General features: G+C 64.2%; 57 protein-coding genes (1 of these 57 cut by a window edge). 18 read left to right on the forward strand and 39 right to left on the reverse strand.

Annotated features, from left to right (window positions below; genetic code table 11):
• Positions 1-64 precede the first annotated feature (64 nt).
• The 4 genes from FXB41_RS05465 to hemH form a co-directional block, all read right to left on the reverse strand.
• Positions 65-511, reverse strand: a complete 447-nt coding sequence (locus FXB41_RS05465) for an NfeD family protein (protein WP_219680332.1) — start codon at positions 509-511, stop codon at positions 65-67.
• A 70-nt stretch (positions 512-581) separates the two neighbouring features.
• The gene (locus FXB41_RS05470) at positions 582-1583 is read right to left on the reverse strand and encodes an SPFH domain-containing protein (RefSeq protein ID WP_219680333.1); all 1002 of its coding nucleotides are present in this window, start codon (positions 1581-1583) and stop codon (positions 582-584) included.
• Between the two features lie 263 nt (positions 1584-1846).
• Positions 1847-2818 (reverse strand): ABC transporter substrate-binding protein, encoded by a 972-nt coding sequence (locus tag FXB41_RS05475; protein WP_219680336.1) that lies wholly within the window; start codon positions 2816-2818, stop codon positions 1847-1849.
• Between the two features lie 22 nt (positions 2819-2840).
• Positions 2841-3881, reverse strand: coding sequence for a ferrochelatase (gene hemH / locus FXB41_RS05480; RefSeq protein ID WP_219680338.1), 1041 nt, complete (start codon positions 3879-3881; stop codon positions 2841-2843).
• Positions 3882-3963: 82 nt separating this feature from the next.
• On the opposite strand from hemH, the gene FXB41_RS05485 reads away from it, so the two are divergent.
• Complete coding sequence (locus FXB41_RS05485) at positions 3964-4362, forward strand: MAPEG family protein (RefSeq protein WP_219680341.1); 399 nt, start codon at positions 3964-3966, stop codon at positions 4360-4362.
• Between the two features lie 166 nt (positions 4363-4528).
• Here FXB41_RS05485 and FXB41_RS05490 read toward each other — a convergent pair whose 3' ends face one another.
• The 3 genes from FXB41_RS05490 to FXB41_RS05500 are packed head-to-tail and all read right to left on the reverse strand — an operon-like array spanning position 4529 to position 8309.
• Positions 4529-5593: a nickel/cobalt transporter gene (locus tag FXB41_RS05490; RefSeq protein WP_219680343.1), complete on the reverse strand. Its 1065-nt coding sequence runs from the start codon at positions 5591-5593 to the stop codon at positions 4529-4531.
• Entirely contained in the window at positions 5590-6228 is a 639-nt protein-coding gene (locus FXB41_RS05495) for a DUF1007 family protein (protein WP_007597162.1), read from the reverse strand. The genes FXB41_RS05490 and FXB41_RS05495 overlap by 4 nt, the downstream gene beginning before the upstream one ends.
• Positions 6228-8309 carry a M3 family metallopeptidase gene (locus FXB41_RS05500; protein WP_219680347.1) on the reverse strand — a complete coding sequence of 694 codons (2082 nt, stop codon included), beginning with the start codon at positions 8307-8309 and terminating at the stop codon, positions 6228-6230. The genes FXB41_RS05495 and FXB41_RS05500 overlap by 1 nt, the downstream gene beginning before the upstream one ends.
• Positions 8310-8445: 136 nt before the next feature.
• Between FXB41_RS05500 and FXB41_RS05505 the strand changes: the two genes are divergently transcribed.
• From FXB41_RS05505 to FXB41_RS05525, 5 genes are all read left to right on the forward strand, one after another.
• Entirely contained in the window at positions 8446-8700 is a 255-nt protein-coding gene (locus FXB41_RS05505) for a hypothetical protein (RefSeq protein ID WP_007597166.1), read from the forward strand.
• Positions 8701-9372: 672 nt separating this feature from the next.
• Positions 9373-10515, forward strand: a complete 1143-nt coding sequence (locus tag FXB41_RS05510) for a type III PLP-dependent enzyme (protein WP_018453321.1) — start codon at positions 9373-9375, stop codon at positions 10513-10515.
• A 129-nt stretch (positions 10516-10644) separates the two neighbouring features.
• A complete protein-coding gene (locus tag FXB41_RS05515) occupies positions 10645-11232 on the forward strand; it encodes a GNAT family N-acetyltransferase (protein WP_219680350.1) in 588 nt (195 codons plus the stop codon).
• A 134-nt stretch (positions 11233-11366) separates the two neighbouring features.
• The gene (locus FXB41_RS05520) at positions 11367-11756 is read left to right on the forward strand and encodes a RidA family protein (protein WP_007597171.1); all 390 of its coding nucleotides are present in this window, start codon (positions 11367-11369) and stop codon (positions 11754-11756) included.
• A gap of 45 nt (positions 11757-11801) precedes the next feature.
• Positions 11802-13244: a homospermidine synthase gene (locus tag FXB41_RS05525; RefSeq protein ID WP_219680352.1), complete on the forward strand. Its 1443-nt coding sequence runs from the start codon at positions 11802-11804 to the stop codon at positions 13242-13244.
• A 73-nt stretch (positions 13245-13317) separates the two neighbouring features.
• On the opposite strand, the gene FXB41_RS05530 is transcribed toward FXB41_RS05525, so the two are convergent.
• The 11 genes from FXB41_RS05530 to FXB41_RS05575 form a co-directional block, all read right to left on the reverse strand.
• Complete coding sequence (locus tag FXB41_RS05530; protein ID WP_007597175.1) at positions 13318-13653, reverse strand: hypothetical protein; 336 nt, start codon at positions 13651-13653, stop codon at positions 13318-13320.
• A gap of 88 nt (positions 13654-13741) precedes the next feature.
• A complete protein-coding gene (locus FXB41_RS05535) occupies positions 13742-14458 on the reverse strand; it encodes an MgtC/SapB family protein (protein WP_219680356.1) in 717 nt (238 codons plus the stop codon).
• A 30-nt stretch (positions 14459-14488) separates the two neighbouring features.
• Entirely contained in the window at positions 14489-15508 is a 1020-nt protein-coding gene (locus FXB41_RS05540; RefSeq protein ID WP_219680615.1) for a WD40 repeat domain-containing protein, read from the reverse strand.
• Positions 15508-16557 (reverse strand): CobW family GTP-binding protein, encoded by a 1050-nt coding sequence (locus tag FXB41_RS05545; protein WP_007597188.1) that lies wholly within the window; start codon positions 16555-16557, stop codon positions 15508-15510. The genes FXB41_RS05540 and FXB41_RS05545 overlap by 1 nt, the downstream gene beginning before the upstream one ends.
• Positions 16558-16611: 54 nt before the next feature.
• The gene (locus FXB41_RS05550) at positions 16612-17475 is read right to left on the reverse strand and encodes a metal ABC transporter solute-binding protein, Zn/Mn family (protein WP_007597189.1); all 864 of its coding nucleotides are present in this window, start codon (positions 17473-17475) and stop codon (positions 16612-16614) included.
• Positions 17476-17480: 5 nt separating this feature from the next.
• Positions 17481-18350, reverse strand: coding sequence for a metal ABC transporter permease (locus tag FXB41_RS05555; protein ID WP_007597190.1), 870 nt, complete (start codon positions 18348-18350; stop codon positions 17481-17483).
• Between the two features lie 6 nt (positions 18351-18356).
• The gene (locus tag FXB41_RS05560; protein ID WP_007597191.1) at positions 18357-19112 is read right to left on the reverse strand and encodes a metal ABC transporter ATP-binding protein; all 756 of its coding nucleotides are present in this window, start codon (positions 19110-19112) and stop codon (positions 18357-18359) included.
• A gap of 2 nt (positions 19113-19114) precedes the next feature.
• Positions 19115-19363 carry a hypothetical protein gene (locus tag FXB41_RS40520; RefSeq protein WP_035993672.1) on the reverse strand — a complete coding sequence of 83 codons (249 nt, stop codon included), beginning with the start codon at positions 19361-19363 and terminating at the stop codon, positions 19115-19117.
• 44 nt (positions 19364-19407) lie between these two features.
• Positions 19408-19908: a hypothetical protein gene (locus FXB41_RS05565; RefSeq protein WP_148775145.1), complete on the reverse strand. Its 501-nt coding sequence runs from the start codon at positions 19906-19908 to the stop codon at positions 19408-19410.
• On the reverse strand, positions 19905-20516 hold the full coding sequence (locus FXB41_RS05570) for a permease (protein WP_007597202.1): 612 nt from the start codon (positions 20514-20516) through the stop codon (positions 19905-19907). The genes FXB41_RS05565 and FXB41_RS05570 overlap by 4 nt, the downstream gene beginning before the upstream one ends.
• 255 nt (positions 20517-20771) lie before the next feature.
• Positions 20772-21368 carry a superoxide dismutase gene (locus FXB41_RS05575; protein WP_007597204.1) on the reverse strand — a complete coding sequence of 199 codons (597 nt, stop codon included), beginning with the start codon at positions 21366-21368 and terminating at the stop codon, positions 20772-20774.
• A gap of 238 nt (positions 21369-21606) precedes the next feature.
• Here FXB41_RS05575 and FXB41_RS05580 point away from each other — a divergent pair, with 238 nt between their 5' ends.
• The 3 genes from FXB41_RS05580 to FXB41_RS05590 all read left to right on the forward strand — a co-directional run bounded on the left by FXB41_RS05580 (position 21607) and on the right by FXB41_RS05590 (position 24144).
• Positions 21607-22134, forward strand: a complete 528-nt coding sequence (locus tag FXB41_RS05580; RefSeq protein ID WP_007597206.1) for a GNAT family N-acetyltransferase — start codon at positions 21607-21609, stop codon at positions 22132-22134.
• A gap of 82 nt (positions 22135-22216) precedes the next feature.
• Positions 22217-23602 (forward strand): MATE family efflux transporter, encoded by a 1386-nt coding sequence (locus FXB41_RS05585; RefSeq protein WP_219680358.1) that lies wholly within the window; start codon positions 22217-22219, stop codon positions 23600-23602.
• Positions 23603-23709: 107 nt separating this feature from the next.
• Positions 23710-24144: a DUF2147 domain-containing protein gene (locus FXB41_RS05590; protein WP_219680360.1), complete on the forward strand. Its 435-nt coding sequence runs from the start codon at positions 23710-23712 to the stop codon at positions 24142-24144.
• Positions 24145-24148: 4 nt separating this feature from the next.
• On the opposite strand, the gene FXB41_RS05595 is transcribed toward FXB41_RS05590, so the two are convergent.
• A complete protein-coding gene (locus FXB41_RS05595; RefSeq protein ID WP_219680362.1) occupies positions 24149-25288 on the reverse strand; it encodes a DUF3095 domain-containing protein in 1140 nt (379 codons plus the stop codon).
• Between the two features lie 176 nt (positions 25289-25464).
• Here FXB41_RS05595 and FXB41_RS05600 point away from each other — a divergent pair, with 176 nt between their 5' ends.
• Positions 25465-25890 (forward strand): ribbon-helix-helix domain-containing protein, encoded by a 426-nt coding sequence (locus tag FXB41_RS05600; RefSeq protein ID WP_219680365.1) that lies wholly within the window; start codon positions 25465-25467, stop codon positions 25888-25890.
• Between the two features lie 4 nt (positions 25891-25894).
• Here FXB41_RS05600 and FXB41_RS05605 read toward each other — a convergent pair whose 3' ends face one another.
• From FXB41_RS05605 to FXB41_RS05625, 5 genes are all read right to left on the reverse strand, one after another.
• Positions 25895-26110 (reverse strand): hypothetical protein, encoded by a 216-nt coding sequence (locus tag FXB41_RS05605; RefSeq protein WP_219680368.1) that lies wholly within the window; start codon positions 26108-26110, stop codon positions 25895-25897.
• Between the two features lie 125 nt (positions 26111-26235).
• Positions 26236-26958: an SDR family NAD(P)-dependent oxidoreductase gene (locus tag FXB41_RS05610; RefSeq protein ID WP_219680369.1), complete on the reverse strand. Its 723-nt coding sequence runs from the start codon at positions 26956-26958 to the stop codon at positions 26236-26238.
• Entirely contained in the window at positions 26951-28333 is a 1383-nt protein-coding gene (locus FXB41_RS05615) for a class I adenylate-forming enzyme family protein (protein WP_219680371.1), read from the reverse strand. Before FXB41_RS05615 ends, FXB41_RS05610 begins: the two co-directional genes overlap by 8 nt.
• Positions 28320-28565 carry an acyl carrier protein gene (locus FXB41_RS05620; RefSeq protein ID WP_007597226.1) on the reverse strand — a complete coding sequence of 82 codons (246 nt, stop codon included), beginning with the start codon at positions 28563-28565 and terminating at the stop codon, positions 28320-28322. Before FXB41_RS05620 ends, FXB41_RS05615 begins: the two co-directional genes overlap by 14 nt.
• Before the next feature lie 141 nt (positions 28566-28706).
• Positions 28707-30521, reverse strand: a complete 1815-nt coding sequence (locus FXB41_RS05625; RefSeq protein WP_219680373.1) for a long-chain-acyl-CoA synthetase — start codon at positions 30519-30521, stop codon at positions 28707-28709.
• 337 nt (positions 30522-30858) lie between these two features.
• Here FXB41_RS05625 and FXB41_RS05630 point away from each other — a divergent pair, with 337 nt between their 5' ends.
• Positions 30859-31839: a Bug family tripartite tricarboxylate transporter substrate binding protein gene (locus tag FXB41_RS05630; protein WP_219680618.1), complete on the forward strand. Its 981-nt coding sequence runs from the start codon at positions 30859-30861 to the stop codon at positions 31837-31839.
• Positions 31840-31927: 88 nt separating this feature from the next.
• Complete coding sequence (locus tag FXB41_RS05635; protein ID WP_219680375.1) at positions 31928-32629, forward strand: SGNH/GDSL hydrolase family protein; 702 nt, start codon at positions 31928-31930, stop codon at positions 32627-32629.
• Positions 32630-32688: 59 nt separating this feature from the next.
• Here the strand turns inward: FXB41_RS05635 and FXB41_RS05640 are convergent, their stop codons facing one another.
• Together FXB41_RS05640 and FXB41_RS05645 are read right to left on the reverse strand one after the other, a co-directional pair.
• Positions 32689-32958 (reverse strand): DUF3551 domain-containing protein, encoded by a 270-nt coding sequence (locus tag FXB41_RS05640; RefSeq protein WP_219680377.1) that lies wholly within the window; start codon positions 32956-32958, stop codon positions 32689-32691.
• A gap of 33 nt (positions 32959-32991) precedes the next feature.
• Entirely contained in the window at positions 32992-33273 is a 282-nt protein-coding gene (locus FXB41_RS05645) for a DUF3551 domain-containing protein (protein WP_219680379.1), read from the reverse strand.
• 419 nt (positions 33274-33692) lie between these two features.
• Between FXB41_RS05645 and FXB41_RS05650 the strand changes: the two genes are divergently transcribed.
• Positions 33693-36830 (forward strand): efflux RND transporter permease subunit, encoded by a 3138-nt coding sequence (locus FXB41_RS05650; RefSeq protein WP_246648637.1) that lies wholly within the window; start codon positions 33693-33695, stop codon positions 36828-36830.
• A gap of 28 nt (positions 36831-36858) precedes the next feature.
• Here the strand turns inward: FXB41_RS05650 and htpG are convergent, their stop codons facing one another.
• The 4 genes from htpG to FXB41_RS05670 all read right to left on the reverse strand — a co-directional run bounded on the left by htpG (position 36859) and on the right by FXB41_RS05670 (position 41093).
• Positions 36859-38736 (reverse strand): molecular chaperone HtpG, encoded by a 1878-nt coding sequence (gene htpG, locus FXB41_RS05655; protein WP_219680385.1) that lies wholly within the window; start codon positions 38734-38736, stop codon positions 36859-36861.
• Positions 38737-38858: 122 nt separating this feature from the next.
• Entirely contained in the window at positions 38859-39272 is a 414-nt protein-coding gene (locus FXB41_RS05660; protein WP_007597234.1) for a hypothetical protein, read from the reverse strand.
• Between the two features lie 251 nt (positions 39273-39523).
• The gene (locus FXB41_RS05665) at positions 39524-40123 is read right to left on the reverse strand and encodes a nuclear transport factor 2 family protein (RefSeq protein ID WP_219680387.1); all 600 of its coding nucleotides are present in this window, start codon (positions 40121-40123) and stop codon (positions 39524-39526) included.
• A 163-nt stretch (positions 40124-40286) separates the two neighbouring features.
• Entirely contained in the window at positions 40287-41093 is an 807-nt protein-coding gene (locus tag FXB41_RS05670) for a response regulator (protein WP_007597237.1), read from the reverse strand.
• A 221-nt stretch (positions 41094-41314) separates the two neighbouring features.
• Between FXB41_RS05670 and FXB41_RS05675 the strand changes: the two genes are divergently transcribed.
• Positions 41315-41548: a NepR family anti-sigma factor gene (locus FXB41_RS05675; protein WP_007597239.1), complete on the forward strand. Its 234-nt coding sequence runs from the start codon at positions 41315-41317 to the stop codon at positions 41546-41548.
• Positions 41548-42096, forward strand: coding sequence for a sigma-70 family RNA polymerase sigma factor (locus FXB41_RS05680; RefSeq protein WP_007597240.1), 549 nt, complete (start codon positions 41548-41550; stop codon positions 42094-42096). The genes FXB41_RS05675 and FXB41_RS05680 overlap by 1 nt, the downstream gene beginning before the upstream one ends.
• Positions 42097-42227: 131 nt before the next feature.
• On the opposite strand, the gene FXB41_RS05685 is transcribed toward FXB41_RS05680, so the two are convergent.
• The 8 genes from FXB41_RS05685 to FXB41_RS05720 all read right to left on the reverse strand — a co-directional run bounded on the left by FXB41_RS05685 (position 42228) and on the right by FXB41_RS05720 (position 51327).
• Entirely contained in the window at positions 42228-42926 is a 699-nt protein-coding gene (locus FXB41_RS05685; RefSeq protein ID WP_219680390.1) for a nitroreductase, read from the reverse strand.
• 139 nt (positions 42927-43065) lie between these two features.
• Positions 43066-44310, reverse strand: coding sequence for an acyl-CoA dehydrogenase (locus FXB41_RS05690; RefSeq protein WP_219680393.1), 1245 nt, complete (start codon positions 44308-44310; stop codon positions 43066-43068).
• Positions 44311-44447: 137 nt separating this feature from the next.
• Positions 44448-45695, reverse strand: a complete 1248-nt coding sequence (locus FXB41_RS05695) for an acyl-CoA dehydrogenase (RefSeq protein WP_219680396.1) — start codon at positions 45693-45695, stop codon at positions 44448-44450.
• Between the two features lie 140 nt (positions 45696-45835).
• Positions 45836-46963, reverse strand: coding sequence for an acyl-CoA dehydrogenase family protein (locus FXB41_RS05700; protein ID WP_007597244.1), 1128 nt, complete (start codon positions 46961-46963; stop codon positions 45836-45838).
• A gap of 27 nt (positions 46964-46990) precedes the next feature.
• A complete protein-coding gene (locus FXB41_RS05705) occupies positions 46991-48862 on the reverse strand; it encodes an AMP-binding protein (RefSeq protein ID WP_219680399.1) in 1872 nt (623 codons plus the stop codon).
• Positions 48863-48905: 43 nt separating this feature from the next.
• Entirely contained in the window at positions 48906-49712 is an 807-nt protein-coding gene (locus FXB41_RS05710; RefSeq protein WP_219680401.1) for an enoyl-CoA hydratase/isomerase family protein, read from the reverse strand.
• Between the two features lie 187 nt (positions 49713-49899).
• Positions 49900-50658 carry an SDR family NAD(P)-dependent oxidoreductase gene (locus FXB41_RS05715; RefSeq protein WP_007615252.1) on the reverse strand — a complete coding sequence of 253 codons (759 nt, stop codon included), beginning with the start codon at positions 50656-50658 and terminating at the stop codon, positions 49900-49902.
• A gap of 66 nt (positions 50659-50724) precedes the next feature.
• Complete coding sequence (locus FXB41_RS05720; protein WP_246648641.1) at positions 50725-51327, reverse strand: TetR family transcriptional regulator; 603 nt, start codon at positions 51325-51327, stop codon at positions 50725-50727.
• Between the two features lie 208 nt (positions 51328-51535).
• On the opposite strand from FXB41_RS05720, the gene FXB41_RS05725 reads away from it, so the two are divergent.
• On the forward strand, positions 51536-52708 hold the full coding sequence (locus tag FXB41_RS05725; protein WP_219680406.1) for an acetyl-CoA C-acetyltransferase: 1173 nt from the start codon (positions 51536-51538) through the stop codon (positions 52706-52708).
• Between the two features lie 48 nt (positions 52709-52756).
• Positions 52757-54301, forward strand: a complete 1545-nt coding sequence (locus FXB41_RS05730) for an acyl-CoA synthetase (RefSeq protein ID WP_219680409.1) — start codon at positions 52757-52759, stop codon at positions 54299-54301.
• Positions 54302-54318: 17 nt separating this feature from the next.
• Here the strand turns inward: FXB41_RS05730 and FXB41_RS05735 are convergent, their stop codons facing one another.
• Positions 54319-54861, reverse strand: coding sequence for a methylated-DNA--[protein]-cysteine S-methyltransferase (locus FXB41_RS05735; RefSeq protein WP_219680412.1), 543 nt, complete (start codon positions 54859-54861; stop codon positions 54319-54321).
• Between the two features lie 139 nt (positions 54862-55000).
• Between FXB41_RS05735 and FXB41_RS05740 the strand changes: the two genes are divergently transcribed.
• Positions 55001-55054, forward strand: partial view of an alpha/beta fold hydrolase gene (locus FXB41_RS05740; protein WP_219680416.1) — the 5' portion only. It continues 765 nt past the right edge of the window; only the first 54 of its 819 coding nucleotides appear in the window; the start codon lies at positions 55001-55003; its stop codon lies off the right edge, out of view.

The raw sequence follows: 55054 nt of genomic DNA on the forward strand, positions 1-55054 counted from the left end.
CCGATTTAGGGGAGGCTCAACTCTGGATTGCTTCGCTGCGCTCGCAATGACGGGGAGGCAACAGCTACGCCGCCGCCACCGTCAGATTCGCGCCGTCCACTTGCACCACCTTCACACGCGTGCCTGCCGGCGTATCGGGGCCTGCGACGCGCCAGACGGTGTCGCCAATGCGCATGGTGCCGTTGCCGTCGACGATCGGCTTCTCCAGCGTGAACTCGCGGCCCAAGAGCGCCTCGGAGCGCTTGTTGAGGAAGGGGCTGGCGGCAATTGCATCCGGCTTCGGCCGGGCGAGGCGGCGCCATACCGGCACGGCGGCGGCGGCGAAGATCGCGAACATCACGAGCTGGATCTGCCAGGATATCGCTACTCCGAACGAGATCAGCCCGACCAGCAGCGCGGCGAGTCCGAGCCAGAACAGGAAGACTCCCGGCGCCAGCACCTCCAGCGCCATCAGGATGAAGCCGAAGATCAGCCAGTTCCAGGTGCCGAGCGATACGAACATGTCGGTCATGACACGACCTCTTTGAAATGACGCATGCCCTTATCGGAAAACCGGTGTCCACTTTTCCGGGGCATGCGCTTTACCCCTGACGCGGCGGCACCGCGGGTGGCGTGCTGCCGGTCGTCGGCACCGAGCCGCGGCGGGCGGCAGCGGCCGCGGACGCCGCGCTTTCACCGAACGTTGCCTTTGCAATCTCGCCGATGCCGGCGAGCGAGCCCAGCATGCTCATGGCTTCGACCGGAAGCATGATGACCTTCTGGTTCGGCGATTCAGCCAGTTGCCCGAACGCCTTGATATACTTGTCGGCGATAAAATAGTTCAGCGCCGCGACGTCGCCCTTGGCGATGGCTTCACTGACCATCTGCGTCGCCTTGGCCTCAGCTTCCGCCGACCGCTCGCGTGCTTCGGCGTCGCGGAAGGCGGCCTCGCGGCGACCTTCTGCCTGGAGAATTTGGCCCTGCTTGGCACCCTCGGCGCGCAGGATCTCGGACTGGCGTGCACCTTCAGCCTGAAGGATGTCGGCGCGTTTGACGCGCTCGGCCTTCATCTGTCGGCCCATGGCTTCGACGAGGTCCGCCGGCGGCACGATGTCCTTGATCTCGATACGATTGACCTTAAGGCCCCAGGGCGAGACGGCGGCATCGACCACACGCAGCAGGCGCTCGTTGATTTCGTCGCGATGCGACAACACCTGGTCGAGATCCATCGACCCCATCACCGAACGGATGTTAGTCATGGTCAGCACGGTGACGGCTTGGGTCAGGTTTGAGACCTCGTAGCTCGCCTTGGCGGCGTCGAACACCTGAAAGAAGGCGACGCCGTCGACCGTCACGGTGGCGTTGTCCTTGGTGATCACCTCTTGCTCGGGAATGTCGATCACCTGCTCCATCATGTTGATCTTGCGTCCGACGCGATCGAAATAGGGCACGATCAGATTGAGCCCGGGGCTCAGCGTCTGGGTGTATTTGCCGAACCGCTCGATGGTCCAGTCATAGCCCTGCGGCACCGTCTTTACGCCGGCCACCAGCGTGACGATGACGAGCAAAACCAGGACAATCGCGAAAATGTCGAAACCGCTCATATTTCCTCCAAGGCGGAAAAGATTGTCGGAAAAGGCCCTTTTCCGCGCTGTCATTGGTCGGGATCACGACCCCAAGGGTTCAGTAAAGCGTATCCAGTGTTCAGCGGTCGTAGATGATTTCGGCATCGGCAGGATTCTACACAAGACGCCGGGAGAGGGAATGGTCGCGATTATGTATTTGCGAGGCGCTCTTGAAAGCGTGCAGGCACGGACCTAGCGACGACGTTAACGAATCCGGCCATGCCGGCGGTCGCAGCCAAATCCTACTCGATGACTTCGTTCGCGGTTGCGAGCAGGCTTGGCGAAAGCGTGACGCCGATCGCCCTGGCCGTCTTCAAGTTGATCGCCAGCTCGAACGTGGTTGGATTTTGGACCGGCAGGTCGGCCGCCCGCGCCCCCTTCAGGATGCGATCGATATAGGAGGCGGCGCGGCGGAGCTGCTCGGCGCTGTCGGTGCTGTAGGACATCAAGCCACCCTCGTCGACGAAGGTACGGCTCCAGAACACCGCCGGCACGCGCGCTTCATTGATGGCCGCCAGCAGAAGCGCACGGTTGGACAGGGTGAAGAAGTCCGGCAGCACCAGCAGGCCGCCGTCGTTCCGCGAAGCCAGGGCGACGATCGAGACCGTGTCATGGATCGGCGCCGGCTCCACCGTCACATCGAGCGCGCGGCCAGCGTCCTCGATCGTACCCAGCATCAGCGGCGCGAACGGCGCGGTGGCGGGATTGTAGACCACGAAGACACGGGACGGTCTTGGCACGACCTGCGTCAGCATCTCGAGCCATTTTCCGGCCAGCGGGCCGTCGTAATCGGTGAAGCCGGTGACATTGCCGCCGGGATGGGCGAGATTCTGGACAAAGCCCTGGCTGACCGGATCGGTGACGACGGCGAAAACGATCGGGATCGTCGTCGTGCGCCGGCGCAGCTCCTCGAGCGAGGGCGTACCGACCGCAAGCAGGATGTCGGGCTTGAGCGCCACGAGTTCGTCAGCGAATTGCGCGATCCGTGCGCGGTCGCCGCCGCCGTTGCGCCAATCGGTCTTGAGGTTGTCGCGCTCCTTCCAGCCATGGCCGGCAAGCGCCTGGACCAGGACCGCGCTACGCGTCTGCCCGATCGCATCGTCGGCCGCCGTGACCGAGAGCACGCCGAGCCGGCGCGTCGGCTGCTGCGCCAGCACTGAGGCCGGCAGCGCAGCGGCCACCCCAAGAAGCGCCAGAACCTCGCGGCGGTTCATGGGGCGCTCCTCGGATCCAGGCTCACTCTATCCAGCCCTGGAGTTCGCGCAGCACCAGCGTTCGGATCACATCCATGCCGGGGTTGCTGTCGTTGAGGCAGGGGATCGCGGAAAACTGCTCGCCACCATTGTGCTCGAAGATCTCGGCATTCTCCTGCGCGATCTCCTCCAGCGTCTCGAGGCAGTCGGCGGAAAAACCCGGCGTGATCACCGCGATGCGGCGCACGCCCTCTTTCGCCAGACGCTCCATGGTCTTGTCGGTGTAGGGCTGCAGCCACTCGTCGAATCCGAAGCGCGACTGGAAGGTCAGCAGCAACTTTGTCTCGTCCATCCCCAGCCGGCGGCGCAGCGCCTCCGTCGTGGCCACGCATTGGTCCTGATAGGGATCGCCCTTGTCGACATAGGCCTTCGGCATGCCGTGGAAGGAGGCGACGATCAGCTCCGGCTTGAACGGCAGGCTCGCCAGATGCGTCTCGACCGAGGTGGCGAGCGCCTCGATATAGGCTTCGTCCTCGTAATAAGGCGGCGTCACCCGCAGCGTCGGCTGCGCGCGCAGCCGCGCAAGCACGCGAAACACCTCGTCGCAGACGGTGGCCGACGTCGCAGCCGAATATTGCGGATAGAGGGGTACGGCAAGAATGCGATCGCAGCCCTTCGCAATCAGCGCATCGACGCCCGACTTGATCGAGGGGTTACCGTAGCGCATCGCCCATTCCACCGTCACCTGCTCGCGGTCCGACAGCATGGCTCCGAGCTTGTCGCTCTGCGAGCGCGTGATGGTCTTGAGCGGCGACTCGTTCTTCTCGGTGTTCCAGATCTTGAGATAGTCGCGCGCCTTGGCGCGGGGGCGGGTGCGCAGGATGATGCCGTTCAGCACCAGCTTCCAGATCAAGCCCTGATCCTCGATGACACGGGCGTCCGAGAGGAACTCCTTCAGATAGACCCGCACGCCGCGCGCGTCGGCGGTATCGGGCGTGCCGAGATTGACCAGGAGCACGCCGACGCGCGAGGGGGCGGGCTGCGTGGCCGGCATCGCGGTCTTGAGAGGGGCTAGGGTTGTCATGCCTCGTTGGGTCGCGCGTTGCCCCGAGCTTGTCAAGATCAGGCCGGTTTCGCTAGGGTCGCACCGAGGCGGGGGAGGAAAGATGACACTCGCGGAATGGTGCGTCTTCGGAGCATTGCTGCTCTATTTGGTGACGATCGTCTCGGTCAAATGGATCAGGTTTCGCGGGTTCGACAATTCACGCCCGCGCGATCCCGCCTTCTACGAAGACGCCATCGCGCAGCGCGCGCTCGGCGCGCACCAGAACGGCATCGAGACCTTTCCGTTCTTCGCCTTCGCCGTGCTGCTCGCCGAATACAGGGATTCGCCGCAGCGCCTGATCGACGAGCTCGCGGTACTGTTCCTGATCGTACGGATCGCCTACGTGCTGACCTATCTCGGCAACCGCCCGACGCTGCGCTCGATCCTCTGGAGCATCGGCTTTGCGATCAATCTCGGGATATTCTTCATGCCGGCGTTGAAGCAGTTTCTGCCGGTGTGACTCTTTTTCTTCCTTCTCCCCTTGTGGGAGAAGGTGGGGCGAAGCGCCGGATGAGGGGTTCTATCCGCGAACGCAGCTGCAAGAGGATCGCTCGCGGAGACAACCCCTCACCCGTCTCGCCGCTACGCGGCGAGCCACCCTCTCCCACAAGGGGCGAGGGAAAAACTCAAAAACACGTCGTCCGTTCGGCCGCGACGTAACCCAACAACAGGCCTGCGCCGAACAGCAGCACGAGGCCGGCGGCGGCGAATTCGATGCCGCGCATGAACAGTGCGCCGCTGCCGTCGCGTCCGGCGCTCAGGCGGGCGACGATGTCCTTGGCGGAGACGGCGACCACCGCAATGGCCGCGACCGTGATCGCGGTGCCGAGCCCCATCAGCAAGGTCGCGGCGATGCCGGCCCAGAACAGGCCCTGGGCCAGCGCGAACACCAGCACCAGGATCGCGCCCGAACAGGGACGGATGCCGACGGTCAGGATCGCGGCAAAGCCGCGCCCCCAGCCACCGGGGCCGGCGAGCTCGCTCGGGGTGGGGCCGTGGGAATGGCCGCAATGCTCGTCATGGACGTGGTTATGCTGGTGGTGATGATGGGCGTGCGCATGGTGATGGTCGTGATCATGGTCATGCGGCACGCCCGCGATCGCCGGCACCGGTTGAACCGCCTGCAGCGCACGGATGAAAGTGCGGCCCTTGACCCAGACCAGGCGCAGACCGAACAGCGCGATCAACGCGTAGCTCGCGATCTCGATCACGCCCTCCGCCTTGCACATGGTCTTGGCGGTCGCATTCAGCACCCAGGCCGAGATGCCGACGATCAGGATCGCCACCAGCGACTGCATCAACGCCGAGGCAAACGACAGCGCGATGCCCCGCCGGGCGGTCTCGCGATTGGCGACGAGATAGGAGGCGATCACCGCCTTGCCGTGGCCCGGGCCGGCCGCGTGGAAAATGCCATAGGCAAAGGAAATGAACAGCAGCGTCCACACCGCGGAGCCATCGGACTTCGCGGCGCGGATGGTCGCCGACATCTGCCGATAGAATTCCGACTGTTTTGCCAACAGCCAGCCGATCAAGCCGCCGGCCTCGGGCTGGGCAGCTTGTGGCGAACGCGGCGCGCCGAACGGGTTCTGCGCGAGGAGATCGTGGAGCGCCGCATCGGTCACGCCCACGACGAGAAGAACGCCGGCGCAGACAGCGAGCCCGCGTGCCATGGGCGTGAGTTGCCGCTTCACGGGCAATCCACCGTGATCTTGTTGGCGAACATCATGCCGAAATTGGAATTCTCGCCGTTCATGAAGGTCTGCTCGTTGAGCTTCTGCGCACTCGCGGTGCCGTCGCTCGGCCGCTCCAGCTTCATCTGGCAGCCGGCGGGCGCGCCGACCAGCTTGACCGGATTGTCCTTGGCCATCTGGAAGTCGATGAAGAAGGAGCGGTCGAACACTTCGAGCATCAATTGCTTGGGCTTGACCGGGTTCTTCAGCGGCAGCGTGAAGTGCAGGGTCAGCACGCTATCCTTGTAGTCGAGGAAATAGTCGACCGGCTCCTGGAATCGCTCCTTCTTGCCGTCGGCTCGCGCGAAGGTGAAGTAGGCATATTCCTTCAGCGACTCGACATTGGTCTGCGCCAGCGGCCCCAGCTCCTCGCGGGTGTAGGCGCCCTTGGTCTTGCTCTCGAGCCCCTGCACCGCATAGGCCGAGAACATGTCGTCAAACGTCCAGGCGTGGCGCACGCCGGTGATGCTGCCGTCCGCGGCATAGAGCAACTCGCTGGTCGCAGTGATCCAGACATGCGGATGCGCCCGCGCCGCGCCTGCCGCGAGCGACAGGGCGACACCGAGCAGCAGCCCCAACAGGGCCCGCATGCCCATCAGGCCGCCTTCGGAGCGTCGAGCAGGCCGCGGCGACGCAAGAGCGCGTCGGGCTCCGGCGGGCGGCCGCGGAAGGCCTCATAGGCGGCTTCCGGATCGACCGATCCGCCGCTCGAGTAGATGTCATCGTGCAGGCGTTTTGCGACGGCGGGATCGAAGATGTCGCCGGCTTCCTCGAACGCGCCGAAGGCGTCGGCATCCATCACCTCCGACCACATGTAGCTGTAATAGCCGGCGGCATAGTGATCGCCGGTGAAGATGTGACCGAATTGCGTGGGACGGTGACGCAGCGAGATCTCCTCGGGCATGCCGATCTTTTCCAGCTCGCGTCTCTCGAAGGCGCGGACATCCTGCGCGGCGGAGGCCGGCTGGGTGTGGAATTCGAGATCGATCAGCGCCGAGGAGACGAACTCGACGGTGGCAAAACCCTGGTTGAATTTTCGCGCGGCCAGGAACCGTTGCAGCAGATCGTCCGGCAGCGGCTCGCCGGTCTGGTAGTGGCGGGCGAATTGCTGCAGCACCTCGGGCCGCTCCTGCCAGTGCTCGTAGAGCTGCGACGGCAACTCGACGAAATCGGTGAACACGGAGGTGCCCGACAGCGACGGATAGGTCACGTTGGAGAGCATGCCGTGCAGGCCGTGGCCGAACTCGTGGAACAGGGTGCGGGCGTCGTCCGGCGACAGCAGCGAGGGTTCCCCATCCGCGCCCTTTGAGAAGTTGCAGATGTTGAGGATCAGGGGTGCGACCTCGCCGTCGAGCTTCTGCTGGTCGCGCAGCGAGGTCATCCAGGCGCCGGAGCGCTTCGACGGCCGGGCGAAGTAGTCGCCATAGAACAGCGCCTTGTGCTTGCCGTCCTGCCCCTTTATCTCCCAAACCCGGACGTCCGGATGCCAGACCGGCACGTTCTTGCGCTCCTCGAAGGTGACGCCGAACAGGCGCGTGGCACAGTCGAAGGCGGCGGCGATCATGTGATCGAGCGCCAGATACGGCTTGATCGCGGCGTCGTCGAAATTGGCGCGCTGAAGGCGGAGCTTTTCGGCATAGAAGCGCCAGTCCCAGGGGGCGAGCTTGAAATTGCCACCCTCCTCCGTGATCAGCGCCTGCATGTCGTCGCGATCGGCGAGCGCCCGCGCCCGCGCCGGCTTCCAGACCCGCTCCAGAAGGCCGCGCACGGCTTCCGGCGTCTTGGCCATGGAATCCTCGAGCCGGTACGCCGCGAAGGTCGGGTAGCCCAGGAGATTGGCGCTTTCCTCGCGCAGCTTCAGGACCTCGACGATGGTCGCGTTGTTGTCGTTGGCGTTGCCGTTGTCGCCCCGCGCGGTGAAGGCCTTGTAGACCTTCTCGCGCAGGTCACGCCGGGCCGAGCTCTTCAGGAACTGTTCGACCGAGGAGCGCGACAGGGTGACGATGGCCTTGCCGGCCATGCCGCGTTCTTCCGCCGCAGCCTTGGCACTGGCGACAAAACTCTCCGGCAGGCCCTGGCGGTCGGCTTCGCCGAGCTCCATGAACCATTCCTGCTCGTCGCCGAGCAGATGATGACTGAAGCTGGTGCCGAGCTGGGCGAGTCTCTCGTTGATCTCCGCCATCCGCGTCTTGGCCTCTTCGGAGAGGCCGGCGCCGGAACGGTGGAAGCGGGTGTAGGTACGCTCGAGCAGGCGGAGCTGTTCCGGTGTCAGACCGAGATTGGCGCGGTTCTCGTGCAGCTGGGCGATGCGGCCAAACAGCACGGCGTTCATCATGATGGGATTCCAGTGCCGCGCCATCCGCAAGGAAACCTCCTTGTCGATCTCCAGGATGGCCGGGTTGGAATGCGCCGAGACGAGGTCGTAAAAGACTGACGCAACCTTGCTGAGCAGCTTGCCCGAGCGCTCCAGCGCCGTGATGGTGTTGGCGAAGTCGGGCGCAGTCGGGTCGTTGGTGATCGCAGCGATCTCGGCGGAGTGGTCCGCGAAGGCCTGCTCGAAGGCCGGGAGGAAGTGCTCCGGCCTGATCTCGTCGAAGGGCGGGGTCGCAAATGGCGTCACCCAGGCCTTCAGCAGCGGGTTGGTCTCGGAGTCCGTAGTTTGGCGGGTTTCTGACATTACAAGTCCCGATTTGTGGCTCGATTGTTGCGGCCAGCTATAGCACGCGATGGGGCTTTTTTGGGCCATTTGCCCTTGCTCCCGGCTGCCTTTTCGGGGAGATTGCGGCCCTTCAAAGCCTAGGACCCCTGAGCTCATGAACGCGACTTCCTCGTCTTCCCGTCGGATCGTCTGGCCGAGCGTCATCACCGTCATCAGCGCCGCCATCCTGATCGGCGCCGAGGTGTTCGGCGCGGCGTTTGCCGGCGGCTGGGCGCTCGCGATCCTGTTCGGGCTGGGCGAGCAGGGCACGCACATCCTTCAGGCCGCGCTGTTCGCGCTCGGCGTGCTCGTCATGACTGCCTTCATCCGCGCCGCTCAGCGCGTCGAGCCGTTCACGAAGCGCGGCTGAAGCGCGCACGCGCGCGAGTGACGCGCGCCGCACAGAAAACTTAACGCGCGTTCATCTTCCGCGTCGCTCGCGCAACACTGCGCAAGCAGATGTTAGGCAATTCTGTTCGCAGCCTAAAAAATCTCTTGCGAAGCAGAGTCAAAACACTTATGTGCGGATTGCCCAATTTCGCACGTGCCTGTGGTCGTGTGTCAGTCGGTAGGTATCCGGACAAGAGGCCGGACAGCCGCCAAGGGGCGAAGAAGCCGAGGGGCTCTTCGGAAGTGTGGAAGTCGGAAGGCTCATAGCCGGAAGACGAAAGCAAACCCGGAGCGTCCAGCATCTCTCTCAAAGAGATGCCTTGTCGAAGGTGACTTTGCTCTTTGCAACCGTGACTGGCAGCCGGAGGCGAACCGGCGCACCCCGCTCTCAACGGGGGACGCGACTTAAAGCAACGACGGATCGGGCTTTTTTGGTCTCTACCGGCAGTCCAACGCCGGCGCGGGCTACTGAAAAGGCTTGTCCTTCATTGCCAGGTGTGCGGGCGGGAACATTCCCAACCAATCCACGGCAGCACAGTCTGATCTGAGTCTTTGGCTCGTCGCGCCTCCATCGCGCGATCTGGCCGGAGCGCTCTTATCCGACGTCATTTTTTGAACGGATCCCCGTCGCTGGGCCGTTTGGGAGAGTGCTATGACCGACCGTATCCAGGAATTCCTGCGCAACCGCCGCAGCGAGGGCCTCGACACCGAACCGTGCCTCGTCGTCGACCTCGAAGTCGTGCGCGACAATTACCAGACCTTTGCCAAGGCGCTGCCCGACAGCCGCGTGTTCTATGCGGTCAAGGCGAACCCGGCGCCGGAAGTGCTGGCTTTGCTCGCCTCCATGGGCTCCTGCTTCGACACCGCCACGGTCGCCGAGATCGAGATGGCGTTGGCCGCCGGTGCGACGCCCGACCGCATCTCCTTCGGCAACACGATCAAGAAGGAGCGCGACATCGCGCGTGCCTTCGCGCTCGGCATTCGGCTGTTCGCGGTCGATTGCGCCGCCGAAGTCGAGAAGGTCGCCCGTGCCGCTCCCGGCGCAAAGGTGTTCTGCCGCATCCTCTATGACTGCGCCGGCGCCGAATGGCCGCTGTCGCGCAAGTTCGGCTGCGACCCGGAGATGGCCGTCGACGTGCTCGACGTTGCCAAGCGTCTGGGCCTGGAGCCGTGCGGCATCTCCTTCCATGTCGGGTCGCAGCAGCGCAAGGTGAAGGCGTGGGACCGTGCGCTGGCGATGGCCTCGCAGGTGTTCCGCGACTGCGCGGAGCGCGGTATCAACCTGACCATGGTCAACATGGGCGGCGGTTTCCCGACCAAGTACCTGAAGGACGTGCCGCCGGTGGTCACCTACGGGCGCTCGATCTTCCGCGCGCTGCGCAAGCACTTCGGCAACCAGATTCCGGAGACCATCATCGAGCCGGGCCGCGGCATGGTGGGCAACGCCGGCATCATCGAGTCCGAGGTCGTGCTCATCTCCAAGAAGAGCGACGAGGACGAGGTGCGCTGGGTCTATCTGGACATCGGCAAGTTCGGCGGTCTCGCCGAGACCATGGACGAGTCGATCCGTTACGCCATCCGCACCCCGCATGACGGTGCGGACATGACACCGTGCGTGCTCGCTGGGCCAACCTGCGACAGCGCCGACGTGCTGTACGAGAAGAACCCGTATCCGCTTCCGGTGACGCTCGAGATCGGCGACAAGCTGCTGATCGAAGGCACCGGGGCCTATACGTCGACCTACTCGGCGGTGGCGTTCAACGGCATCCCGCCGCTGAAGACCTACCATATCTGATCGCCTCTCTTTCCGAGGCCTGACGAACCCGGGAGCCGGCTTGCCGGCTCCTCCCTGACATTTCGATCTGACGACGCCTTGGACCGGCGTGCTTTGCGCACGTCGGTTTCAAGCGGGGACTGACGCGCCATGACTGCTCTTCGGAAGACACAGGTTGACTCCACCTCGAAAGCCGCTCCGTTCGCGATCCGTGCGGAGCGTGCTGGCGACGTTGCGATGCGTGAAGCGCTGCTCGATGCGTCCTTTGGCGATAACCGCCATGGCCGCACCTGCCAGCGCCTGCGCGACGGACGCGCACCCGCAGCCGGCCTTGCGCTGGCCGCGATGCGCGAGGGGAAGCTCGTGGGAACCGTGCGGCTGTGGCACGTCAGCGCCGGAGGCAGGCCCGCTCTGGTCCTCGGACCGCTGGCGGTGGACCCTGCTTGCCGCGAGCTCGGGATCGGCGCCGCGCTGATGCAACAAGCGCTGGCTGCCGCCCGGGCGCGCGGGCATGCCGCCGTGATCCTGCTTGGCGATGCCCCTTATTACGCCCGCTTCGGCTTCTCAGCCGCCAACACCGGCGAGCTGTCGCTGCCCGGTCCGTTCGAGCGCGACCGCCTGCTGGCGATCGAATTCGAAGCGGGTGCGCTGGATGGCGCCGCCGGGATGATCGTCCCGACTGGCGCGGCCCTACCCAAACGGAGGCTAGTTCGCGGCCTCGAGGCGCGCGCGGCGTAAGGGATTGCCATGATCGCGATGACCAAAGCCGCGGCGAGCGGAGATGCTCGCGCGACCCTTTGCTTTAGGGTTGCGCGGGCCTGAGAAACGCCCTTTAACCCGCCAAACGCCCCCTTCAGTCGAGGCCCAAGACCATGTCCCGTCGCCTGATCTCCACCGGCTCTCCGCTTGAGAAGACCGTCGGCTACAGCCGCGCCGTGATCGACGGCGAGTTCGCCTTCGTCGCGGGCACCACCGGCTATGACTACACGACGATGGCCATGCCGGCCGATGTCACGAGCCAGTCACGCAACTGCTTCAAGACCATCGAAGCCGCCCTGCAGGAGGGCGGATTCGAGATGGCCGATATCGTCCGCGCGACCTATTACGTCACCGACGCTAGCTATATCGATGCCCATTTCGCCGTCTGCGGCGAGGTTCTCGGTGACATCAGGCCGGCCGCGACCTTGGTGGTCGTCAGCGGCCTCGCCAAGCCCGAGATGAAGGTCGAGATCGAAGTCACCGCCAAGCGCCGTAGCGCTTGATCCACCCACCCTTTGTCCGCCAGCACGTTCCGGAGAAACCATCCCATGAGCCCCGCCTCGCAGATCTACGCGAAGATCACTGGTCCCATCATCATGGTCGGCTTCGGCTCCATCGGGAAAGGCACGTTGCCGCTGATCGAGCGGCATCTCGATTACGACAAGTCGCGCGTCACCGTGATCGATCCCAAGGACGAGGGCCGCAAGGCGCATTGCGAGAAGCACAATGTGCGTTTCATCCAGAAGGCCGTGACCAGGGACAATTATCGCGAGTTGCTGACCCCGCTGCTCACTGAGGGCGGCGGCCAGGGCTTTTGCGTCAATCTCTCGGTCGATACCGGTTCCACCGACATCATGGAGCTCTGCAACGAGCTCGGCGCTCTCTATATCGACACCGTCAACGAGCCCTGGCTCGGCTTCTATTTCGACTCCTCGAAAGGCCCGGAAGCGCGCTCCAATTACGCCCTTCGCGAAGCGACGCTGGCTGCCAAGAAGGCGCGCCCTGCAGGCTCGACGACGGCGGTCTCCTGCTGTGGCGCCAATCCCGGCATGGTCTCGTTTTTCGTGAAGCAGGCGCTGCTCAATGTCGCCGCCGATCTGAAGCTCAATGCCCCCAAGCCGAAAACCAAAGCCGAATGGGCGGACTTGATGCGACAGGCCGGCATCAAGGGCATCCACATCGCTGAACGCGACACCCAGCGCTCCAAGAAGCCGAAAGAGCCGGATGTCTTCGTCAACACCTGGTCGGTGGAAGGTTTTCTGTCGGAAGGCGTGCAGCCATCAGAACTCGGCTGGGGCACCCATGAAAAATGGATGCCCGAAAATGCGCGGACTCACGAAGCCGGCTGTGGCGCTGCCATCTATCTGATGCAGCCCGGCGCCAACACGCGCGTGCGCACCTGGTGCCCGACCCGCGGCGCGCAGTATGGCTTCCTCGTCACCCACAACGAGTCGATCTCGATCGCCGACTATTTCACCGTGCGCGACGCATCGGGGACGGCGGTGTACCGTCCGACCTGCCACTATGCCTATCATCCGGCTGACGACGCCGTGCTGTCACTGCATGAAATGTTCGGCCGCGCCGCGAAGATGCAGGAGAAGCACCACATCCTCGACGAGAACGAGATCGTCGACGGTATCGACGAACTCGGCGTGCTGCTGTTCGGCCATGACAACAATGCCTATTGGTACGGCTCGCAGCTCTCCATCGAAGAGACCCGCAAGCTCGCGCCCTACCAGAACGCCACTGGCCTGCAAGTGACCTCCGCCGTGCTCGGCGGCATGGTGTGGGCGCTCGAAAACCCGAAGGAAGGCATCGTCGAAGCCGACGAGATGGATTTCGATCGCCTGCTGGAAATTCAGCTGCCGTATCTCGGCCCGGTGAAGGGGTTTTATACCGACTGGACGCCGCTGACGGATCGTCCGGGACTGTTTCCGGAGGATATCGATACGTCAGATCCGTGGCAGTTCCGGAACGTTCTGGTGCGGTGAGAGCCGTCACCCAACTCTCCGCTCGTCATTCCGAGGCGCGCCACTTGGCGCGAGCCCGGAATGACAGGGGAGCCTACTTCCTCTCAATCGGCGGCGCGATCTTCTCGGCTGGCGCTGGCGGCAATGCTGGTTTAGCCGCACCGGCAGCCCCTTGCGTCTGTGGGTCGGGTCGCGCCGGCTCTGGGGCGGGCGTGGTCGGCCGGTCGCCGCCGGGCTTGGCTTCCGCGGGCTTGTTCTGATCGTCGGACGGCGTGCCCTGAAGGGGTTGCGTCGCCTGGGCCGTCTGCATCCGGGTCTCGGCGCGGATTTGCGCCAGCGACATGCCTGACACCACGACGCCTGCCGCGAACAGCGAGCAGGCAACCATCAGGTCGAGCTTCAGTCTGCGCTTGTCATATTGGCCGGGCATGTCGATCACCGCCTTTGTCCAGGGGATCAACGAAATCGCCGGTCTGCGGTTCCCTGCCCGTGACGGCCGGAACTCGACGCCTGCGCGCTCAATCCGTGGTGCTGACTTCCCAGGTGGCGTGGCGGACGCCGGGCAGGTGCTGGAGATCGGTCGCCACCGCATTCAGCTCGTTCGGATCGACGGCGCTCGCGACCAGCTTTGCCACGATCTCGATCAGATCGTCCCCAGTCTCGACCATTTCGATATCGGCCACCAGATATTTTGCGCCCTCGAGCTTCTCGACCAGGCGGTCGCGCATGTCGGGCAAGGCGTCCGGTGCGACCGCGAGTTTGAAGTAATAGGTCGCCTCGGAGGTCTTCTCGTTCAGCGGAATGCGGTTGATGGCGTTGACCAATGGCCGCAACATGGTGTTGCCGGCAATCACGAACACCGTCAGCGCCGCCGCCTGGGCAATCATGTCGGCGCCCGCGCAGGAGCCGACCGCGGCCGAAGCCCATAGCGTCGCCGCGGTATTGAGCCCGCGCACGTCCATCCCCTGCTTCATGATGACGCCGGCGCCGAGAAAGCCGATGCCCGAGACGACGTAGGAGATCACCCGCACCGCGCCGTCGGCGCCGGTCAGGTGCATGGCGAGATCGACGAAAGCGGCGGCGCCGACCGCGACCAGCACGTTCGTACGCAGGCCCGCGGTGCGCTGGCGGTACTGCCGCTCGGCACCGATCAGCGTGCCCAGCACGAAGGCCGTGAACAGACTGACCAGCGTGTCCGCAAAGTCAGCGATCTGGAAGGTCGTCAGAAACCGCATGGCCCCATCTACGGCCGGAACAATGACAGATCAAAGCTCCAGCAGCCCGCCATCCCCATTTTCGTCGGCGAACGCCAGCAGCGTCCCCTTGGCGTTCCAGGCGAGCGCGGCCACCGGCGGCGTGCCATTGCGGCGGACAAGGATCTCGGCGCCGTCCTCCAGACGCACCATCAGCACGGTGCCGTCGCTATAGCCGGCGGCGAAGATGTCGTTCCTGGGATGGCATGCGACGACCGACACGCGCGCCTGGAGCGGCGCGAGCATCGCGGGCTCCTTGCCCATCGGGCCGTCCTTGCTGGCAAACGGCCACAGGATCACCGTGTCGGCGCCCGAGGTCGCCAGCGCCTTGCCGCCCGCGCTCCACGACATCGAGCGGACGCGGCCGGGATAGCCGGTCATACGCATGTGCCTGTTGTCGGCAAGCCGCCACCCGTGCAGCGCGGATTCGTGCATCGTGGTGACCAGGAATTTGTTGTCCGGGCTGAAGGTGACGCCGAGATGCGAGCCAGCCCAGGGCAGGAATTCGGCCGATCCCGCCATGTTGGGAAACCACAGCGTCGCGCCGTTGTAATGGGCGATCGCGAGACGCTGGCCCTTCGGCGCAAACGCGAGGCCGCCAACGGTTGAGGGCACCTCAAGCGACTTCTCCTCGCTCTTGCCGCTCTTGAAGAAAGCGGTCTTGCCGGCCGACCAGGCGTAGGCACCGTCCGGATGCAGCGCCACCGCATCGATCCAGCGCCGCTTCGGGTCGGTCGCAAGCAGCGTCACTTCGCCCTTGGCGTCGAGCGACACGACTTTTCCATCGTCGCCGCCCATCACGAGGCGCTTGCCGTCGGAGGCGGCGGAGAGAATGCCGCCGCTGTGCACCGCGACCTTGCTGATCTCGCCCTGGCCATCCACGAACGCGACAGTCTCCTCGCCGCCGACGAAGGCGGCGCGGGGCCCAAGGAAATGCACGGAGGTCACGACCATCCCGAGCGCGAGCGGCTTGACGCGCTCGGTGACGGAGACGATCGAGGCGGAATCGGCGGGCGGCGTAAACTCTTTCATCACGAGACGATGCAGCTCTCAAAACCCTGGCGAATGAGATCTTGCGGCAATTCGCGGCCGATGAAGACGAGGCGGCTCTCGCGCGGCTCGCCGTCCTTCCACTTCCGCTGGTGGTTGCCCTCCAGCATCATGTGGACGCCCTGGAAGACGTAACGGTCGTCGTCGTCGTGGAAGGCGAGGATGCCCTTGGAGCGCAGGATCTTGCCGCCCTCCACCTGCACCAGATTCTGGAGCCAGGGCATGAACACGTTGGGATCGAGCGGCTTGTCGGTCTTGAGCGACAGCGATTGCATATCCTCGTCGTGATAGTGCTTCAGGCCGTGGCCGTGATCATGATCGTGATGATGGTCGTGGCCGTGGTGATGATGATCATGGTCGTGGTCATGATCATCGGCATTCAGGAAGTCCGGCTCGATGTCGAGGATGCGATCGAGGTCGAAGGCGCCGCGGTCGAGCACGTCGGCCAAAGCCACCGAGCAGCGCTCGGTGCGGTGCAGCTTCGCATAGGGGTTGATGGCACGGATGCGGGCCTCGACCTCGGCAAGCTCGCCCTTGGTGACGAGATCGGTCTTGTTCAGCACGATGACGTCGGCAAAGGCGATCTGGTTCTTGGCCTCGGGCGCGTCCTTGAGACGGTCGGACAGCCATTTTGCGTCCGCAACCGTGACCACCGCATCGAGACGCGCGTTCTTCTGCACGTCCTCGTCGACGAAGAAGGTCTGGGCCACCGGTGCCGGATCGGCAAGACCGGTGGTCTCGACGATGATGGCGTCGAACTTGCCCTTGCGCTTCATCAGGCCTTCCATGATGCGCACGAGATCGCCACGCACGGTGCAGCAGATGCAGCCGTTGTTCATCTCGAACACTTCCTCATCGGCGCCGATGATGAGGTCGTTGTCGATGCCGATCTCGCCGAATTCGTTGACGATGACGGCGTACTTCTTGCCGTGGTTTTCCGACAGGATGCGGTTCAACAGCGTGGTCTTGCCGGCACCGAGATAGCCGGTCAGGACGGTCACGGGAATTTTTGGGGCGGTCGCTTCAGACATAACAACTCCGGACTTCGGGCTTTTCGCGCGACGCGAGGCGGGGTGGCCCCTGCCCTAGTGGTCAAGCGCGCTGGTCAGGGCCTTTATATTGTGCCTGACCATATCAATGTAAGTGGGTGCAGGCCCCTTTTCGCCGGTCAAACCGTCCGAAATCAGGGTCCCGCCGACTTTTGAGCCGGTCTCCGCCGCGATCCGCCGGATCAGCCGGTCGTCGCTGATATTTTCCAGGAACACGGCTGGGATTTTCTGGGCCTTGATCTGGCCGATGATGGTGGCGATGTCCCGCGCGCTGGGCTCGGTTTCCGTGGAGACGCCGAGCGGCGCGATGAATTGGACGCCGTATTCGGCGGCGAAATAGCCGAAGGCGTCATGGGTCGAGATCACCTTGCGCCGCTCCTGCGGGATTTTGGCCACGGCATCGCGGACCTCGCGGTCAAGCGTTTCGAGCTTTTCCAGATAGGCCTTGGCCTGGGCGCGGAAGAGCTCCGCGTCATCAGGGTCGGCCGCGGCCAGCGCATTGGCGATGTCGGTGACGTAGATTTTGGCGTTGGGAACGGACTGCCAGCCATGCGGGTCGGCGGCCGAACCGAGCTTGAGCGGCGCGATGCCGGCGCTCGCGGTGATCACCTGCGCCTTGGATCCGGAGGACTGCACGAGGCGCGGCAGCCAGCCCTCGAGACCAAGGCCGTTGACGATGACCAGCTTTGCGTCCGCGATCCGCTTCGCATCGCTGGGCGCGGGCGTGTAGACGTGGACGTCGCTGTCGGCCCCGACCAGCGTCGTCAGATTGATCCGGTCGCCGCCGACATTACGGACGAAATCGGCGAGGATCGAGAAGCTCGCGACGACCTTCAGCTGCTCCGCAGCGTGCAGCGGCGAGGCGATCAGCAAGAGCACACAAAGCAGGATGCGCCGCATCGCTGTCACGCTTCCAGATGCCGGCCGGGAAACAGCTGCCTGACGACGCCGCCGACCCGGCCGAACAGGACGGAGACGGTGTAGAGCGCGCTCGCCACCAGAATGATCGCAGGGCCCGAGGGCACACGGGTCTGGAACGACAGCACAAGACCTGCATAGCCGGAGACGGCGGCAGCGACGACCGCGATGCAGATCATGACGGTGAGATCGCGCGACCAGAACCGCGCGATGCCGGCCGGCAGGATCATCAGGCCGACCGCGAGCAGCGTGCCGAGCGCCTGAAAGCCGTTGACGAGGTTGATCACGACCAGCGCAAGGAAAGCGAGATGCGCAGGCCCGCCAGCCCGGCTCACGGTGCGCAAGAACAAGGGATCGACGCTCTCGATCACCAGCGGGCGATAGATCACGGCGAGCACCAGCAGCGTCACCGTGGCGTTGAAGGCGACGACCAGCAGCGTCTGATCGTCCATCGCGAGGATATTGCCGAACAGCACGTGCAGCAGGTCGATATTGGTGCCCTTGATCGAGACGATGGTCACGCCCAGTGCCAGCGAGGCCAGATAGAAGGTCGCGAGCGAGGCATCCTCCTTCAACCCGGTCGAGCGTGCGACGAGGCCTGCGAGGATCGCGACGGCAAAACCCGCGATCAGGCCGCCGGCCGTCATCGCGAACAGGTTGAGACCGGAAAGCAGGAAACCGACAGCGGCGCCGGGGAGGATGGCATGCGCCATGGCGTCGCCGACCAGGCTCATTCGCCGCAACATCAGGAACACGCCGATCGGCGCGCCCGCGAGCGACAGCGCGATGACGGCCGCGAGCGCACGTCGCATGAACTCGAATTCGGTGAACGGGCCGATCAGCGCGTCATAGAGCATCGGATATCAAGCCGCCCGTGAGCGGGCATCATCGGCCGAGCAGGCGGCGGCGCTGTCGTCGAAGGCTTCGCACATCCGCATCGCGACCATAAGGTTTTCCGGCGTCAGCACCTCTGCCGTCGGGCCCCACGCCACGGGCCCGCGCGCCAGCACCAGCGTCTCGCTGAAATGGGTGCGCACCATCTCCATGTCGTGCAGCGCGGCGAGGACGGTGCGGCCCTCGCCATGCCAGTGCTTCACCAGCGCCAGCAGATCGGCCGTGGTCTTGCTGTCGATGGCGTTGAAGGGCTCGTCCAGCACGATCAGCCGCGCGTCCTGGAGCAGCACGCGCGCAAACAGCACGCGCTGCATCTGGCCGCCCGAGAGTGTGCCGATCGGGCGGTTTTCGAAACCGTTGAGACCGACGGAAGCGATCGCGCGGAGGATCTTTTCGCGCGCCGCCTTGCCGATGCCGCCGAACAGGCCGGTCCCGCGCCATAGCCCGGTGGCAACGAAGTCCAGCACCGAAATCGGGAAGCTGCGGTCGATCTCCGCACTCTGCGGCAGATAGGCGATATCGCGGCTGTCGAGCCCGCCGAGATGGATGCTGCCGTCGAGTGGTCTGAGGATGCCGACAATGCCGCGCAGCAGTGTCGACTTGCCGGCCCCGTTCGGGCCGATCACGGCCAGCAACGCGCCCGGGGCGACCTCACCATTGAGGTGGTGCACGGCCGGGTGACGGTCATAGCCGAGCGTAACGTTGTGGAAATGCAGCGCCGCCATGGTCACCTCATCGCCAGGAAGACCACGCCCCAGAGCACGGCACAGACCGAGAGCGCGGCCGCGAGGCGGGCGGCCATCGTCATGCGCAGGATCGACCAATGCGCCGCCTGAGCCGGATGCGGAGAGGCCGCACCATGGATGTGTGCGTGGGTATGATCGTGTCCATGCGAATGCCCGTGGTCACGGGAATGATCATGGGAATGGCCATGAGCATGATCGTGATGATGGGCTTGGGACGCGGCGGGAACCATGCCGAAACGTTATATTATAACATTACCTCTGTCCACGCCGGGCTCTAGGGCTTCCCGATCACCATGGCGATGGCGGCGGCGACGAACGGGAACGGCACCGAAACCGCACAGCGGAACCAGACGAAACGGGCCGGCATGAACGGAATTTCCCACAAAATCACCCGCTGGAAGGCAAACAGCGCCCAAGCGACGACATAGGCGACCACCTGCGGTACCCCACCGCCCGATTTCAGCGCCACCGTACCGATCGAGAACCCGATCACCGGGCCGCCGGGGGTCGCGGCCCCGGCGACCACGGCAGTCGCGACCCCGAGCCAACCGCTGTCCGGGCCGAGCCAGCCGCTGATCACCTCCTGCGGGATGATGGCGGCGATGTAGCCGGAGCCGATCACCCCCAGCGCGATCCGGGGCACGATGTTGATGAAGTCCATGGAGCCTTCGCGCAGCGAGGCCTTGAACACCGGTGGGCCGCGGCGAAAGGCGATCAGGCCGACGCCGAACACCGAGCCCCACAACAGGATGTCGATTAGAAGCGCGGCGCTCAATTCTCGTCGTCCTTCAGGGCTGGCTTCGGATAGAGCCGGACATAGACGAAGCGGCCGAGCGCGCCTGCGAGCACCGGCAACGGCAGCGAGATGACGATGCGCCACAGCGTGAAGTCGGTACCCATGATCGGGATTTCCCAAGCCACCGCCCGGCCATAGCCGATCAAGGTCCAGCTCACGACCATGGCGATGGTGGCACCGAAATCGGCACCGACCGCCAGCAGCGCACTCGCCACGGGATAGGCGGTGAAGGGACCGCCGGGCAGGATCGCGCCGAAGGCAGTGCCGATCAGAAGGCCTTTCAGGCCCGATTTCGGCCCGAGCGCGCGCGAGACTTTTTCGTGCGGCAGGATTTCCGAGATGAAGGCGCCGAGCAGGCACCCGGCCAGCACGCGCGGCAGGATGCCGCCGAACAGCGAGAGATCGTGGGTCAGGATCTCGAGAACACCGTCGGTGCCGTCACGCCGCCAGACCAGACCCGCGCTCACCGCCACCAGCGCTGCGATGATGATGGTCGACCAGCCGATCGGCTTGCGCACGCGCCCCGGCCGTGGCTCGGAGTCCGCGTCCTCGGCGGGCGCCGGGTCTTTCGGGGAGGGTTCTGACAACGGGCGCGTTCGGCTCGAGGGTGATGCCCGTCCTGATTAAGGGCGCCGCAGATGCGATGCAAACAGTACGATGACGGGAGCGATGCGCACCTCGCGCAGGGCCATGCGGGGCCGAATTCCGCACAGCAAAAAGGCGGCCGCACGTGCGACCGCCTTCCGTTGTTTCCGTCATTCCGGGGCGGCGAAGCCGAACCCGGAATCTCGAGATTCCGGGTCTGGTGCTAGCGCACCATCCCGGAATGGTGGCGTAAAATCTTACGCCTTGTCGAACAGGGACTCGACGTATTCCCAGTTCACGAGGTTCTCGACGAACGCCTTGAGATAGTCCGGACGGCGGTTGCGATAGTCGATGTAGTAGGAGTGCTCCCAGACGTCGCAGCCGAGGATCGGGGTGGCGCCGTGCACCAGCGGATTCTCGCCGTTCGGGGTCTTGGATATCTCGAGCTTGCCGTTCTTGACTTGGAGCCAGCACCAGCCGGAGCCGAACTGGCCGACGCCGGCCGCCTGGAAGTCGGTCTTGAACTTCTCGAAGCCGCCGAGATCCTCGTTGATCTTCTTCTCGATCTTGCCCGGCAGCTTGGTGCCGCCGCCATTGGGCTTCATCCAGCTCCAGAAATGGATGTGGTTGTAGTGCTGGCCGGCATTGTTGAACACCGCGGGGTTCTTGCCGAACGAGCCCTTGACGATCTCCTCAAGGGACTTGCCTTCCCATTCGGTGCCCTTGAGCGCGTTGTTGCCGTTGGTGACATAGGCCTGATGATGCTTGTCGTGGTGGAATTCGAGCGTTTCCTTCGACATGAATTGCCCGAGGGCGTCATAGGCGTAGGGGAGTGGGGGCAGCGTAAAGGTCATGGGTGTTGTCCGCGACTGATGGGGGAACGAGACTTAACGGTCACCCCTTATAGAAGGTTCCGTGGCCGTTAAATACCGCGAATTTTCCAGAAGGCATGGTGCGGCGGCTTGGCCGGATTGCATAAAATCGTCGCAAGGATGTCGGTCGTTTCAACCGGGCCGTAAAATATCGTTGCCTTTGAGGTGCTTATGGCAGAACGAAACGCACCCACGGCGCGGAGATGCGAAAGAGAGAGCGATGAGCATCGAGATCGACATTTTGAACGGCGACGCCTCATGGCCGATCGCACAGCCCCTGCTCAGCGCCGTCTGGGGACGCGACGCCGTCGAGAAGCCCTCCTGGGCTCACGTCAAATGGGCCAATGCCGATTTGCGCGTGCTGATCGAGACGCCCGAGGATGGTCTCGTCTGCCATGTCGGCATCTATTTCCGCACCGTCACCTGGAACGGGCAGAAGGTTCACATCGGCGGCATCGGCGGCGTCTGCACGCGGGAGGACCGGCGCGGCCGCGGCTATGCCACCATGGCGATCGACGCCGCGCTGCATACCATGCGTGCCAACGAGGCGGTCCGCTTCGCGCTGCTGTTCTGCGAGCCGCACAATGTCGCGTTCTACCAGAACCGCAGCTGGCTCCCCTTCAAGGGCGAGGTCTATTGCGAGCAGCCGGAGGGGCGGATCCGCTTCACCCACATGGCGCCCTATGTCTGCAACATCGTCAGCGCGCCGACGCTGGGCACCATCGACCTCTGCGGCCTGCCCTGGTGAGCCCTGCGTGAAGCGAGGCTGGCGCCGGCGCCGCACGCCATATAATATGTCGGTCATCATCCAATATTCCGCGCGGTGACACATGACGATCGACGCCTCGATAGACGCCGTGCCGCCGCCTGCCCCGGTCGCCTCCCCCATCGCCGGCTTGCTGACGGCACCGATCCTGCCCACACTGCTGCGGCTTGCGATCCCCAACATGATCGCGATGGTCGGCAGCACGCTGGTTGCGGTCGCCGAGACCTCCTATATCGGCCGGCTCGGCACCATCCCGCTCGCAGCGATCGCGCTGGCGTTTCCGTTCGCCATGCTGACGCAGATGATGAGCGCGGGCGCGATGGGCGGCGGCGTCTCGTCTGCGATCAGCCGCGCGCTCGGCGCAGGCGACCGGACCCGTGCGGCGACGCTGGCGCTGCATGCCGCCATCATCGGCCTCTGCGGCGGGCTTTTCTTCACGGTGACGATGCTCGTCTTCGGCCGCTCGTTCTTTACGCTGCTGGGCGGGCGCGAGCGCGTGCTCGAGGAAGCCAGCGGCTATTCGCAAATGCTGTTCTCCGGCGCGGTCGCGATCTGGCTCGTCAACACGTTGGCCTCGGTGATCCGCGGCACCGGCGACATGCGTCTGCCCTCGATGGCGCTGATCGGGACGAGCGTGCTCCAGATCGCGCTCGGCGGCACGCTGGGGCTCGGCCTGTTCGGCGTGCCGCAATTCGGCATGCCCGGCGTCGCCGCCGGTCAGTTGATCGCGTTCACCTGTGCTGCGATCTTTTTCCTCTGGTATCTCTGGTCCGGCCGCAGCCGGCTGCCGCTGGATTTCCGCGCCTTCCATTTCGATCGCGCGTTGTTCTTCGACATCCTCAAGGTCGGCGCGGTCGCCTGCCTGTCGCCGCTCCAGACCGTGCTCACCATTTTGATCTTCACCAAGATCCTGGCGACCTTCGGCACCGAGATGTTGGCCGGTTACGGCATCGGCTCGCGACTGGAATTCTTGCTGATCCCGATCACCTTCGCCTTCGGCATCGCATCGGTGCCGATGGTCGGCATGGCGATGGGCGCCGGACAGGTGAAACGCGCGCGGCGCGTGGCCTGGACCGCGGCCGCGGCCTCGGGAATTACGGTCGGCCTGATCGGCCTCGTCATCGCGCTCGATCCGTCTCTGTGGGTTTCGCTCTTCACCAGGGATGCCGGCGTCGCCGCCGCCGCGCACAGCTACTTCCACTGGGCGGGCCCGACCTTTGTGTTCTTCGGCATGGGCGTGTCGCTGTATTTCTCCTCGCAAGGCGCGGCGCGGGTCGGCGGTCCCGTGCTCGCCTCCACCGCGCGGCTTCTGATCGTCGCGATCGGGGGCGGCGGCCTCATGTTGGCACAGGCTCCAGCCTGGACCCTGTTCGCGCTGGTCGGCGGCGCCATGGCGGTATTCGGGCTGTCGACCGCGGCCTCGGTCGCCTTCGTGCGCTGGGGCAAATGAGCCCAGGTCGTTGCACGCAGGCAAATAAACCCAGGAATGTGATTCCATCCAGCGTTGCACTATCCTGCTAGGCTGCTATGGAGGCGCTCCACTTCGGGGCTCTCTCCATGACTTCCAGATTCGCTGCTCTCATCGTCCTTCTGGCTGCGCTCCTCGGCGCGACTGCCGCCCATGCGCAGAGCGCCGACGGGACCTGGCTGACCCAGGCCGGCGATGCCCGCGTCAAGATCGGCAAATGCGGCAGCGGCATTTGCGGCAATGTCGTCTGGCTGCGTGAACCCCACGACACCGCGACCGGCCAGCCCGCCACCGACAGCAAGAATCCCAATCCCGCCCTCGCCAGGCGCCCGATGATCGGCTTGCCATTGTTCAGCGGCATGCAGCCTTCCGGGCCGAACAAATGGTCGGGCCAGATCTACAATGCCGACGACGGCAGCACCTATGCGAGCAGCGTGACCGTGATATCAGCGGATTCGCTGCGGGTCGAAGGCTGCGTCGGCGCGCTCTGCGGCGGCGAAACCTGGACGCGGGCGGGGCGCTAGCGCTTCACGCCGTCATCGCCTTCAGCGCCGTCGCCGCCGAGGCGTAGCCGCCCCGCGCACCGTCGATGAAATGGACGTGGTCGCTGCGGAGCGCCGACGGGGTGAAGCAGGTCATCATTGCGGCGTCCTGCTGGTGGAGACCGTAACGCACGATGCCATCGCGCGCGGCAGCTGCGAGACGATCGCTGAGCGCGCGTTCGAGCTCCGGCGTACAGTCGAGGATCATGCGCAGGCCGTCGTCATATTTCCGGAAATCGGAGTTCTCCACGACCTGTCGTGTATAGAGCTTCGGCACGAAGCCGCCGACCTTGATGTCGAAGCGCATGATCAGATAGACGAAAAGCGTGTAGGCCAGCACGCGGGCGCGGCGCCCGAGCAGCGGACCTCCGCGCATGGTGCGCGCCTCATATTCCAGCCCCTGCGGCGGCCATGTCAGCGGTGGCCCCTGCGGCGGCACGGGCCGACCGGCATCCGGGCTGCGCTCGACGAGGTGGATGATGTCCTCGATCACGTTGCGGAATGCCGAGGGATCGGCGCCCTGGGCCGGCATGACCAGCACGGACAGGATCAGGCCGCGCGCAGCCGGAATCACCTCGAAGCGGCAGGACAGGCCGGAGAGATCGGGCTGCGTGCCCGCGGGCGCTTCGATGATCGCAAACTCGCCGCGCTTCATCGCTGCGTCCGCCCAGGCGAGCCCGCCGCCAGAAAACATCGCATAGGACAAATTGGCCGACGGGCCGAAGCGCGCGACGCGCACGTCGAGGCCCTGCGCGCGAATGGCGCTCACCGGCACCAGCGCGACGCGCATCCGCAAATCGAGATCTTCCCGCACCCAGGTCGCGGTCGCAGCCAAAGCCTCGCGGGCCAGTTCGAGATCATTAGGCGCGACCGCAAAACTCGCGCCGTCTCCGCCGAACACGAAGGGAAATTCGCGTCCCTCCAATGCGTTCGTCACCGCCGCGATCACGGCGGCACCGGCCATGTTCACCGCCTTGTAGCGCTGCGCCGCGATGGCCTTGGTGGAATCCACGATGTCGGCAACGCCGATGCTCCAGTCGTCGGGCAGCGGCGAATACAAAGCGGGGTCCATCAGGCTGGTGAAGCCGCGAAAGACCGGAATGCCGCTATAGAACGCTGATGTCATCGGATGATGCCGGATAGTTGGGACGCACGTCCAAAGAGACATACGTGGAAGAACCGATTCGGGTTCGCCGGGGGGCGCCCTTGCAACCATTGGCCGAAATGGACCCGGACAACAAGATGAGGGCGCGCTGCAATGCCACAGAAGGTCATTGATCGGCATCAAACAGTTGGCCGTAAATGGCGTCTAGTCTCGATGATCTCACACGGTTGCGCGGGAACATCGACGTGTCCGACTTCGACAGGAAGGACTCCATCGCTCCGGTAAGCCGGCGCACTGGCCGTGATCCGATCAGCGCGGTGAAGATGCCGGAAAGCCTGACCGCGGCCGTCGATAGCTGGGCGGAAACCCATCACCTGTCGCGCTCCGATGCCATTCGTACGCTGGTCGAGCTGGGCCTAAAGGTCGCGCCCCCGGCACTCCCGCCAGGGCACCCGCTCGCCTCGGATGCCACCAGGATCGAAGAGCTTGCAGTGCATGAACTCGAGGCGCTGCTCGATCCTGCCCTGTCTGAAGACGAACGCGAGCGCCGGATCCGCCGCCTGACCGACGGCCCGCCGGAGTTCTCACACGAACGGATTGACCTGCCGAAGCACCGGACCTGAACGTCTAGTGCAACTTCTCGACCTCGCGCTTGCGTAGCGCGGATGAGGGTACGTCATGGCAGCCGACCAGACGCACGAATTTCTGCGGATACATTTCGTAACCGTGATCACCTGAATTTTGATGAGACATCGGTTGGCAGTGAACGGTCTGGCAGTGGACGTCGCTTTGCTGTGCGGAAGATGGCTTTGCCGACGCCTTGTCCGGGCTCGCAGCGGTCATGGACTGCTCCCTGTCGATTAGGGCAGATCGATTGACGTAAGCCAATCAATTGCGCGGCATCTTAGGACCAAATCCGGATGATGTCATTGCGCCGGATCAATGCAATTGTGGCAGTAGAGTTCCGCCTACGCCGTGTTGCCCGCGTCGACCGTGAACACGCTACCCGTCACGTTGCGCCCGCCCTCGCCCAGCAGATATTCCACCATGCGCGCGACGTCGTCGGTCTCCGGCAGGCGCCGCAGCGCGCTGCGGCCGGCGATGCGCTTTCGGCTATCGTCGGAGAGATTGTGCGTCAGCTCGGTGTCGATGAAACCGGGCGCGATCGCGTTCACGGTGATGCCGAGCTTGCCGACCTCGCGCGCAAGCGAACGGGTGAAGCCGGTAGCGGCGGCCTTGGTCGCACCGTAAACGGAGAGGCCGTTATAGCCGGTGGTCGCGATGATCGACGAGATGTTGATGATGCGGCCGGCACCGTCGGCCATCATCTGCCGTGCGACATATTTGGTGAGAATGATCGGTGACAGCACGTTGAGCTGCACCAGCGCCTCGATCTCGGAATTGTGCATGGTCGCGAGCAGGCCTTCGGTGCCGAGGCCGGCATTGTTGACGAGGCCGTAGATCGGGCCGAATTCATCGCGCACGAGTTTTGCGAAAGCGGGAATCGCGTCGATCACGGCGAGGTCGCAGGCGCGGAAATGCAGGCGCCCCTCCGACCCGGCAATCGCCGCCTTGAGCGCGTCGCTCTCGCGCCGCGCCGCCGCGATCACGTTGTAGCCGCCATCAACAAGCCGCTGGCCGATTGCAAGGCCGATGCCGCGGCTACCACCCGTGACGAGAACATTATGCATCGGTGCGCGCCAGTTTGCCGGCCGGGGTGACGTCGAGCGCCTCGACGAAGCGGATCACCGCCGGCACCTTGTGGGACGCGAGCTGCGCGCGGCACTGATCCAGGATCTGGTCGCGGATCTCTTTCGCGCGCGCCGTATCGGTACCGTCGGCGAGGATCGCGTCGGCGACGACGATGCCGCCGGTGATCGGGCTCTTGCGTGACTTCGCCCGCGACATCCGTACGTCGGGATGACGGTTGATCACCGCCTCGATCTCTTCGGGGTGAACCTTCAGCCCACCGATATTGATGATGCCGCCGCGGCGGCCGACGAAATAGTAGCGGTCGCCGCGCAATTCGACGATATCGCCGCTATCGACATACCCGTCCGCATCGGTGAGCGCGGCCGCGTCGCGGCCGATATAGGCGTGCGCTGTGCGGGTCGAACGGATGCGTAGCGAGCCGTCGACGACCTTCATTTCGACGCCGTTGCGGTTGCCGAGATAGTCCGCCGGAAAGCCTTCCAGCCCGTCATTGACGGCAAAGCCGACGCCGGCCTCGGTTGATGCATAGGCATGGCCGACGGAGGAATTCGGGAACGCCGCCTTCAGGCCGTCCAGCACCGCCTGGTCGGCGATCTCGCCGGAGAGGCGGACATAGCGCGGCGCGAACTGCGCGGCCGAGCCGCTCATCAACAATTTGCGCCAGTGCGAGGGCGTGCCGGAGATATGGGAGACGCCGCGCGCGTTCAGCCGCGTGACGTGATCGCCGAGCGCCTCATGCGGATCGGACAGCACCATCGAGCCGCCCGAGAGGACGGCGCGGAGGAATATCTGCAGGCCGCCATAGCGGCGGATGTCGTAGAACGTCGCCCATATTGGCGCGGGTCCGCGCGCCGGGCCTTCGGCGACGATGGCGCCGGTGAGTGCTTCCAGCGTATGGCCGACGATTTTCGGCACGCCCGACGTGCCCGAAGTGAGCATCAGCCACTCCGTGGCACATTCGGTCCTGGCCGGCGCAGTGGCTTGAAGCGGCAGTTGTGCGGTGACGACCAGCGGCACGCCGGTCTCGGCCCAGCGATCGGGCTCGTCGGTGACGACGGCATCGATCCCGGCATCCGCCATCAGCGCATCGAGATGCGCGGGGTTGAGATCGGGCGGGCATAGCAGCATGCGGCGGGCAATACCGTCGAGCTCGATCATGGCAAGACCCGATCGGAGCTGGTCGGACAATTTCAGCAGCACGGCGCGGCCGGACAGCTCGCCCAGGCGGCCAGCCAGGACCGTCTGCGACAGGATATCCGTCAGCGACACGACATCCTGCGCGTCCGACAGCGTGCGTCCGGTCAGCTCCGCGCCAAGATGGTCGCGGAGCGCAAAGATCTCACGCGGGGACATTTTCGTAGGCCCGCACGAAATCGCCCACGGTGGCAGGGAACGCTGCGTCCTCGGAAATGGTGAAAGGGTCGACGCCGGTCTCGTCCTCGAGGCGCGCCACCAGGATGGCGAAGGCGAGCGAGTCGAAGCCCGTCTCGTGCAGGGACAGATCGTCCGAGAGTGCGGGAAGCGCGACGTGCTGTTCCTTGGCGATCTGCTGGATCGCTTCGATGACCTTAGACCGTACCGACATGGCTGGCTCGCTTCTGTTGTCGTTCGTGTTCCGGCGGCTCTTGATGACCGCCTCCCTTGGCCGCTTGTTTACCCGACAGAAGTAAATGGCTTCTTGGACAATTCGGATAAAATTGGACCTATCTGGCGGATTTTCGCGCGGCTAGAGCCGGATCGTACCCTCGTTGATTTGCGCATATGTCTCTGCGTCCAGCGCGACATAGGCGCCGGTTTTCGGGTCCAGCATGAACAGCGGATCGGAGACCGCGCCCGGATCAAATCCCTCGCGCGCGAGCTCGGCCTTTTTTTGCTTGAACGTCTCGGTCGCATCGAGCTCGCGCGAGATGCGTATGAAGACGGGGTGAGCATAGGCCGGCAGGCGCTGTGCGAGATGGGCGGGCAGCGCCTCGACAGCAAAGCCCTCGTTCACCACGATCGCGCTCATGCCGGCGCGGCCATCGGTGCCGGGGATGTTGACGCCGTAGGTGGTGGCGTCGATCACGCCGGTGAAATCGCGAACGGCGTCATTGACCTCCGAGGTCGCGACGTTCTCGCCCTTCCAGCGGAAGGTGTCGCCAATGCGGTCGACGAAGTGGAAGAATCCCTTCTCGTCGAGCCGCATCAGGTCGCCGGTGCGGAACCAGGAATCGCCCTTGGCAAAGACATCGCGCAGGATCTTCTTCTCGGTCTCGCTCGCCTCGGTGTAGCCCTCGAAGCGGCCGCCGCCCTCATCCGCCGTGCCGATGCGGCCTATGGCTTCGCCGGGCTCGCCGCGCGCGCAGGCGATGCAAAACCCCTCTGCATTGCGCAGCGGCGCGCCGTTATCGGGATCGAGCTTGACGAGACCGGCAGGGAAACGATGCGCGAGCAGCGGCGGAACGCGGCCGATCGCGCCGGGCTGGCCCTCGACGTTGAACAGCGAGAAATTGCCTTCCGTCGCCGCGTAGAATTCGAGGATGCGCGGAATGGCGAAACGCGCCTGAAAATCGTCCCAGATATCACCGCGCAGGCCGTTGCCGCAGACGAGCCGCAGGCGATGCCGGTTCTCGTATTCCGACGGCGGCGCCTTGAGCAGGTAGCGACAGAGCTCGCCGATATACTGAAACAGCGTACAGTCGTGGCGCACAATGTCGGGCCAGAAATTCGAGGCCGAGAATTTTTCCGCGATCACCACCGCACCGCCGGCAGCGAGCATGCTGCATGGCGCGACGATGCCGCCGACCGAGTGGAACAGCGGCAGGCAATCGTAGAGCCGATCCTGCGGCGTCGCGCCGGTGAGGCCGGCGAACCAAAAGCCCCAATTGAGGATGCGGCGGTGGCTGATGCTGGCGGCTTTCGGCAGGCCGGTCGTCCCGGACGTGTAGATCAGCAGGGCCCGGTCGTCGATGGTGACGTCGCCACGCTCGTCCGGCGAAAGCGGCCCGTCGTCGAGGGCGGCAAGCGCGACATCGATCGCACGTTCGCTGCGGGCATCGCCATGAGTCCAGACCTTTGCTTCCGTGTTCAGGGGTGGCGACGCGCCGTCTAGCGCATCCTTGAGCTCGTGCGCGACAATGATGTGAGCGGGCCTTGCGACACCGATGCAATGCGCGAGCGACCGGCCGACGAGCTTGGTGTTGATCAGCGCGACCACGCCACCGACCCGGCTGATGCCGAGCCAGGCCGCGACATAGTCGATGCCGTTCGGCATGATCAGCGCGACACTGTCGCCCTTGGCCACACCGGCCGAGCGCGCCCACCGCGCATAGCGATTGATGCGTTTCGAAAGCCCCTCATAGTCGAGGCTCGCGTCATCGGTGGCCAGCGCAATGCGATCGGGCTGGCGCTGCGCCCAATCATCGACGACGTCGGCGAACAGCCGGCCCGGCAACGTCTCGATCCGTGCGGTGAGCTCGATCGCCTTCAGCCAGATTTTCGAAGCCGAAGGTGCGCGCGCGGCTTTCGGTTGCTCGATGACGCCGGTTGTCATGCCGTTCATTCTTTCGGAACGTGTCTGCTGGTTCCGAGAGCTTAGCTCGCACGCCCTGCCCAGGTGTTAAGAGACAAGGTAAAACCGGGTTAGTGCGCGATTAACTCTAGTCATCCTTTACCAAACCGGTGGGATGGGCGTGCGCAGCCACAGCCTTTGCAGTATCTCATCGTGCGTGGAAGCTTCCCCTCTCGCCTTGTTGGAGAGGGTGGCTCGCCGCATAGCGGCGAGACGGGTGAGGGGGCACTCTCCGCGAGTTCACGTGCGGAGAGTGACCCCTCATCCGGCGCTTCGCGCCACCTTCTCCCACAACAAGGGGAGAAGGAAGAAGAGCGGGATGCATGCATTGATCAACAAGCGACATTTCCTTCAGGCTGCAGCCTCTGCCGCAACCGTGCTCGCCACGCCACGCGCCTTTGCGATCGGCAATCCCTCCTATCCCTCGCGCAGCGTGAAATGGGTGGTACCCTATGCGCCGGGTGGGGCCACCGACGTGCTGTCGCGGCTGCTCTGCCAGCGCCTCTCCGACCGGCTCGGCCAGACCTTCGTCGTCGAGAACAAGCCCGGCGCCGGCAGCAATATCGGGACACAGGCGGTGATTACGTCCGCCCCCGATGGTCACACCCTGCTGTTGACCTCGACCGCCAACGCCATCAACGCCTCGTTCGACCCGGCGCTGCCGTATGATTTCGCCAAGGGCATCGCGCCGGTCGCCGGCGTCGCGCGAATTCCGCTGGTGCTGGTCGTCAACAACGACCTGCCGGTGAACAGCGTCGCCGACTTCATCGCCTACGCCAAGACCAATCCCGGCAAGATGTCGATTGCCTCTTCCGGCATCGGCACCTCGCTGCATCTCTCCGGCGAGCTGTTCAAGTCGCTGGCCGGCGTGCAGTTCATCCACGTGCCCTATCGCGGCTCGGCTCCCGGATTGACCGACGTGATGAGCGGCCAGATTCAGGGCATGTTCGACAACGTCACTTCATCCTTCGAGCTCGTGCGCGCCGGCAAGCTGCGCGCACTCGGCGTCACCACGCGCGAGCGTTCGGAGATTTTGCCGGACGCGCCGCCGATCGCGGACACGCTCAGCGGCTACGAGACGAGTTCATTCTACGGTGTCGGCGCTCCACACGACACGCCGCGCGAGATCATCGACCTGCTCAATCGCGAAATCGACGCCGCGCTGTCCGATGCGGAGATCAAGTCCCGCATCGCCGGGCTCGGCGCGATCCCGCTGCACGGCAATGCCAGCGAATTCGGCGGCATGCTGACGGCGGAGACCGACCGTTGGCGCAAGGTGGTGGAGCTGTCAGGCATCCGGAAGCAATAGCAAGCGGGCCTCGCGACGCTAGGTGACCTCGGGGAAACGGGCTATTCTTTCTGCCGGCGTTGTTCTGGCTGCGAAAGGAAAGCGACCCGTGGCTCTCGATCCCTTAGAGTTTCCCGTCCGGGCCGCGCCTTTCGAGCAGCCGCTGACAAATTTTGCTCACCGAGTGAAGGGCGGACAGGCCAGGCTGGTCGCGATCGGCTCGTCGACCACGGCGGGCGAAGGGGGTATTGCGCCCTATCCGCAGCGGCTGCTGTCGGACCTTCGGATAAAATTTCCAAACGTCGCAATCGAGGTGATCAACCGCGGCGTCGGCGGCGAAGATGCTCGTTTGGAGTTGAATCGGTTCGAGCATGACGTCTTCGATCTGAAGCCCGATCTGGTGATCTGGCAGGTCGGTACCAATTCAGTGTGGCAATCCGCCGGTCCCTCGTTCGAGGACACCACGCAAGCGATCCGCGAGGGTGTTGACCGGCTGCTCGACGCCAAGCAGATCGATGTGATCCTGATGGACCTTCAATATGTGCCGGCGCTGCTGACACCGGCCAAGGCCAGGAAGGCGAGCGCCATGGTCGAGGCGATCAGCCAGATCGCGCAGGAGAAGCGCGTCAACGTCTTCGGCCGTTTCGCGCTGATGAAGCGCTGGCATGATGTCGCCGAGATTTCGTTCGACCGCACGGTCGACCCAGGCGACGACGACAGGCTGCACGCAAGCGACTGGACCACGGACAAGATGACGTGGCAATTGACCAACGCAATCGTCGACGCTGTCAACATGGCGCCGCGCTCCTAAAGGCACGCGGCGGCTCATCCGCGATGCCCCATGGACCGCCGGGACGTAATTGCCCAGCGCTAGCCGCCTCGCTGATGGCGTAAGCGCTGCGGCGGTGCGTTGAACGGATAATACGGATTGAGATCGCAGCTGGCGGAGCGGCCTGAAGCGGTAGCTCGGCACTGAGGCACGGAGGTGAAGGAGCAATCGTACCACTCCCCGCCACCCCCGTTCGCACCGGAATAGACGTGCATGCAGACGGGATAGCGCGGATCGAAGGTCTGTGCATGCGATGGCGCGGCCGTGAGCAGGGCACCGACGGTCATGATCAGGCCGAATAAGCGACGCATGAAAATTCCCCCTGAAGGCCGCATTGCGGATCGCTAGTGCACGTTCTTGTGGCGCCGGCGCGGCGGCGGCGGGGGTTGGTCGAACGCGTAGTAGGGATTGACGTCGCAGCTTGCCGAGCGGCCCGAAGCCGTGGCGCGGCACTGCGGCAGCGAGGTGAAGGAGCAGTCGAAATAGTCGCCGCCACCACCGCCAAAACCGCCGGGCATGTAGACGTGCATGCAGACCGGGTAACGCGGATCGTAGGTCTGGGCGCTGGCATCTGCCGCCGCGAACAGCGTGACAATTGCGGTGAGGGTCAGGATCGGCAGGCGCATCGGACATTCCTCGAATCGGTGGCAACGGCACGCGTTATGTCATTTCGATATGGCACAACTGCGCGGCAGAAGCGATTGTTCCTATTTCATACCTCTCCGGCTTGTGACACGCGACGAAATGAGTGAGACACAGCGCCGCAAAGATGCGGAAGCGGAAAGCACCCAGTTTTCCGGCCTGCGCGGAACGCATAACTCGCTGCAGCTCTCCTTCGACAAAGGTCGCAAAGCATCCAGCGCAGGAATCCGTTCGCTGGCCCAAGCGAACGTACTAGTCTTTCTATCACAACGCCGGCCCGGACCGACGACGTTCCAGGGCAATGAACAAGCAAATGGGCTGAAGGAAACGCACTTGCGCTCTCGGGCGCGACTCCGCTGTGCGCGGGGAGAAGATGCGCTGGCCAGGGCTGTGGTGTCAGGGCATGCAAGAGAGCTTCTCGTCTCCGTTCATCCGCTATCCGATCGGCACCTCACTGCTGATGGCGGGCATCCTGTTCGTAGGCCTCGTGGCCTATCCTCTGCTGCCGGTTGCACCGCTGCCCCAGGTCGACTTTCCGACCATTCAGCTCTCGGCCTCGCTCCCCGGCGGCAGCCCCGAGACCATGGCCTCTTCCGTGGCGCAGCCGCTCGAACGCCAGCTCGCACAGATCCCCGGCATCACGCAGATGACGTCGACCAGCTCGCTGGGTTCGGCGTCGATCACGATCCAGTTCGACCTCAACCGGAAGATCGACGCCGCCGCCAACGATGTGCAGGCAGCGATCAATGCAGCGAGCGGCCAATTGCCGAAGAACCTGCCCTCGCCTCCCACCTATCGCAAGGTCAACCCGGCGGATTCGCCGGTGATGATCCTGTCCGCGACGTCCGACACGCTGCCGCTGACCGTCGTCAGCGACCGCACCGATGCGCAGCTCGCGCAACAGATCAGCCAGTTATCCGGCGTCGCCCAAGTGTTCGTCGGCGGACAGCAGAAACCCTCGGTACGCATACAGATCGATCCGGCCAAGCTCGTCGCCAAGGGCCTGTCGCTGGAAGACGTGCGCGCCCAGATCGCGGCTGCGACCACCGACAGCCCGAAGGGCAGCATCGACGGGGCCAAGCGCGCCTACACGATCTACGCCAACGACCAGCTCACCCAGGCCCAGCATTGGCAGGACGTCATCGTCGCCTATCGCAACGGCGCTCCATTGCGGATCCGCGACATCGGTGAGGCCGTGGCAGGGCCGGAGGACATGAAGACGGCGGCCTGGGCCGACGGCAAGCGCGGCGTGTTCCTCGTCATCTTCAAGCAACCCGGCGCCAACGTCATCGAGACCGTCGATCGCATCAAGGCGCAGCTGCCGCGGCTGATCGCGGCCATCCCGCCCGCGATCTCGATCAAGATCATCAGCGACCGCACCATCACCATCCGCGCCGCCGTCGAGGACGTACAGATCACGCTCATGACCACTATCGCGCTCGTGGTGATGGTGATCTTCATCTTCCTCCGCAGCTTCTGGGCGACGATCATCCCGAGCATCACTGTGCCGCTAGCGCTACTGGGAGCCTGCTCGCTGATGTGGGTCTTCGGCTATTCGCTGGATAACCTCTCCTTGATGGCGCTGACGATCGCGGTCGGCTTCGTGGTGGACGACGCCATTGTGATGCTGGAGAACATCACCCGTTACGTCGAGCAGGGCGAGAGGCCGCTTGCTGCGGCCTACAAGGGCGCGGCCGAAATCGGCTTTACGATCGTCTCGATCAGCATATCTCTGATCGCGGTGCTGATCCCGTTGCTCCTGATGGGCGGCATCATCGGCCGGCTGTTCCGCGAATTCGCGGTCACGCTGGCGATGGCGATCCTTGTTTCTCTGGTGGTGTCGCTGACCCTGACGCCGATGATGGCCTCGCGCTTCCTGCGCGCCAACCACGAGGCTCGGCACGGCCGCTTTTACCAGTGGAGCGAGCGGATGTTCGAAAGGGTGCTCGGCGCCTACGAACGCGGGCTCGACGTCGCGCTGCGCCACAGTTTCGTCACCCTTTGCATCTTCTTCGCGACCGTAGCACTCTCGATCTACCTCTTCATCCTGATCCCGAAGGGTTTCTTCCCGCAGCAGGACAACGGCTTCCTCACAGCCGTGTCCGAGATGCCCCAGGACATCTCCTTTGCCGAGATGAAACGGCGCCAGGTGGAGCTCAACACCATCGTGCAGGCCGACCCCGCCGTCGCTTCGATCGCGATGTTCATCGGCGGCGGCGGTACGGCACTGAACTCGGGGCGCATGTACATCACCTTGAAACCGCTGGAGGAGCGCGATGCCGGCGCACAGCAGATCATCGCGCGGCTGCGGCCCAAGATCGCCAAGGTGGAGGGCGCCAAGCTCTATATGCAGGCCTCGCAGGACGTTCGTCTCGGCGGCCGCGCCACCCGCACTCAGTTCGAATTCACGCTCCAGGACGCTAACCTCGCCGAACTGAACGAATGGGCGCCGAAAATCCTCGATGCGATGAAGACGCTGCCGCAACTGCGCGACGTCGCGACCGACCAGCAAACCGAAGGCACGACGGTTCAACTCAGGATCAATCGCGACACCGCCGCACGCTACGGCATTCAGCCGCAGCTGATCGACGACACCCTCTATGACGCGTTCGGCCAGCGTCAGGTCGCGCAATATTTTACCCAGACCAACAGCTATCACATCGTCCTGGAGATCACACCAGACCTGCAAGGCCAGCTCGGTACGCTCGACAAGATCTACCTCAAATCACCGCTTACCGGCGACGAGGTGCCGCTCTCGGTGTTCTGCAACTGGACCAATGTGCCCGTGCGACCGCTTGCGATCTCGCATCAAGGCCAATTTCCGTCGGTGACAATCAGCTTTAATCTCGCCGAGGGCGTGGCGCTGGGACAGGCGACCGACGCGGTGCTGCACGCGGTCCGCGAGATGCGCGCGCCGCCGGCGCTGGCAACAAGTTTTCAGGGTACCGCGCAGGCATTCCAGCAATCGCTCGGCACCGTGCCGTTGCTGATCCTCGCCGCACTGGTCGTGGTCTATTTGATTCTGGGCGTGCTCTACGAGAGCTACGTCCATCCTCTGACCATCCTGTCCACGTTGCCCTCGGCTGGCGTCGGCGCCGTCGCGATCCTGATGATCTTCGGCTTCGACTTCAGTCTCATTGCCCTGATCGGGGTCATTCTCCTGATCGGCATCGTCAAGAAGAACGGCATCATGATGGTGGATTTCGCCATCGCGGCCGAACGCGAGCAGCATCTCACCCCGGAGCAATCGATCCGCCAGGCGGCGCTGCTGCGCTTTCGCCCGATCATGATGACAACGATGGCCGCCCTGCTAGGCGGCGTGCCGCTGATGCTCGGAAGCGGCACCGGCTCCGAAATCCGCCAACCGCTCGGTTATGCGATGGTCGGCGGCCTTCTCGTGAGCCAGGCGCTGACGCTGTTCACGACCCCGGTCGTCTACCTCTACCTCGACCGCTTCTCCGACCTGCTCTCGCGCTGGATGGAGAAGAAGCCGCAAGCCACCGTCGCGTGCGATGAGCGGAAGGATCACGCGGCGGAATGAGCGCGGCGGCACATATGGCCTGCGCCGGCTACCCGCCGAGCCCCTGCAATACCAGCCGGTTCAACCTTGCCGCAAACGCAGCAGGGTCCTCCGGCAGTTCTCCGTCCAGGATCTGCGCCTGTTCGAGCAGGAGCAGGCTAAGATCGTCGACCGCCTTCGAGCCGGCCTGAGCCTTCGTGATCGCCGTGACCAGCGGATGGCGCAGGTTGATCTCGAGGATCGGCTTGGTGCGCATGCCACGGTTCTGCTGAGACAGGATGCGCTCGAGCTCGCGGCTCGGGCCCTGGCTGTCGGCGACGAGGCAGGAAGCGGAGCTGGTCAGACGCGTCGAGGCCTTGACGTCGCTGACGCGCTCGCCGAGCGCGGCCTTGATCACCGCGATGGTGGCGGCCTCGTCGGCGGCCGGCTCGTCCTTGTTCGCCTCGTCGGCCTCGTCGACGCGCGGGATCAGGTCGAGATTGAGATCGCCCTGGCTCAGCGACTTCAGCGGCTTGCCGTCAAACTCCGAGGGCATCGAGGTCCAGAAGGCGTCGACGGGATCGGACAGCAGCAGCACTTCGATGCCGCGCGCAGTCGCCGCCTCGAGCCGGGGGTTCGACTTCAGCCGCTCGATACTGTCGCCGACGAGGTAATAGATCTCGGTCTGGTTCGGCTTGAAATCGGCGATGACGTCCTTGAGCGAGCGCTTCTCGCCCGAGGTCGTGGTGAAACGCGACAGCGCGAGCAGCTTTTCGCGGCGCTCGAAATCCTCGTAGATGCCTTCCTTCAGCACCGCGCCGAAGGCCTCCCAGATTTTCGCGAAGTTCTCCGGATCCTTCTCCGCAAGGCTTTCGAGCTCGGACAGTACGCGGGTCGCTACGGCCTTGCGGATCTGCGCGAGTTGCGGATTGTTCTGAAGCATCTCGCGGGAGATGTTGAGCGGGAGATCCTCGCTGTCGACGACGCCGCGGATGAAGCGGAGATAGCCCGGCAGCAGATCGGCATCGTCGGTGATGAACACGCGGCGGACATAGAGCTTGACGCGCCCCTTGCGGTTTGGCTCGAACAGGTCGAACGGCTTTGTCGATGGCGCGAACAGCAGCACGGCGTAGGAGTAACGCCCCTCCGCGCGATAATGCAGCGTCATCGCGGGATCGTCGAAGGCGGAGGCGATCTGCTGATAGGCCTTCTTGTAGTCTTCCGGCGTGAGCTCGGATTTCGAGCGCTGCCATAGCGCGCTCGCAGAATTGATCTGACGCGGCTCACCCTCTTCGGGCACGAGCTCGATGGGGAAGAGAATGTTGTCGGAATAAGCGCCGACGATACGCTCGATCTCGTAGGCTTCGAGATATTTCTTCGCTTCGTCCTTGAGATGCAGGACGATCTCGGTGCCGCGCTGCACGCGGGCCGCATCCTCCTCGCTGGCACGCGCGATCTCGAAGCCCGAGCCGCCCGAGGACGTCCAGGTCCAGACGTCGCTCTCGCCGGCGCGGCGGCTCACCACGACGATCTTGTCGGCGACCATGAAGGCGGAATAGAAGCCGACGCCGAACTGGCCGATCAGGCCCAGACCATCCTTGGCCTCCTTGAGCTTCGACACGAAGGCCTTGGTGCCGGAGCGGGCGATGGTGCCGAGGTGGTCGATCAGCTCCTGCCGCTCCATGCCGATGCCATTGTCGGCGATCGCAAGCGTTCCGGCCGTCTTGTTCGGAATGATCCGGATCTTGAGCGCGTCGCCGTCACCCAGCAGCGCCGGAGTAGCGATAGCCTCATAGCGCAGCTTGTCGCAGGCGTCCGATGCGTTCGAGACGAGCTCGCGCAGGAAGATGTCGGTCTCGGAATAGACGGAGTGCACCATCAGGTGCAGAAGCTCGGAAACCTCGGCCTGGAAGGGCTGCGTATGCACAGCCGTGTCTGACGTCGTCATGCGTTTACCCGGTCAATCGAAAGGGGAAGAAACCCGGGATATAACGCGAGGGGGCAGGGGATCAAGTGGACGGCAGCAATCGCCCTCCGGACGGAGGGCGACTTGTCCGTGGCAAATGCCGGTCAGGTCACGCAGCGGCCGGGCTGGAGCAGTTTTGCGACCTCGGTCAGGGAGCTGACCATCGGCTCGCAGGCGATCGTCGGCTTTTTGCGGCTCTGCTTCTGGTCCGGGAGCAACACCGGCGGCTTGGCGTTACCGGCCTCGATCACTGCGGGGACCCGCAACAGCACCGACGTGTCGGCCAGATCGTTCAGCCGCATCGACACGGTGCGGGTCGGAACCTCAGCCTGCTTGATGTCGGCCAGCCGGTCGGCTTTGCTGGCGCGATTGACGTTATGGCCCGGCTTGTCAGCGACCGCCTGCCAGCGGTCGGCCAGATCATGGCCGGAGGCCAGCTGCACGGCGCCCACCTGGACAGCGCCAAGCGTCGCGGCGATCGCGACCGCGCCTAAAAATACCTTTTGAATCTGTGACATGGCTGTCGGTCCCTCGCCCCATGGCGATCGCGGGAACAACGCGAGGAGAGGACCCAGAGTTCTCAGTCGTTAAGATCACTTAACCGTGTGCGAAAGGGCACTGTCCCCGCGAAAAAAATTTCGCAACCGCCTGGAACGACTTTCGCGGACGGGAGTCGTCTCAACAGCCGGCTATTCCCCCCTGCCCCATAAGCCGGTGACGTAGGGCGCGACTGTGGTGATGCCAGTCGCGCCTTACTTTTGTCTGGAGTTCAGTTCGCCTTCCCCGCCAGCCAATCCCGACCCTCGGCATAGAGCTTCTCGACCTCAGGCCCGGTCAGGCCCGGCATGTCGCGCTTGACCTTGTAGCCGATCAGCTCCTGCATGTAGGCGAGGTGGCGGTAGCCTTCCGGGAGCGCGGCAAGGGCTTTCTGGTCGAGCTGAAGTGTCGCGGCGGGATCGACCGGGTCGATCCGGTCCTTCTCGTAGATCGGCTGGCGGCGGACGATGCCCCATTTTCCCTGCCGCTTCTCCAGGAAATCGTAGAAGCGCCCGGTGCAGACCACGTCGCAGGGCACGTCGTGCACCGGCGCGCGCTGCGAGATGGTCATCTTGGTCTGCGCGATGGCGCGCGCCCCCTCGAGGTCGATACTGGTGCCGCCGAGGAAATGCAGGATGCGCACGCCCTTGGCGAACCCTTCCTGGCTGACCCGCATGAAATCCCGCGCCGGCCCCTGAAACCAGGTGGCGGACATCCAGCCTTCCTCGTGCCAGACGGTGGCAAAGCGCTCCCAGTCGCCGGCATCGCGCCACACCGCCCAGTTCTCGACGAGGTCGCGGATGGCGAGACGATCGAGGAGTTGCTGGTCCATGAACACGTCTCCGATGGCACCGCGGCTGCAACGCGGCCGCTGCACGAGGTATGAGCGGCGAATTCGATGGCCGTCAAGCGTGGCAACCCGGTCAACGAAAATCCGGCGCACCTTGCGGCACGCCGGATCGGGATTTCGTCAAATGCCGGGCGCAGGCGCTTCCTTACGCCGCCGGCACTTTCGGCGCGCGGTTGCGCGAGTTGCGCTGGAAGAACAGCGCCTGGCTCGCCACCGCCGACACCATAGCCGGCTGGAATGGCTTTGAGATCAGGAACGCCGGCTCGGGACGCTCGCCGGTGAGGAAGCGCTCAGGGTATGCCGTGATGAACACTACCGGCACCTCGAAGGTGCGGAGCAGCTCGTTGACGGCGTCGAGGCCCGACGAACCATCGGCGAGCTGGATGTCGGCGAGGATCAGGCCGGGTCGCTTGTTCTTTGCCAGCGCGACCGCATCGGCGTGGGTGCGGGCGACGCCGACGACATTGTGGCCGAGGTTCTTCACCAGGCTTTCGAGGTCCATGGCGATGAAGGTCTCATCCTCGATGATCAGCACGTCGGTGGCGATCTCGGCGGCCATCTCACGCCCTGCGGCATCCGCAAGCCGGCGCGTCTCGCCGACGTCGGTGCCGAGAATGTAGCCGACCTCTTCTTCCGAGAATCCCTCGAGCGAGAGCAGCAGGAAGGCTTGCCGCGGCAACGGCGTGATGTTGGACAGCCGTCGCTCCGGGGGCATCGGCAGGTTCGTCACTTCCGAATCGTCGTTGACGGAAACGGAATTCCAGATTTGGGTGAACAGCCGGAAGAGGCCGGCGCGCGGCCCGTGGCTCTCGTCGAGCACCGACGGATCCCCCAGCATGGCTTCCAACATGGCTGCGACATAGGCGTCACCGGAGGACTGGCTGCCCGTCAGGGCGCGTGCATACCGGCGCAACAACGGCAAGTGTTCAGCAACGAGCTGTGAACGGGACATCCCCACTCCATATCATCTTCGGGCCGACCTTGACGTGCAGGCGTTAGGCGGGGGGCCCGGGTTCCCCTGCTGGGCTGATTACGCCTCAGACTGAGAAAAGTTCCGCATGGGGGCGGAACTTTTTCTCGCAACTCGCATTGAGCCTATCCAGGGAACGGCTCCCGGTTGAGAGAACTTCTCGATTTTACAGCTACTTAACTCGGGGAAACGTGGAACAGGTCATGAAAGATCTCAAGTCTCAAGCCAGCAAAAGCACGACCCCCGGCAAGGGAGGGCTCACTCCGGAGATTCAGTCCCGGATCGGGCACCAGCTGCGCGCCATGTACGACGACGTGGTGCGGCAGGGGGTTCCGGACCGGTTCGCGGAACTGATCAAGAAACTTGATGCGCCGGGAGCGACACCCCAAGTGGAAAATGGTGGCGGCTCCAACGACAACAACAATGGGAGGGATTGATGCCTCTCACGGACTCCCTGCGTAACGACATCCTGGCGGCCGTGCCCAGTCTGCGCGCGTTCGCCATCTCGCTCAGCGGCAATGCCGATCGCGCCGACGATCTTGTCCAGGAGACGCTGTTGCGCGCGCTCGCCAACATCGACTCGTTCCAGCCCGGCTCCAATCTGCCGGCGTGGCTGTTCACGATCCTGCGCAACCTGTTCCGCTCCGACTATCGCAAGCGGCGGCGGGAAGTCGAGGATGCCGAAGGCAACTATGCCAAGACGCTGAAGACGCAGCCCTCGCAGAACGCCCATCTCGAGTTCGAGGAATTCCGCACGGCGCTCGACAAGCTTCCGCAGGACCAGCGTGAAGCGCTGATCCTCGTCGGCGCCTCCGGCTTCTCCTATGAGGATGCGGCCTCGATCTGCGGCTGCGCGGTGGGCACGATCAAGAGCCGCGTCAACCGCGCGCGCTCCAAGCTCGCGGCGCTGCTCTATGTCGACGGCGCGGAGGATTTCGGGCCCGACGAGACCATTCGCGCCGTGATCGGCGGCAGCGGCGGCTGACGGCGGGCGTTATTCGGATTGAGACCGCGATGAAGGCGGCCGCTTCCGCGGCCGTCTTCGTATGTCTGACGTGATCGCGTCTGAAACGTGATGCGGGGCGTGCGCCGCCTCGATCACCGGTCCACGCCTGATTACTTGTCCACGAAGGTCACGGTCTCGGCCACGCTCGCACGCGACGTGCGGTAGCTGTTGACCTTATGGGCGTTGTCGGCATAGCCGAACGAAATGCCGCAAACGATGCGGCGATCATCAGGCAGATTGAAATGGCGGCGGATCAGGCCGGAGTGGCGCGCGAGCGCCGCCTGCGGAATCGTACCGAGCCCGAGCGCCTGCGCGGCCAGCATGAAGTTCGAGACATAGGCGCCGCAATCGATCGCACCGTAGATGCCGAGCGGCTCGTCGGTGTGGATGATGGCCACATGCGGCGCACCGAAGAAATTGTAGTTCTCTAGCGCCTGCTTCGCGTACGCCGTCTTGTCTCCGCGCACGATGCCGAGCGTGTTGTAGAGCTGAAAACCGCTCTCGCGGCGGCGTTCGAGGTACGCGCCGAGATATTCGCGTGGCGGCGGGAAATCATAGTCGTCCCCGAGACCGCCCGAAGCCTCCTTATAAATCAGATTGCGGAAACGCTCCTTGGCCTCGCCGCTGGCGATGACGATCTGCCAGGGCTGGCTGTTGCACCAGGACGCCGTGCGCTGCGCGGTGGTCAGCAAATGTTCGATCGTCGCGCGATCGACCTCCTTGGCCAGGAAGGCACGGACCGAGTAGCGCTCGTTGAGCAGCTCTTCGAGCACGCCGATGCGGTCGTCTTGCTTTACTTGTGCGTCCATGGATCAACTCGCGCCTTCTCTACGTAAGGTGGGCAAAGGCGCATAGCGCCGTGCCCACCGACAGACTTACCTCGGCGCATCTGCATATGGTGGGCACGCTTCGCTTTGCCCACCCTACAAGATACAGCGAGAGGCTAGATCACCGTCCCTTGGTCGGAATCTTGTTATACGGCACGTCCTTGTCGACGCGGATGTCGCCCGGCAATCCCAGCACGCGCTCGGCGATGATGTTGCGCAAGATCTCGTCTGTGCCGCCCGCGATACGCATCGAGGGCGAGGACAGCAGCATCTGCTGAAACTGGCCCTGCACGGTTTCCTCGTCGCTGCCTGTAAGAACGCCGGCCGCGCCCTGGAGGTCCATGGCATAGGTCGCGATGTCCTGCAGCATCATGCCGGACACGAGCTTGCCGATCGAATTCTCCGGCCCCGGCCGTTCACCCTTGGACAGCGCCGAGATCGCTCGGTAGCTGGTGTATTTCAACCCGCTCGACTTCACGGCCCAGCTCGCAAGTTTTGAGCGCACGGCGGGATCGTCGATGGCGAGGCCATCCTCCATCATCAGATTGGAGCAGAACTCGAACATCTCGGGCACGCCGGTCGCAAGCCGCGAGCCGATCGACATCCGCTCGTTCATCAACGTGGTCAGCGACACGCTCCAGCCCTCGCCGACGGCGCCGAGGCGCTGGCTGTCGGGAATGACGACGTCGGTGAAATAGACCTCGTTGAACTCCTGCATGCCGTTGGCCTGCTTGATCGGCCGCACCTCGACGCCAGGGCTCTTCATGTCCAGGAAGAACATGGTGAGACCCTTGTGCTTGGGCACATTGGGATCGGTGCGCGCGATCAAAAGTCCGTAGTCGGAATAGTGCGCGCCGGAGGTCCAGATCTTCTGGCCGTTGACGACCCAATTGTCGCCCTTCTTCTCCGCGCGCGTGCGCAAGCCCGCGACGTCGGAGCCCGCCGACGGCTCGGAGAACAGCTGGCACCAGATCTCCTCGCCTGCGGCCAGCTTCGGCAAATGGCGCCGCTTGGCGTCCTCGCTGCCAAAAGCCATCACGGTTGGGCCGCACATGCCCTCGCCGATCTGGAACGGCTGCGTCAGCTTGCCATAGACGCCTTCCTCCTGCTGCCAGATCACCCGCTCGATCGGCGTTGCACCCCGGCCGCCATATTCCTTGGGCCAATGTAGGCAGGCCCAATTGCCTTCGGCCTTCTTCTTCTGCCAGGCCTTGCCGACATCGACGATGTCGTGGTTGGCGAGCCGGATACGGCCGAGCGAGGATTTTGACAGCTCGGCCAAAAACTCCTTCGGCGCGTTGGCCTCGACCCATTTGCGCGCGGTCTCGCGGAATGCGGCTTCCTGCGGGGTGTCGTCGAAATTCATGGCGGACCTCTTCGTTCTTGCTCTGTCTTAGTCCCTCATGGTGAGGAGGCGCGCAGCGCCGTCTCAAACCACGAGGCCCCAGTCGGGCCTGCATCCTTCGAGACGCCGCGTTCCGCGGCTCCTCAGGATGAGGATCATCAACCTCTTCCCTTCGTCGGGATCTTGTTGAACGGCACGTCCTTGTCCACCCGGATGTCGCCGGGCAGGCCCAACACCCGCTCGGCGATGATGTTGCGCATGATCTCGTCGGTGCCGCCTTCGACACGCGTGCCCGGCGCGCGCAGCAGCATCGCCTGGAAACGGCCGGCGAGTTCGGAATCTTCAGGACCGCTGATCACACCGGCGGCGCCTTGCAGATCCAGCGCATAGGTCGCGACATCCTGGATCATCGAGCCCGCGACCAGCTTGCCGATGGAATTTTCCGGCCCCGGGCGCTCGCCCTTAGACAGCGCGGAGATCGCGCGCATGCTGGTGTAGCGCAACCCGCTCGCCTTCACCGCCCAGCTCGCCAGCTTCGCGCGCACCGCGCGGTCCTCGATTGCCGGGCCATCGTCCAGCATCAGGCTGGAGCAATATTCGAACAGCTCGGGGAAGCCTGTCGAGACGGCCGCGCCGATCGCGCTGCGCTCGTTCATCAGCGTGGTCAGCGAGACGTTCCAGCCGTCACCGACCTCGCCGAGGCGCTGATGATCGGGAATGCGAACATTGGTGAAATAGACCTCGTTGAAGTCGGAAGCGCCGCTGGCCTGCTTGATCGGCCGCACCTCGACGCCGGGGCTCTTCATGTCCAGGAAGAACATGGTCAGGCCCTTGTGCTTGGGCACGGTCGGATCGGTGCGGGTGAGCAAAATGCCGTAATCGGAATAGTGCGCGCCCGACGTCCAGATCTTCTGGCCGTTGATGACCCACTCGTCGCCGTCTTTCTCCGCGCGCGTGCGCAGGCCCGCAACGTCGGAGCCGCCCGCGGGCTCGGAGAACAGCTGGCACCAGACCTTTTCGCCGGAGGCGAGCGGCGGCAGATAGGCGCGCTTGTGCTCCTCGCGCGCGAACGCCATCATGGTCGGCCCGCACATGCCGTGGCCGATGATGAACATGCGGGATAGCTGGCCGAACGGCCCCTCTTCCTGCTGCCAGATCACACGCTCGATCGGCGACGAGCCGCGGCCGCCATACTCCTTCGGCCAGTGCAGGCAGGCCCAGCCGGCATCGGCCTTCTTCTTTTGCCAGGCCTTTGCCACTTCCAGAATGTTGGCGTTCTTCAATTGCGTGCGGCCGAGCGAAGACTTGCGAAGCTCCTCCTCGTACTGCTTCGGTGCATTGGCCGCGATCCAGGCGCGAGCAGTGGCGCGAAATTCAGCTTCCTGCGGGGTATCGTCGAAGTTCATGGTTCTATTCTCTCTGTCATTCCGGGGCGCGCGAAGCGCGAACCCGGAATCTCGACGTTATTCACTCATCTCTGGATTCTCGGATGTGCAATTGCACATCATAGTTCGCCGCTCTGCGGCGCCCCTGAATGACGATAACGTCACGCCGCGTTCTTCTTGCGCATACGGTCGATCAACTGGTCTTCCCAATAGGACAGGCTGCCGAGCCCGAGCGCCATGGCGTTGGCACGGCGGTAGTACATGTGGCAGTCGAACTCCCAGGTGAAACCCATGCCGCCGTGAACCTGGATGTTGTTCTTGGCGCAGTGCTGGAACGCCTGCGTCGCGCTGATGCGCGCGGCTGCAGCCGCTTCCGGCAATTCGGATGCATTGGTCGAGAGCGCCCAAGCGCCGTAATAGCTGTTGGAACGTGCCAGCGTCGCCGACACGTACATGTCTGCCAGCATGTGCTTGACGGCCTGGAACGAGCCGATCTGTCGGCCGAAGGCGATGCGGTCGAGCGCGTAGTCGCGGCCCATCTCCAGCGCGCGGTCGGAGCCGCCCACCTGCTCGAACGCGCAGAGCACCGCGGCGCGATCGAGCACTTGAGTCAAGATGCTCCAGCCTTCGCCGGCCGCGCCTAGCGGCTCTGCCTTGCAATCCCTGAAAGTGATCTCGGCCTGTCCGCGGGTCGGATCGAGGTTGGTCAGGCTTTTCACCTCGACGCCGCCGTCCTTGAGATCGACGATGAATAAGGAGATGTCGCCGTCGCGCCCGCTCGATCCCGTGCGTGCCGCGACCACCGCGAAGTCGGCGATCGCGCCATCGGGGACCGGCTTCTTGACACCGTTGAGCACGCCGTTCGCAGCCGTCAGCTTGACGTTCTTCGGCGACGGATTGCCCTTGCCCTCGAACAGCGCCAGCGTTCCGATCGCCTCGCCCGAGGCAATTGCCGGCAACCATTTCTTCTTCTGCGCGTCGCTGCCGGCGATCAGCAGCGCTTCGGCTGCGAGATAGACGGTGGAGGAAAACGGCACCGGTGCGTTCGCCCGGCCCATCTCTTCAGCGATCACGCAAAGTTCGAGATGACCGGCGCCCGCGCCGCCAAAATCCTCGGGAATGGCGACACCGAGAAAACCCATCTCGGCGAGGCTCTTCCACAGCTCCTTGTCGTATGGCGCCTTGCCGTCGAGAACCATGCGCACAGCTTTGGGTGGGCACTTCTCGGTGAGGAATTTGCGCGCCTGATCGCGGAGCTGCTTTTGGTCGTCGGAGAAATCGAAGTTCATGGCGCGTATCCGTGTTGATGATGTCGATTACTTGAGAATGATGACGTCCCGGTCGAGCTTGTCGGCATAAAGCCGCTCCACCAGGGCGGCACGGCGCTCCAGGCCGGCGCGCTGGTTGATGTAGCCCTTGTCGGTGAGCTCGTTGCCGTCGATCGAGGGCGGTTCCGCCATCAGCATGGCGCGCGCGATGATACGGCTGCTGGCGCCTTCGCACTCCTTGTTGTGAGCCTCCAGCCCGCGCCTGAAGCAGGCGATCACCTCGGGATGCTTCACTGCGTCTCCGAAGCTGAGATCGGGATTGCCGACGAGCTGGCGGCAGGCATGCAGATTCGGCCAGGCCAGCAGGCCGATGAAGGCGCGATCCTGCCCCGCGACCAGCGCATCATGCACGACCGGCGTCGCGGCGGCGATCGCATCGGTGCGCAGCGAGCCGACATGGACGAAGGTGCCGGTGGTCAGCTTGAAATCCTCGACCACGCGCCCGGCAAAGATGATTCCCTTCACCGGATCGGAATCGTCGACGAAGATGCCGGCGTCACCGATGCAATAAAAACCTTCCTCGTCGAACATTTTCTTCGTCAGGTCAGGCTGGCCGAAATATCCCGGCGTGACGTTGACGCCGCGCAGACGCAGCTCGTATTTCGAGCCGCAAGGCACCATCTTCAACTCGACGCCGGGGAACGGCAGGCCGATCAGGCCGACGCGCTCGGTGTCCCAATAGGTGCCGGTCGAGGTCGGCGCGGTCTCGGTCGAGCCCCAGCCGGTGTAGAACACGATGCGCTCGCCAGTGGTCTTCACGGCCAAAGCCTGCATGCGGTCGTAGAGATCATCCGGCAGTCGTGCGCCGCCATAGGCCATGATCGAGAGGTTCTTGAAGAAGGACCGGCACAGCGCCTCGTCCTTCTCCATGGCCGCGGCGAGCGCGGCATAGCCGGCGGGCACGTTGGCGTAATAGGTCGGCGAGATCTCGCGCAGATTGCGCAGCGTCTCATCGAACTGGCCCGGCATCGGCCGGCCGTCGTCGATATAGAGTGTGCCGCCGTCGACCAGGATCGGGTGGAACGCCGCATTGCCGCCCATCGTGTGGTTCCAGGGCATCCAGTCCAGCATGGTCGAGATCGGACCGCCGGGATCGCGCGGCCGCACCTGCATCATCATCGCCGCATTGGCGCACATCATCGCTTGCGTGTTGATGACGGCCTTGGGCATGCCGGTCGAGCCTGACGTGAACAGCAGTTTGCCGACGGTCTCAGGCGTGATCTTTGCAATCGACGTTTCGACATCGGCAGTCACGGCCGTCGCCGCGAGCGCGGCAAAGCTGACGCTCTCGATGTCCTCGCAGGGTCGCAAGACGTGAACGACGGTGACGCCGGTGAGATCGAGCGCTTTCAGCGCCTTCTCGAAGGTCGGGCCGTCCTGCACCATCACCACGCCGGGCTTGATCAGGTCGAACAAATATTTCAGCTTGACGTGATCATGGCTCATTAAGGAGTAGGCCGGCGAGACCGGCGCGGCGGGGACGCGAGCCTGCATCGCGGCCTGCGTCATCAGCGCGTGCTCGATCGAATTGCCGGAGAGGATCGTGACCGGGCGGCCGTCGAGCGCGAGATTGAGCAGGCCTTGCGTCAGCGCATCCACGGTGCGCTTGGCCTCCCCATAGGACACCTTACGCCATTCGCGGTTCGGGCCGCCGCGCTGGGCAAGCCAGATCCGCTCGGGCGCTTCCTTCGCCCATTTTGCCAGCGAAGCCGGGATATGCTTCTCGTAGGTCTGCAGCGGGATGCGCGACTTCAGCACCACCGTGCCGTCGTCGCGGCGCTCGACATCGATGTCGCGCGCAAGCCACTTGACCTTGCGAAAGGCGGGCTTCGTCATCACCGCCGCCGCGCTTCCACTCATTGTGCGTCTCCCGGAATTTCTCGTCCTTTACGGATCTTCATTGTCAGCGCCTGATATAGACAGGCTTTCGCTTCTCAAGGAAGGCCCTGATGCCTTCCGAAAACTCCTCGGAGCGGCTGCACAGGACCTGGTTGCGATCCTCCATCGCGATCACGGCTTCCAGCGATCCGGCATCGACGCTCATGTTGAGACATTCCTTGGACAGGCGTAAGCCCACGGGCGAGGCCGTGATCATCGCGTCGACATAGGGTTCGGCGGCATCATCGAGCTTGTCCTCCTCGACGACCTCGGAGACCAGCCCGACCGCGAGCGCCCGTTCGGCGCCGATGAAGCGCCCTGTGAGAATCAGCTCCGAGGCCACGGAGACACCGACCAGGCGCGGTAGGAAATAGCTGGTGCCGATGTCGCAGCCGCCAAGGCCGAGCTTGATGAAAGCGCAGTTCATCCGCGCCGATCTCGTCGCGATGCGAATGTCGGAGGCGAGCGCCAGCGCAAAGCCGCCGCCGGCCGCCGCGCCCTGTACCAGCGCGAGGATCGGCTGCGGACAGCGCCGCATCAGCATCACGATGTCGGCGATGCGCCGCTGCGAGTCCAGCGACTCCGTGACACCGGGCGGCTCCTGCTGGCCGGCACGACGCGCCATCGCCGCCTTGAGATCGAGCCCTGCGCAAAAATTCTTGCCGGCGCCCTTCAGCACCACGACGCGCGTGTCGCGGTTGCGCTGAAGGCCCTGGAAGTAGACATTGAGCGCGTCGATCAGCGCAGGATCGAGCGCGTTGAGGTGTTCGGGACGATTGAGCGTCACGGTGTCGACGCCGTCGTTGTGCTCGATCAGCAGCGGTTGGGACATGAGGCGCCTCGTGCTTGCCGCCATTCGCGGTGCCGATTGCTGCGCCCTCTCCCCTTGTGGGAGAGGGCATGTACGCTGTGAGCTCGGAATTCGCCTGGGTGAGGGGTCTGTCTCCGTGGATAGAGACCCCTCATCCGGCGCGCTACGCGCGCCACCTTCTCCCACAAGGGGAGAAGGAAAAAGAGCCCTAACGCGGCGCCATGCGGATCGCGCCGTCGAGGCGAATTGTCTCGCCATTGAGCATCGGGTTCTCGACGATGTGCACGGCGAGCGAGCCGTATTCATTGGCGTCGCCGAGTCGCGCGGGATGCGGCACCTGGGCACCGAGGCTCTTGCGGGCCTCTTCGTTCAAGCCCATCAGCAGCGGCGTCAGGAACAGGCCGGGCGCGATGGTGTTGACGCGGATCTTCTGGCTCGCTAGATCGCGCGCCGCCGGCAGGGTAAGGCCAACGACACCGCCCTTCGACGCCGCATAAGCGATCTGGCCGATCTGGCCTTCGTAAGCCGCGACCGACGCCGTGTTGACGATGACGCCGCGCTCTTCACCGACCGGCTCGATCGTGACGAGGCGCTCGGCGAACAGACGCAGGCAGTTGAAGGTGCCGATCAAATTGACGTTGATGATGCGCGCGAATTTTTCCAGCGGGTAGACGCCGTCGCGGCCGACGATGCGCTGCGATCCGCCGATGCCGGCGCAGTTCATCAGCACGCGCGCGACGCCGTGCGCAGCTTCCGCCTTGGCGATCGCCGCCTTGATCTGCTCCTCGCTGGTGACATCGGCGTGGAGCGCGATGCCCTTCACTTCGGCGGCGACCTTCTCAGCGTTTTCCTTACTCTGGTCGATCACGCCGATCTTGGCGCCCTTGGCGGCCATGGCGCGGGCGGTCGCGGCACCAAGGCCCGACCCGCCGCCGGTGATAAGAACGGCTACGTCTTTCAACTGCATCGCAAATACCTTTCCTCTACCTTTTCCTTGGGCGTTTCTTCTCTAGACTTCTGCGTTCTGGCCAGATCATCCGGCCGCGGCAGCTTCCTCGCCTTGCGTGAGGATGCCGCCGCAGATCAGCGTTTCCATGTGCTTGATATATTGCCGGCAGACGTCGTCGGTGACCGGGCCGACGCCGGTCGCGCGTGACATCGCGTGCCGGCCGAAGAACAAATGATCGCAGGCGCCGATCAGGCTGGTGTAGAACAACACCGGATCGGTGGCGCGGAATTCGCCCTGACTGACGCCTTCGGCTAGCAGGCGGCGATGGAAATCCAGCAGCGGCGCGACGAAGAATTTCGAGACTTCGTCCGCGGAGCCCGCGACGCTCTCGTGCAGCAGATAGTGAATCAACCGGTTCATGTAGGGAAACCGGTGATAGGCGCGGATGATGCCGCCGATGTGCAGCTTCAGCTTCGCGGTCGGCGTGATCGGCTGCGCCAGCAGATATTCGAGATTGGACAGTTCCGTCCCCGCGTCGCGCTCGAGCAGCGCCAACAGTAGGCCGTCCTTGTTGCCGAAGTGATATTTGACCAGCGCCGCGTTGGCGCCGGACTTCTGGGCGATGTCGCTCAGCGAAATCTCGATCGAGGAGCGTTCGATCATCAGCTCGCTCGCGGCCACGAGCAATTTCTCTGCCGTGGAATTCTTTCCGCTGGGGAGCCTGTTCGGTACGCTGGTAGTCACGGAGATCCCCGATTTAGCGCGAGAGCCGCCGCAGATAAGCCCAAGCAGCGCCTCTCCACAAGAGTTAATTGATCGATTGACTAAACGACCAGTCGCCCCTTAAATCCGCCCCGACAACCAACCATTCAGAATAATCCAGGGAGAAACCGACATGGCCGAGGCTTACATCGTCGCCGCTGCGCGTACCGCCGGTGGGCGCAAGGGGGGCCGCCTCGCCGGATGGCATCCGGCCGATCTCGCCGCGAAGGTGCTGGACGAGCTGGTCGACCGCACCAAGGTCGATCCTGCGCTGGTCGAGGACGTGATCATGGGCTGCGTCATGCAGGTCGGCGAGCAGTCCAACAACGTCGCGCGCAACGCGATTATGGCCTCGAAGCTGCCGGAGAGCGTGCCGGGCACCTCGATCGACCGCCAGTGCGGCTCCTCGCAGCAGGCGCTGCACTTCGCAGCCCAGGCCGTGATGTCCGGCGCGATGGACGTGGTGATCGCCGCCGGCGTGGAATCGATGACGCGCGTACCGATGGGCCTGTCGTCGCAGCTTCCCGCCAAGAACGGCTTTGGCAATTACAAGAGCCCGGGCATCGAGCAGCGTTATCCGAACATCGTGTTCAGCCAGTTCACCGGCGCCGAGATGATGGCCGAGAAGTACGGCCTCTCCAAGGATGAGCTCGACGAGTACTCCTACAACAGCCATCAGCGCGCGATCGCGGCAACCCAGGCCGGCCACTTCAAGAAGGAGATCGTGCCGCTCGAGATCACCCGCGCCGACGGCTCCAAGGACACCCACCACATCGACGAAGGCATCCGCTTCGACGCCACGCTCGACGGCATCAAGGGCGTCAAGCTGATCGCCGAGAACGGCAAGCTTTCCGCGGCCAGCGCCAGCCAGATCTGCGACGGCGCTTCCGGCGTGATGGTGGTGAACGAGCGTGGCCTGAAGCAGCTTGGCCTGAAGCCGCTGGCGCGCGTCCACCACATGACCATGATGGGCGGCGATCCCGTGATCATGCTCGATGCTCCGCTGCACGCCACCAAGCGCGCGCTGGAAAAGGCCGGCATGACGATCGACGATATCGACCTGTTCGAAGTCAACGAGGCCTTTGCTTCGGTACCGACGGGGTGGTTGAAGACCACCGGCGCCGATCCGGAACGTCTCAACGTCAATGGCGGCGCCATCGCGCTCGGCCATCCGCTCGGCTGCTCCGGCACCAAGCTGATGACGACGCTGGTGCATGCCCTGCATCAGCGCGGCAAGCGCTACGGCCTGCAGACCATGTGCGAAGGTGGCGGCATGGCGAACGTGACGATCGTGGAGCGGCTGTAAGCCGTTACTCGCCAATAGTGTCGTCCCGTATGCCTTAGGACCGCGCTTATGACTCACCCCTCCATCTACGCCCGCGCCACACCCGACAAGATCGCCTATCAGATGGCCGGGACCGGCAAGGCGATCACCTATCGCGAGCTCGACGAGCTTTCGAACCAGGGGGCGCACCTGTTCCGCTCGCTCGGGCTGAAGGCCGGCGACCACATCGCGCTGCTGATGGAGAACCGCCTCGCCTTCATGGAGATCTGCTGGGCGGCGCAACGCAGCGGGCTCTATTACACCGCGATCAGCCGCTATTTGAAGCAGGACGAGATCGACTACATCATCGCCGATTGCGGCGCCAAGGTCGTGATCACGACGCCGAAATGCGCCGACCAAATCAAGGCCCTGATCAAGGGTGCGCCCGGCGAGCCGGTCTTCTACATGATGGACGAGCCACTGTCAGGCTTCCGCTCCTACGACAAGGAAGCGGCCGCCCAGCCAACAACGCCGATCGCCGACGAGGTCGCCGGCTATGACATGCTATATTCGTCGGGCACCACGGGCCGACCCAAGGGCATCAAGAAGGCGTTCGAGGGCAAGCCGATCGACGAGCCGAACGCGTTTCTGCGTGTGCTCTGCGCCAGCATGTGCGGCATGAACGCCGAGACTATTTATCTCTCACCGGCTCCGCTTTATCACGCCGCTCCCTTGCGCTTCAACATGATGGCGATCCTGCTCGGCGGCACTTCCATCATCATGGAGCACTTTGACGCCGAAGATTTCCTGAAGCTGGTCGAAAAGTACAAGGTGACCCACGCGCAGCTCGTGCCGACCATGTTCGTGCGCATGCTGAAGCTGCCGGACGAGGTCCGCAACCGCTACGACGTCTCGACACTGAAGGGCGCGATCCACGCCGCCGCCCCCTGCCCGGTCGAGGTCAAGGCCAAGATGATCGAATGGTGGGGGCCGATCCTGATCGAGTATTACGCGGGCTCCGAAGGCAACGGCGTCACCGTCTGCAACTCGAAAGAATGGCTGGAGCACCGCGGCAGCGTCGGCCGCGCCGTGGTCGGCAAGATCAAGATTCTCGACGAGAACGACAAGGAGCAGCCAACGGGCGAGATCGGCACGGTCTATTTCGCCGATGCGCCGGTTTTCACCTATCACAACGATCCCGAGAAGACGAAGAAGGCCTACAACGCAAAAGGCTGGTCGACGCTCGGCGACGTCGGTTATCTCGATAAAGACGGCTTTCTCTTTCTCACCGACCGCAAGTCCTACATGATCATCTCGGGCGGCGTGAACATCTACCCGCAGGAGACCGAGGACGTACTCATCACCCACCCTGAGGTCGCCGACGTCGCCGTGTTCGGTGTGCCGAACGAGGAGATGGGCGAAGAGGTCAAGGCAGTGGTGCAGCCGCACGATCCCAAGCGCGCCGGCAGCGAGCTCGAGGCCGATTTGATCGCCTACTGCAAGAGCCGCCTCTCGACGATCAAATGCCCGCGCTCGATCGATTTCGAAGCCGAGCTGCCGCGGACGCCGACCGGCAAGCTGGTGAAGCGGCATTTGCGCGACAAATATTGGCCGAAGGCGGCGGCGAAGATTTAGCCCGCGGCGGCATCGCCTCAATCGAACAAGCTCGGCGTGTGGTTCACCAGCGCGCCTTCGATCTCGAGCATCTTCAGCTTCGTCACCACGCCGCCATTCGCGGAGAAGCCGCCGGGCTTGTTGCCGGCCGCCAGCACGCGATGGCAGGGCACGACGATCGGGCACGGGTTGCGGCCGAGCGCCTGGCCGACGTCACGCGACAGCTCGACGCCGCCGAGCTGCCTGGCGATGTCGCCATAGGTGACGGTCTTGCCTGGCGGAATGGTGCGGGCGATGGCGTAGACGCCGCGGTTGAAGTCGGGCACGCCGTCGAGATCGAGCGGAATGTCGGTGAGGTCATCCGGCTCGCCCGCGAGCAGTTTTGTGATGCGGTCGATCGCCTGCTGCACTTCGGCAGTCGGCTCGGCTTCGCTGGCGTCAGCATGCCGCTGGCTGATGCGGGTGCGGATCTTCTGCTCACCACCCATCGGCAATTGCGTGCCGTTGATGCCGCGCGGACCCCAGGCAATGGCGCAAAGGCCGATCTTGCTATCGAACAGGGCAAAATGCTGGTCGGTCATGGCTTGGTCCCTGGCTTGCGTTCCCTTGCATGCCCCCAATGTGAACTGAGCTCAAATCTAAGCTTGGAAATAGTTGCGATCCACCCGGTTTCCGGGAATCTTGCACAGGAGTTCCGCCTCCCCTTTCGCGAGCCCGCAAATGCAAAGTCTCCACGTCAACGGATACGACATGCCCTATCTCGACGTGGGCGAA

It is taken from the genome of Bradyrhizobium canariense, assembly GCF_019402665.1.
Taxonomy (GTDB): domain Bacteria; phylum Pseudomonadota; class Alphaproteobacteria; order Rhizobiales; family Xanthobacteraceae; genus Bradyrhizobium; species Bradyrhizobium canariense.

Coding starts and splice junctions, on each gene's coding strand:
- FXB41_RS05680 (WP_007597240.1), top strand. CDS start 41,548: ATGCCTCTCACGGACTCCCTGCGTAACGACATCCTGGCGGCCGTGCCC.
- FXB41_RS05665 (WP_219680387.1), bottom strand. CDS start 40,123: ATGGACCAGCAACTCCTCGATCGTCTCGCCATCCGCGACCTCGTCGAG.
- FXB41_RS05580 (WP_007597206.1), top strand. CDS start 21,607: ATGAGCATCGAGATCGACATTTTGAACGGCGACGCCTCATGGCCGATC.
- FXB41_RS05500 (WP_219680347.1), bottom strand. CDS start 8,309: ATGTCAGAAACCCGCCAAACTACGGACTCCGAGACCAACCCGCTGCTG.
- FXB41_RS05735 (WP_219680412.1), bottom strand. CDS start 54,861: ATGACCGACCAGCATTTTGCCCTGTTCGATAGCAAGATCGGCCTTTGC.
- FXB41_RS05725 (WP_219680406.1), top strand. CDS start 51,536: ATGGCCGAGGCTTACATCGTCGCCGCTGCGCGTACCGCCGGTGGGCGC.
- FXB41_RS05555 (WP_007597190.1), bottom strand. CDS start 18,350: ATGCTCTATGACGCGCTGATCGGCCCGTTCACCGAATTCGAGTTCATG.
- FXB41_RS05710 (WP_219680401.1), bottom strand. CDS start 49,712: ATGTCCCAACCGCTGCTGATCGAGCACAACGACGGCGTCGACACCGTG.
- FXB41_RS05670 (WP_007597237.1), bottom strand. CDS start 41,093: ATGTCCCGTTCACAGCTCGTTGCTGAACACTTGCCGTTGTTGCGCCGG.
- FXB41_RS05475 (WP_219680336.1), bottom strand. CDS start 2,818: ATGAACCGCCGCGAGGTTCTGGCGCTTCTTGGGGTGGCCGCTGCGCTG.
- FXB41_RS05545 (WP_007597188.1), bottom strand. CDS start 16,557: ATGTCTGAAGCGACCGCCCCAAAAATTCCCGTGACCGTCCTGACCGGC.
- FXB41_RS05575 (WP_007597204.1), bottom strand. CDS start 21,368: ATGACCTTTACGCTGCCCCCACTCCCCTACGCCTATGACGCCCTCGGG.
- hemH (WP_219680338.1), bottom strand. CDS start 3,881: ATGACAACCCTAGCCCCTCTCAAGACCGCGATGCCGGCCACGCAGCCC.
- FXB41_RS05485 (WP_219680341.1), top strand. CDS start 3,964: ATGACACTCGCGGAATGGTGCGTCTTCGGAGCATTGCTGCTCTATTTG.
- FXB41_RS05615 (WP_219680371.1), bottom strand. CDS start 28,333: ATGTCCCCGCGTGAGATCTTTGCGCTCCGCGACCATCTTGGCGCGGAG.
- FXB41_RS05685 (WP_219680390.1), bottom strand. CDS start 42,926: ATGGACGCACAAGTAAAGCAAGACGACCGCATCGGCGTGCTCGAAGAG.
- FXB41_RS05645 (WP_219680379.1), bottom strand. CDS start 33,273: ATGCGCCTGCCGATCCTGACCCTCACCGCAATTGTCACGCTGTTCGCG.
- FXB41_RS05505 (WP_007597166.1), top strand. CDS start 8,446: ATGAACGCGACTTCCTCGTCTTCCCGTCGGATCGTCTGGCCGAGCGTC.
- FXB41_RS05515 (WP_219680350.1), top strand. CDS start 10,645: ATGACTGCTCTTCGGAAGACACAGGTTGACTCCACCTCGAAAGCCGCT.
- FXB41_RS05470 (WP_219680333.1), bottom strand. CDS start 1,583: ATGAGCGGTTTCGACATTTTCGCGATTGTCCTGGTTTTGCTCGTCATC.
- FXB41_RS05530 (WP_007597175.1), bottom strand. CDS start 13,653: ATGCCCGGCCAATATGACAAGCGCAGACTGAAGCTCGACCTGATGGTT.
- FXB41_RS05560 (WP_007597191.1), bottom strand. CDS start 19,112: ATGGCGGCGCTGCATTTCCACAACGTTACGCTCGGCTATGACCGTCAC.
- FXB41_RS05700 (WP_007597244.1), bottom strand. CDS start 46,963: ATGAACTTCGATTTCTCCGACGACCAAAAGCAGCTCCGCGATCAGGCG.
- FXB41_RS05585 (WP_219680358.1), top strand. CDS start 22,217: ATGACGATCGACGCCTCGATAGACGCCGTGCCGCCGCCTGCCCCGGTC.
- FXB41_RS05595 (WP_219680362.1), bottom strand. CDS start 25,288: ATGACATCAGCGTTCTATAGCGGCATTCCGGTCTTTCGCGGCTTCACC.
- FXB41_RS40520 (WP_035993672.1), bottom strand. CDS start 19,363: ATGGTTCCCGCCGCGTCCCAAGCCCATCATCACGATCATGCTCATGGC.
- FXB41_RS05705 (WP_219680399.1), bottom strand. CDS start 48,862: ATGAGTGGAAGCGCGGCGGCGGTGATGACGAAGCCCGCCTTTCGCAAG.
- FXB41_RS05520 (WP_007597171.1), top strand. CDS start 11,367: ATGTCCCGTCGCCTGATCTCCACCGGCTCTCCGCTTGAGAAGACCGTC.
- FXB41_RS05610 (WP_219680369.1), bottom strand. CDS start 26,958: ATGCATAATGTTCTCGTCACGGGTGGTAGCCGCGGCATCGGCCTTGCA.
- FXB41_RS05510 (WP_018453321.1), top strand. CDS start 9,373: ATGACCGACCGTATCCAGGAATTCCTGCGCAACCGCCGCAGCGAGGGC.
- FXB41_RS05695 (WP_219680396.1), bottom strand. CDS start 45,695: ATGAACTTCGACGATACCCCGCAGGAAGCTGAATTTCGCGCCACTGCT.
- FXB41_RS05605 (WP_219680368.1), bottom strand. CDS start 26,110: ATGACCGCTGCGAGCCCGGACAAGGCGTCGGCAAAGCCATCTTCCGCA.
- FXB41_RS05590 (WP_219680360.1), top strand. CDS start 23,710: ATGACTTCCAGATTCGCTGCTCTCATCGTCCTTCTGGCTGCGCTCCTC.
- FXB41_RS05550 (WP_007597189.1), bottom strand. CDS start 17,475: ATGCGGCGCATCCTGCTTTGTGTGCTCTTGCTGATCGCCTCGCCGCTG.
- FXB41_RS05650 (WP_246648637.1), top strand. CDS start 33,693: ATGCAAGAGAGCTTCTCGTCTCCGTTCATCCGCTATCCGATCGGCACC.
- FXB41_RS05525 (WP_219680352.1), top strand. CDS start 11,802: ATGAGCCCCGCCTCGCAGATCTACGCGAAGATCACTGGTCCCATCATC.
- FXB41_RS05675 (WP_007597239.1), top strand. CDS start 41,315: ATGAAAGATCTCAAGTCTCAAGCCAGCAAAAGCACGACCCCCGGCAAG.
- FXB41_RS05535 (WP_219680356.1), bottom strand. CDS start 14,458: ATGCGGTTTCTGACGACCTTCCAGATCGCTGACTTTGCGGACACGCTG.
- FXB41_RS05640 (WP_219680377.1), bottom strand. CDS start 32,958: ATGCGTCGCTTATTCGGCCTGATCATGACCGTCGGTGCCCTGCTCACG.
- FXB41_RS05625 (WP_219680373.1), bottom strand. CDS start 30,521: ATGAACGGCATGACAACCGGCGTCATCGAGCAACCGAAAGCCGCGCGC.
- FXB41_RS05465 (WP_219680332.1), bottom strand. CDS start 511: ATGACCGACATGTTCGTATCGCTCGGCACCTGGAACTGGCTGATCTTC.
- FXB41_RS05660 (WP_007597234.1), bottom strand. CDS start 39,272: ATGTCACAGATTCAAAAGGTATTTTTAGGCGCGGTCGCGATCGCCGCG.
- FXB41_RS05540 (WP_219680615.1), bottom strand. CDS start 15,508: ATGAAAGAGTTTACGCCGCCCGCCGATTCCGCCTCGATCGTCTCCGTC.
- FXB41_RS05495 (WP_007597162.1), bottom strand. CDS start 6,228: ATGGGCATGCGGGCCCTGTTGGGGCTGCTGCTCGGTGTCGCCCTGTCG.
- FXB41_RS05690 (WP_219680393.1), bottom strand. CDS start 44,310: ATGAATTTCGACGACACCCCGCAGGAAGCCGCATTCCGCGAGACCGCG.
- FXB41_RS05620 (WP_007597226.1), bottom strand. CDS start 28,565: ATGTCGGTACGGTCTAAGGTCATCGAAGCGATCCAGCAGATCGCCAAG.
- FXB41_RS05730 (WP_219680409.1), top strand. CDS start 52,757: ATGACTCACCCCTCCATCTACGCCCGCGCCACACCCGACAAGATCGCC.
- FXB41_RS05600 (WP_219680365.1), top strand. CDS start 25,465: ATGGCGTCTAGTCTCGATGATCTCACACGGTTGCGCGGGAACATCGAC.
- htpG (WP_219680385.1), bottom strand. CDS start 38,736: ATGACGACGTCAGACACGGCTGTGCATACGCAGCCCTTCCAGGCCGAG.
- FXB41_RS05715 (WP_007615252.1), bottom strand. CDS start 50,658: ATGCAGTTGAAAGACGTAGCCGTTCTTATCACCGGCGGCGGGTCGGGC.